Source organism: Aquimarina sp. KJ22-3, assembly GCF_055808215.1.
Genome location: NZ_CM147859.1, coordinates 1,268,771 through 1,326,441, shown reverse-complemented (window position 1 = coordinate 1,326,441; position 57,671 = coordinate 1,268,771). Strand labels below are relative to the sequence as shown.

At 35.8% G+C, this 57,671-nt stretch carries 55 protein-coding genes and 3 pseudogenes (2 of these 58 running past the window's edge); 29 read left to right on the top strand and 29 right to left on the bottom strand.

What is annotated here, in order from left to right; genetic code table 11:
- Together pruA and AC0L3Q_RS05795 are read left to right on the top strand one after the other, a co-directional pair.
- Positions 1–1,332: the 3' portion of an L-glutamate gamma-semialdehyde dehydrogenase gene (gene pruA, locus AC0L3Q_RS05800; protein WP_473285714.1), read on the top strand. It extends 297 nt beyond the left edge of the window; only the last 1,332 of its 1,629 coding nucleotides appear in the window; the start codon falls outside the window, past its left edge; its stop codon occupies positions 1,330–1,332.
- Between the two features lie 67 nt (positions 1,333–1,399).
- Positions 1,400–1,864, top strand: a complete 465-nt coding sequence (locus AC0L3Q_RS05795; RefSeq protein ID WP_473285713.1) for a GNAT family N-acetyltransferase — start codon at positions 1,400–1,402, stop codon at positions 1,862–1,864.
- 16 nt (positions 1,865–1,880) lie between these two features.
- Here AC0L3Q_RS05795 and AC0L3Q_RS05790 read toward each other — a convergent pair whose 3' ends face one another.
- The 5 genes from AC0L3Q_RS05790 to AC0L3Q_RS05770 form a co-directional block, all read right to left on the bottom strand.
- A complete protein-coding gene (locus AC0L3Q_RS05790) occupies positions 1,881–2,807 on the bottom strand; it encodes a glycoside hydrolase family 130 protein (RefSeq protein WP_473285712.1) in 927 nt (308 codons plus the stop codon).
- Positions 2,808–2,866: 59 nt separating this feature from the next.
- Complete coding sequence (locus AC0L3Q_RS05785; protein ID WP_473285711.1) at positions 2,867–3,067, bottom strand: hypothetical protein; 201 nt, start codon at positions 3,065–3,067, stop codon at positions 2,867–2,869.
- An 11-nt stretch (positions 3,068–3,078) separates the two neighbouring features.
- Positions 3,079–4,473: an MFS transporter gene (locus AC0L3Q_RS05780; protein WP_473285710.1), complete on the bottom strand. Its 1,395-nt coding sequence runs from the start codon at positions 4,471–4,473 to the stop codon at positions 3,079–3,081.
- A 12-nt stretch (positions 4,474–4,485) separates the two neighbouring features.
- Complete coding sequence (locus AC0L3Q_RS05775) at positions 4,486–5,508, bottom strand: glycoside hydrolase family 26 protein (protein ID WP_473285709.1); 1,023 nt, start codon at positions 5,506–5,508, stop codon at positions 4,486–4,488.
- Positions 5,509–5,775: 267 nt separating this feature from the next.
- Positions 5,776–6,969: an AGE family epimerase/isomerase gene (locus tag AC0L3Q_RS05770; RefSeq protein ID WP_473285708.1), complete on the bottom strand. Its 1,194-nt coding sequence runs from the start codon at positions 6,967–6,969 to the stop codon at positions 5,776–5,778.
- A gap of 105 nt (positions 6,970–7,074) precedes the next feature.
- Here AC0L3Q_RS05770 and AC0L3Q_RS05765 point away from each other — a divergent pair, with 105 nt between their 5' ends.
- The gene (locus AC0L3Q_RS05765) at positions 7,075–7,956 is read left to right on the top strand and encodes an AraC family transcriptional regulator (RefSeq protein WP_473285707.1); all 882 of its coding nucleotides are present in this window, start codon (positions 7,075–7,077) and stop codon (positions 7,954–7,956) included.
- 11 nt (positions 7,957–7,967) lie between these two features.
- Here the strand turns inward: AC0L3Q_RS05765 and AC0L3Q_RS05760 are convergent, their stop codons facing one another.
- Positions 7,968–9,179, bottom strand: a complete 1,212-nt coding sequence (locus AC0L3Q_RS05760) for an alpha/beta hydrolase family protein (RefSeq protein WP_473286900.1) — start codon at positions 9,177–9,179, stop codon at positions 7,968–7,970.
- A 266-nt stretch (positions 9,180–9,445) separates the two neighbouring features.
- Here AC0L3Q_RS05760 and AC0L3Q_RS05755 point away from each other — a divergent pair, with 266 nt between their 5' ends.
- Complete coding sequence (locus AC0L3Q_RS05755) at positions 9,446–10,201, top strand: LytR/AlgR family response regulator transcription factor (protein WP_473285706.1); 756 nt, start codon at positions 9,446–9,448, stop codon at positions 10,199–10,201.
- A gap of 5 nt (positions 10,202–10,206) precedes the next feature.
- Here AC0L3Q_RS05755 and rsmG read toward each other — a convergent pair.
- A pseudogene (rsmG, locus tag AC0L3Q_RS05750) lies at positions 10,207–10,834 on the bottom strand (16S rRNA (guanine(527)-N(7))-methyltransferase RsmG).
- 168 nt (positions 10,835–11,002) lie between these two features.
- Here rsmG and AC0L3Q_RS05745 point away from each other — a divergent pair.
- From AC0L3Q_RS05745 to AC0L3Q_RS05735, 3 genes are all read left to right on the top strand, one after another.
- Positions 11,003–12,103 carry a fatty acid desaturase family protein gene (locus AC0L3Q_RS05745; RefSeq protein WP_473285705.1) on the top strand — a complete coding sequence of 367 codons (1,101 nt, stop codon included), beginning with the start codon at positions 11,003–11,005 and terminating at the stop codon, positions 12,101–12,103.
- 41 nt (positions 12,104–12,144) lie between these two features.
- Positions 12,145–13,335 carry a pyridoxal phosphate-dependent aminotransferase gene (locus AC0L3Q_RS05740; protein ID WP_473286898.1) on the top strand — a complete coding sequence of 397 codons (1,191 nt, stop codon included), beginning with the start codon at positions 12,145–12,147 and terminating at the stop codon, positions 13,333–13,335.
- 221 nt (positions 13,336–13,556) lie between these two features.
- Positions 13,557–13,826, top strand: a complete 270-nt coding sequence (locus AC0L3Q_RS05735) for a hypothetical protein (RefSeq protein WP_473285704.1) — start codon at positions 13,557–13,559, stop codon at positions 13,824–13,826.
- Positions 13,827–13,857: 31 nt separating this feature from the next.
- On the opposite strand, the gene AC0L3Q_RS05730 is transcribed toward AC0L3Q_RS05735, so the two are convergent.
- Together AC0L3Q_RS05730 and trkA are read right to left on the bottom strand one after the other, a co-directional pair.
- Positions 13,858–15,354, bottom strand: coding sequence for a TrkH family potassium uptake protein (locus AC0L3Q_RS05730; protein ID WP_473285703.1), 1,497 nt, complete (start codon positions 15,352–15,354; stop codon positions 13,858–13,860).
- A 3-nt stretch (positions 15,355–15,357) separates the two neighbouring features.
- The gene (trkA, locus tag AC0L3Q_RS05725) at positions 15,358–16,707 is read right to left on the bottom strand and encodes a Trk system potassium transporter TrkA (protein ID WP_073321529.1); all 1,350 of its coding nucleotides are present in this window, start codon (positions 16,705–16,707) and stop codon (positions 15,358–15,360) included.
- Positions 16,708–16,904: 197 nt separating this feature from the next.
- Between trkA and ubiE the strand changes: the two genes are divergently transcribed.
- Positions 16,905–17,633, top strand: a complete 729-nt coding sequence (gene ubiE, locus AC0L3Q_RS05720) for a bifunctional demethylmenaquinone methyltransferase/2-methoxy-6-polyprenyl-1,4-benzoquinol methylase UbiE (protein ID WP_473285702.1) — start codon at positions 16,905–16,907, stop codon at positions 17,631–17,633.
- 1 nt (position 17,634) lies between these two features.
- Positions 17,635–18,342, top strand: coding sequence for a type IX secretion/gliding motility protein PorT/SprT (gene porT, locus AC0L3Q_RS05715; protein WP_473285701.1), 708 nt, complete (start codon positions 17,635–17,637; stop codon positions 18,340–18,342).
- A gap of 1 nt (position 18,343) precedes the next feature.
- On the opposite strand, the gene AC0L3Q_RS05710 is transcribed toward porT, so the two are convergent.
- Positions 18,344–19,081 carry a TrmH family RNA methyltransferase gene (locus tag AC0L3Q_RS05710; RefSeq protein ID WP_473285700.1) on the bottom strand — a complete coding sequence of 246 codons (738 nt, stop codon included), beginning with the start codon at positions 19,079–19,081 and terminating at the stop codon, positions 18,344–18,346.
- Positions 19,082–19,118: 37 nt separating this feature from the next.
- Between AC0L3Q_RS05710 and tamL the strand changes: the two genes are divergently transcribed.
- The 3 genes from tamL to accD all read left to right on the top strand — a co-directional run bounded on the left by tamL (position 19,119) and on the right by accD (position 23,973).
- Positions 19,119–21,698 (top strand): translocation and assembly module lipoprotein TamL, encoded by a 2,580-nt coding sequence (gene tamL, locus AC0L3Q_RS05705; protein ID WP_473285699.1) that lies wholly within the window; start codon positions 19,119–19,121, stop codon positions 21,696–21,698.
- A gap of 285 nt (positions 21,699–21,983) precedes the next feature.
- The gene (gene fbaA, locus AC0L3Q_RS05700; protein ID WP_073321514.1) at positions 21,984–23,051 is read left to right on the top strand and encodes a class II fructose-bisphosphate aldolase; all 1,068 of its coding nucleotides are present in this window, start codon (positions 21,984–21,986) and stop codon (positions 23,049–23,051) included.
- A 64-nt stretch (positions 23,052–23,115) separates the two neighbouring features.
- Complete coding sequence (gene accD, locus AC0L3Q_RS05695) at positions 23,116–23,973, top strand: acetyl-CoA carboxylase, carboxyltransferase subunit beta (RefSeq protein WP_473285698.1); 858 nt, start codon at positions 23,116–23,118, stop codon at positions 23,971–23,973.
- Positions 23,974–24,035: 62 nt separating this feature from the next.
- On the opposite strand, the gene AC0L3Q_RS05690 is transcribed toward accD, so the two are convergent.
- Positions 24,036–24,866 carry a hypothetical protein gene (locus AC0L3Q_RS05690; RefSeq protein WP_473285697.1) on the bottom strand — a complete coding sequence of 277 codons (831 nt, stop codon included), beginning with the start codon at positions 24,864–24,866 and terminating at the stop codon, positions 24,036–24,038.
- Between the two features lie 165 nt (positions 24,867–25,031).
- Between AC0L3Q_RS05690 and rpsO the strand changes: the two genes are divergently transcribed.
- Entirely contained in the window at positions 25,032–25,301 is a 270-nt protein-coding gene (gene rpsO / locus AC0L3Q_RS05685) for a 30S ribosomal protein S15 (protein ID WP_073321640.1), read from the top strand.
- A 229-nt stretch (positions 25,302–25,530) separates the two neighbouring features.
- Positions 25,531–27,702, top strand: a complete 2,172-nt coding sequence (locus AC0L3Q_RS05680; RefSeq protein WP_473285696.1) for a polyribonucleotide nucleotidyltransferase — start codon at positions 25,531–25,533, stop codon at positions 27,700–27,702.
- A gap of 82 nt (positions 27,703–27,784) precedes the next feature.
- On the opposite strand, the gene AC0L3Q_RS05675 is transcribed toward AC0L3Q_RS05680, so the two are convergent.
- Positions 27,785–28,180 (bottom strand): hypothetical protein, encoded by a 396-nt coding sequence (locus tag AC0L3Q_RS05675; RefSeq protein WP_473285695.1) that lies wholly within the window; start codon positions 28,178–28,180, stop codon positions 27,785–27,787.
- 187 nt (positions 28,181–28,367) lie between these two features.
- Between AC0L3Q_RS05675 and AC0L3Q_RS05670 the strand changes: the two genes are divergently transcribed.
- From AC0L3Q_RS05670 to AC0L3Q_RS05630, 9 genes and pseudogenes are all read left to right on the top strand, one after another.
- Positions 28,368–29,594, top strand: coding sequence for a hypothetical protein (locus AC0L3Q_RS05670; protein WP_473285694.1), 1,227 nt, complete (start codon positions 28,368–28,370; stop codon positions 29,592–29,594).
- A gap of 61 nt (positions 29,595–29,655) precedes the next feature.
- Positions 29,656–30,213: an RNA polymerase sigma factor gene (locus AC0L3Q_RS05665; protein ID WP_473285693.1), complete on the top strand. Its 558-nt coding sequence runs from the start codon at positions 29,656–29,658 to the stop codon at positions 30,211–30,213.
- Positions 30,203–31,519 (top strand): hypothetical protein, encoded by a 1,317-nt coding sequence (locus tag AC0L3Q_RS05660; RefSeq protein ID WP_473285692.1) that lies wholly within the window; start codon positions 30,203–30,205, stop codon positions 31,517–31,519. The genes AC0L3Q_RS05665 and AC0L3Q_RS05660 overlap by 11 nt, the downstream gene beginning before the upstream one ends.
- A 230-nt stretch (positions 31,520–31,749) precedes the next feature.
- Positions 31,750–32,613, top strand: a complete 864-nt coding sequence (locus tag AC0L3Q_RS05655; RefSeq protein WP_027395748.1) for a sigma-70 family RNA polymerase sigma factor — start codon at positions 31,750–31,752, stop codon at positions 32,611–32,613.
- Positions 32,614–32,814: 201 nt separating this feature from the next.
- Complete coding sequence (locus tag AC0L3Q_RS05650; RefSeq protein ID WP_473285691.1) at positions 32,815–33,222, top strand: BLUF domain-containing protein; 408 nt, start codon at positions 32,815–32,817, stop codon at positions 33,220–33,222.
- Between the two features lie 49 nt (positions 33,223–33,271).
- Entirely contained in the window at positions 33,272–33,934 is a 663-nt protein-coding gene (gene rpe, locus AC0L3Q_RS05645; protein ID WP_473285690.1) for a ribulose-phosphate 3-epimerase, read from the top strand.
- Between the two features lie 11 nt (positions 33,935–33,945).
- Positions 33,946–35,076, top strand: coding sequence for an AraC family transcriptional regulator (locus tag AC0L3Q_RS05640; RefSeq protein ID WP_473285689.1), 1,131 nt, complete (start codon positions 33,946–33,948; stop codon positions 35,074–35,076).
- Between the two features lie 81 nt (positions 35,077–35,157).
- Positions 35,158–36,918: an FG-GAP-like repeat-containing protein gene (locus AC0L3Q_RS05635; protein WP_473285688.1), complete on the top strand. Its 1,761-nt coding sequence runs from the start codon at positions 35,158–35,160 to the stop codon at positions 36,916–36,918.
- Positions 36,919–37,072: 154 nt separating this feature from the next.
- Positions 37,073–38,043: pseudogene (locus AC0L3Q_RS05630) on the top strand (YpdA family putative bacillithiol disulfide reductase).
- Positions 38,044–38,093: 50 nt separating this feature from the next.
- Here AC0L3Q_RS05630 and AC0L3Q_RS05625 read toward each other — a convergent pair.
- The 4 genes and pseudogenes from AC0L3Q_RS05625 to AC0L3Q_RS05610 all read right to left on the bottom strand — a co-directional run bounded on the left by AC0L3Q_RS05625 (position 38,094) and on the right by AC0L3Q_RS05610 (position 40,965).
- Positions 38,094–38,803 (bottom strand): annotated as a pseudogene (locus AC0L3Q_RS05625) (Bax inhibitor-1/YccA family protein).
- 55 nt (positions 38,804–38,858) lie between these two features.
- Positions 38,859–39,734 (bottom strand): zinc-dependent peptidase, encoded by an 876-nt coding sequence (locus AC0L3Q_RS05620; RefSeq protein ID WP_473285687.1) that lies wholly within the window; start codon positions 39,732–39,734, stop codon positions 38,859–38,861.
- A 156-nt stretch (positions 39,735–39,890) separates the two neighbouring features.
- Complete coding sequence (gene folE / locus AC0L3Q_RS05615) at positions 39,891–40,553, bottom strand: GTP cyclohydrolase I FolE (protein ID WP_473285686.1); 663 nt, start codon at positions 40,551–40,553, stop codon at positions 39,891–39,893.
- Positions 40,554–40,560: 7 nt separating this feature from the next.
- Positions 40,561–40,965 (bottom strand): MerC domain-containing protein, encoded by a 405-nt coding sequence (locus tag AC0L3Q_RS05610; protein WP_473285685.1) that lies wholly within the window; start codon positions 40,963–40,965, stop codon positions 40,561–40,563.
- 101 nt (positions 40,966–41,066) lie between these two features.
- Between AC0L3Q_RS05610 and AC0L3Q_RS05605 the strand changes: the two genes are divergently transcribed.
- The 4 genes from AC0L3Q_RS05605 (at position 41,067) to AC0L3Q_RS05590 (ending at position 45,375) form a co-directional block, all read left to right on the top strand.
- Positions 41,067–41,699, top strand: a complete 633-nt coding sequence (locus AC0L3Q_RS05605) for an ABC transporter ATP-binding protein (protein WP_473285684.1) — start codon at positions 41,067–41,069, stop codon at positions 41,697–41,699.
- A 2-nt stretch (positions 41,700–41,701) separates the two neighbouring features.
- Complete coding sequence (locus AC0L3Q_RS05600) at positions 41,702–42,955, top strand: ABC transporter permease (protein WP_473285683.1); 1,254 nt, start codon at positions 41,702–41,704, stop codon at positions 42,953–42,955.
- Complete coding sequence (locus AC0L3Q_RS05595; RefSeq protein ID WP_473285682.1) at positions 42,948–43,388, top strand: hypothetical protein; 441 nt, start codon at positions 42,948–42,950, stop codon at positions 43,386–43,388. Before AC0L3Q_RS05600 ends, AC0L3Q_RS05595 begins: the two co-directional genes overlap by 8 nt.
- Before the next feature lie 109 nt (positions 43,389–43,497).
- Positions 43,498–45,375 carry a hypothetical protein gene (locus AC0L3Q_RS05590; RefSeq protein WP_473285681.1) on the top strand — a complete coding sequence of 626 codons (1,878 nt, stop codon included), beginning with the start codon at positions 43,498–43,500 and terminating at the stop codon, positions 45,373–45,375.
- A gap of 65 nt (positions 45,376–45,440) precedes the next feature.
- Here AC0L3Q_RS05590 and AC0L3Q_RS05585 read toward each other — a convergent pair whose 3' ends face one another.
- From AC0L3Q_RS05585 to AC0L3Q_RS05550, 8 genes are all read right to left on the bottom strand, one after another.
- Positions 45,441–46,265, bottom strand: coding sequence for a hypothetical protein (locus AC0L3Q_RS05585; protein ID WP_473285680.1), 825 nt, complete (start codon positions 46,263–46,265; stop codon positions 45,441–45,443).
- Between the two features lie 227 nt (positions 46,266–46,492).
- A complete protein-coding gene (locus AC0L3Q_RS05580; protein ID WP_473285679.1) occupies positions 46,493–47,077 on the bottom strand; it encodes a HupE/UreJ family protein in 585 nt (194 codons plus the stop codon).
- Between the two features lie 18 nt (positions 47,078–47,095).
- Positions 47,096–47,614, bottom strand: a complete 519-nt coding sequence (locus AC0L3Q_RS05575) for a DUF6702 family protein (RefSeq protein ID WP_473285678.1) — start codon at positions 47,612–47,614, stop codon at positions 47,096–47,098.
- A gap of 63 nt (positions 47,615–47,677) precedes the next feature.
- On the bottom strand, positions 47,678–48,898 hold the full coding sequence (locus AC0L3Q_RS05570) for a hypothetical protein (protein WP_473285677.1): 1,221 nt from the start codon (positions 48,896–48,898) through the stop codon (positions 47,678–47,680).
- A complete protein-coding gene (locus AC0L3Q_RS05565) occupies positions 48,841–49,881 on the bottom strand; it encodes a carbohydrate binding family 9 domain-containing protein (RefSeq protein WP_473285676.1) in 1,041 nt (346 codons plus the stop codon). The genes AC0L3Q_RS05570 and AC0L3Q_RS05565 overlap by 58 nt, the downstream gene beginning before the upstream one ends.
- An 11-nt stretch (positions 49,882–49,892) precedes the next feature.
- Positions 49,893–50,429 carry a hypothetical protein gene (locus AC0L3Q_RS05560; protein WP_073321446.1) on the bottom strand — a complete coding sequence of 179 codons (537 nt, stop codon included), beginning with the start codon at positions 50,427–50,429 and terminating at the stop codon, positions 49,893–49,895.
- 145 nt (positions 50,430–50,574) lie between these two features.
- The gene (locus AC0L3Q_RS05555; protein WP_473285675.1) at positions 50,575–51,792 is read right to left on the bottom strand and encodes a GTP-binding protein; all 1,218 of its coding nucleotides are present in this window, start codon (positions 51,790–51,792) and stop codon (positions 50,575–50,577) included.
- A gap of 151 nt (positions 51,793–51,943) precedes the next feature.
- On the bottom strand, positions 51,944–52,252 hold the full coding sequence (locus AC0L3Q_RS05550; RefSeq protein WP_473285674.1) for a hypothetical protein: 309 nt from the start codon (positions 52,250–52,252) through the stop codon (positions 51,944–51,946).
- Between the two features lie 437 nt (positions 52,253–52,689).
- Here AC0L3Q_RS05550 and AC0L3Q_RS05545 point away from each other — a divergent pair, with 437 nt between their 5' ends.
- A complete protein-coding gene (locus tag AC0L3Q_RS05545; protein ID WP_473285673.1) occupies positions 52,690–53,958 on the top strand; it encodes a S8 family serine peptidase in 1,269 nt (422 codons plus the stop codon).
- Positions 53,959–54,031: 73 nt separating this feature from the next.
- Here the strand turns inward: AC0L3Q_RS05545 and AC0L3Q_RS05540 are convergent, their stop codons facing one another.
- On the bottom strand, positions 54,032–54,418 hold the full coding sequence (locus tag AC0L3Q_RS05540; RefSeq protein WP_473285672.1) for a Fur family transcriptional regulator: 387 nt from the start codon (positions 54,416–54,418) through the stop codon (positions 54,032–54,034).
- Between the two features lie 234 nt (positions 54,419–54,652).
- Between AC0L3Q_RS05540 and AC0L3Q_RS05535 the strand changes: the two genes are divergently transcribed.
- A complete protein-coding gene (locus tag AC0L3Q_RS05535; protein WP_473285671.1) occupies positions 54,653–55,165 on the top strand; it encodes a hypothetical protein in 513 nt (170 codons plus the stop codon).
- Between the two features lie 82 nt (positions 55,166–55,247).
- Here the strand turns inward: AC0L3Q_RS05535 and AC0L3Q_RS05530 are convergent, their stop codons facing one another.
- From AC0L3Q_RS05530 to AC0L3Q_RS05515, 4 genes are all read right to left on the bottom strand, one after another.
- Positions 55,248–55,409, bottom strand: coding sequence for a hypothetical protein (locus AC0L3Q_RS05530; protein WP_473285670.1), 162 nt, complete (start codon positions 55,407–55,409; stop codon positions 55,248–55,250).
- A complete protein-coding gene (locus tag AC0L3Q_RS05525) occupies positions 55,409–56,074 on the bottom strand; it encodes a hypothetical protein (RefSeq protein WP_473285669.1) in 666 nt (221 codons plus the stop codon). Before AC0L3Q_RS05525 ends, AC0L3Q_RS05530 begins: the two co-directional genes overlap by 1 nt.
- A 64-nt stretch (positions 56,075–56,138) precedes the next feature.
- A complete protein-coding gene (locus AC0L3Q_RS05520) occupies positions 56,139–57,224 on the bottom strand; it encodes a hypothetical protein (RefSeq protein WP_473285668.1) in 1,086 nt (361 codons plus the stop codon).
- Positions 57,225–57,233: 9 nt separating this feature from the next.
- Positions 57,234–57,671 carry the 3' portion of a hypothetical protein gene (locus tag AC0L3Q_RS05515; protein WP_473285667.1) on the bottom strand. The gene runs 81 nt beyond the window's last position, so 438 of the gene's 519 nt are visible here — the last part of the coding sequence; the start codon falls outside the window, past its right edge — the gene reads right to left on this strand; it ends in the stop codon at positions 57,234–57,236.

Sequence of the window (57,671 nt, the reverse complement as noted above, 5' to 3'; positions counted from 1 at the left end):
TGGGAACAACGTGCAGCAGTATTTTTAAGAGCGGCCGAGTTAATTGCAGGACCTTACCGTGCAAAAATAAACGCTGCCACGATGCTTGCGCAGTCTAAGAATATCTTTCAGGCAGAAATCGATGCTGCATGTGAGTTTATCGACTTTTTGCGATTCAATGTGGAGTATATGACGCAAATCTATGAGGATCAACCAGACTCTACTTCTGGTGCTTGGAACCGATTAGAGTACCGACCTCTTGAAGGGTTTGTATATGCTATCACCCCATTTAACTTTACAGCAATCTCAGGAAACCTTCCTGCCAGCGCTGCCTTGATGGGTAATACTGTGGTTTGGAAACCAAGTGATAGCCAGATTTACTCTGCAAAAGTGATTGTAGATATTTTTAAAGAAGCTGGAGTACCTGATGGAGTAATTAACGTAGTTTATGGAGATCCTGTAATGATTACAGATACAGTTTTGGCTAGTCCAGATTTTGCAGGTATCCACTTTACCGGTAGTACTCATGTTTTTAAAGATATTTGGAGTAAAATTGGAACCAATATCCACAATTATAAAACATATCCTAGAATCGTTGGTGAGACTGGAGGAAAGGATTTTATCGTTGCTCACCCTAGTGCTAATGCCAAGCAAGTAGCTACTGGTATTTCTAGAGGGGCTTTTGAATTCCAAGGTCAAAAATGTAGTGCAGCCTCCAGAGCTTATATCCCACAAAGCTTATGGGCTGATGTCAAAAAATATGTTCAGGAAGACATCAAATCTTTCAAAATGGGAAGTCCTGAAGATATGAGTAACTTCATCACTGCAGTTATTCACGAAGGGTCTTTTGATAAATTGGCCAAATACATCGATCAGGCTAAAAACGACAATGATGCAGAAGTGATAGCTGGTGGAGGTTATGATAAATCCAAAGGGTACTTTGTAGAGCCTACAGTAATTGTAACAAAGGATCCGAAATACACCACCATGTGTACAGAGCTTTTTGGTCCTGTAATCACTATTTATGTGTATGAAGATAGCGATTGGAATAACATGTTAACATTGGTTGATGGAACCAGCGAATATGCCCTTACAGGTGCCATATTCTCTACGGATCGTTATGCTGCTGCGGAAGCGACCAAGGCACTTGAAAATTGTGCAGGAAACTTCTACATCAACGACAAACCAACTGGAGCTGTTGTAGGACAACAACCTTTTGGTGGAGCAAGAGCATCAGGAACCAATGATAAAGCAGGTTCTTATTTGAACTTATTACGTTGGGTATCTCCTAGAACGATTAAAGAAACCTTTGTATCCCCATCGGATTACAGATATCCTTTCTTAGGAGAATAACCACATATCTTATAAATTTAAAAAGCGCCAATTGGCGCTTTTTTTAACCCTTTTTATAAAAAACATCATGATTATCAGATCAGCTACTATTGAAGAACTTCCTGTTTTACTTGATTTTGAACAAAAAATCATAGAAGCAGAACGTCCTATGGATGTTACCCTGAAACAAAAAGAAGCTATCAGTTATTATGACATCGGTGCATATGTAACTTCTGACCATACCGAAGTTGCAGTCGCCGAAATTGATGGCGAAATTGTTGGTAGTGGATACGGACAAATACGAAGTCGAAAATCGTTTTTCAAACAAAAGCAACTAGGTTTCATCGGGTTCATGTATGTAAAAGAAGCCTATCGTGGTATGGGTGTGAGTCAGGCTGTGATCCAGTATTTATGCGATTGGTTTACAACCAAAAACATTGAAGAAGTTCGACTTACCGTCTACGAAAAAAACCCAAGAGCCATAAGAGCTTACGAGAAAGCTGGGTTCGAAAAACATCTTATTGAAATGCGTTTCAATCTAAAAGATAAGTAACCTCAAGAATGAACACCTACATTTCGAATGCTCTATTTTTTTTGATGAGCTTTAATATGCTATCCACTGATCCTGCACTTGTAAATGAATCGGCGGGTGTATTTTTACAATAATCCACCAATATATCTATAGTTGAAGTGGCAACATGCATACGTACATCTGAAGAAGCATAGTAGATATAGACTGTACCATCAGGGTCTTTTACCCAACCATTTGAGAACAATACATTTCCTACATCTCCTATAATTTCTTGATCATTGGGAGCCATAAAATATCCTCCTGGATAATGAATTACTTTGGTAAAATCCTCCAAATCTGTTATAAACATGTACAACACATATCGAAGCCCTGCTGCCGTATTCCTTACTCCATGCGCCAAATGAAGCCATCCTTCATCAGTTTTTAGCGGAGCAGGACCAAGTCCATTTTTCAACTCATAAACTGTGTGAAATTTTTTGTCAAAAATAACTTCCTCTTTTTCTATTGTAGCCTGTTTCATAGAATGGGTATACCCTATTCCTATTCCTCCTCCTTTTCCAGTTTCAATAAAACCATCCTGGGGGCGTGTGTACAAACAATACTTCCCATTTACAAATTCTGGGTGTAACACCACATTTCTTTGTTGGTTCGAAGGAGTAACTAAATCCGGTAATCTTTCCCAATTCTTAAGATCTTTTGTACGAGCAATCCCCGCACTGGCTATTGCACTAGAAACATCACCTGCCGGAGCATTAGGATCTTTTCGTTCTGCACAAAAAACTCCATAAATCCAACCATCTTCATGAGCGATCAAACGCATATCATACACATTGGTTTCTGGGTTATCGGTTTGAGGCATTATCACAGGCTCGTCCCAAAACTTGAAATTATCGATCCCGTTAGGACTTTCAGCAATAGCAAAAAAGGATTTCCTATCATATCCTTCTACACGAACGCAAAGCACATAATTGTCTCCCCATTTGATCGCTCCTGCATTAAATGTTGCGTTGACTCCTATACGTTCTAAAAAAATGGATTGGTTTCTGGATTTAAATCATAACGCCAATGCAAAGGGACATGTTCTGCCGTGAGTATTGGATTTTGATACCTTGAAACAATACCATTCCCAGATTCGATAATTGCATTTGGTTGTTGAATTAATTCTTTATGTTGTTGTAAAACTTCAAAACGTTTTGATACAGGTTTCTTCGGTTCGTTAATCATTACAATTGTTTTTAGTTGGTTGTATTTCTTCTTTCTGTGAGTTGTTTATTAATATCAAGAACTAACGCATCATCAAGCTTGTAGAAATATATAAATAGTGCAGAAAGCAATGCTCCGATCGCAGGAGCAAAACTTAACATCATTCGAATTCCTGTTTTTGCTTCTTCGCTTTGTACAGCATTTGCTTCAAACCCATAATAAGCCAACAACCAAGCTGTTAAAGCACCTCCCAAAGTCCATCCTAGTTTTTGAGACATAGAGGATGAAGAAAATATAAGTCCGGTTGCCCGTCTTCCTGTTTTCCATTCTGAGAAATCGGCAATATCGGCATACATCGACCATAACAGAGGAAATATAATTCCTGCACAAGTGCTAATCAAAAACTGAAATACAAATATCAACTCCAGGTCGCCTTCTTCAAACCAAAAGAAAACACAACTTAATACTGAAGCTAACGCCATAGCAAACAAAAACGTAGCTTTTTTCCCAATTTTATCAGATATGGGTTTTGCCAAAATCACCCCTACAATATTTGCCGCCTGACCAAGCACCAGGTATAAAGTGCTATATGTTACATCTACTTTTAAAAGAGGAAACTGAAACGCCTCTTGTGTATCGAAGTAATATTTGAAATAATAGATTGCAGACCCGTCTCTTAAAGAATTAAAAATCAAAGAACACACTCCCGCTCCCAGAAGAATAAACCAGGGTTTATTTTTTAATAGATTCGAAAGATCTGCTTTTAAAGAGTGTCGTTGTTCTTTTGGTGGTGTAATCCGTTCTCTGGTGAGATAGAACGTAAAATAGAACAAAATCGCAGCAATGACAGCATAGATCAAGACAGTATACTGCCATCCTCGTTGATCATTTATAACCCCGCTATCTGTTGTACTAAAAACACTTACTAATGGTTCTGCAAAAGCAAGAACCAAAATACTTCCGGCAAAAGCAAAAACAAATCGATATGTGGATAAAGCCGTTCTATCTTTAATATTAGAGGTCATTACACCTAATAAAGAGGCATAAGGAACATTGACTGAAGTATACACAATCATCATAAGCGTATAAGTAACATAGGCATATATTAGTTTGCCTGTTCCTGTAAAACCCGGTGTTGTAAAGGTAAGCGTACCGATTACGGCAAATGGAATTGCCATCCACAGCAAATAGGGTCTGAATTTACCCCATTTGGTATTGGTTCTATCGGCAATGATCCCCATTATAGGATCATTTGCTCCGTCAAATACTCTAGTAAGTAAAAACATAGTTCCCACTGCCGTTGCAGAAATTCCGAAAACATCGGTATAGAAAAATAACAGATACATCGAAAACAGTTTCCAGAACATTGACGATGCAAAATCTCCTAATCCGTATCCAACTTTCTCTTTAAACTTTAATCGTTGCATATCCCATGACACTTATTTGATATTACTTATTTCTTCTAAAAACAACACATGAGGTAGTTTTCTATACGCTTTGAAATTTTCGCTAGTTTTTTGCCCTTGAAAAGGGACATAAAAATGACTTTCTCGAGCATTTCTCCAAAATAATGCCCACGATATCCCCGTATTCGATATACTTTTATCCAGAATCTCTGTCCACCAGTTTTCAGAGCTATCTAATTTTTCGTGCCCCGCTTCAGAAAGTGCATAAGGCATGTTTTTCTTTACCGCTATCGCTTTTAAAACCTCGAGATTACGTTTCAAGATTTCCATATACTCAACATCGGTAGTATACTGATACACATCAACACCCAAAAGATCGACATAATCATCACCCGGGTAGTACCTCAAAAACTCTTCTTCTTTTTCCAAAAGATTAGGAGAGTACATATATAAAACATTGTGCACCTTAAATTCATTACTTAATAGAGTTACCGTTTCTCTCCATAATTGCTTATAATCTTCAGGGCTGCAACTTGAACTCCCCCACCAAAACCAATCTCCATTCATTTCGTGAAATGGACGAAATACCACAGGAATATCTCTTTGCCAAAAACCATCTAATTTCTTCAAAAACAAGGCTACTTTTGCTAAATACTCTTTGTAATTATCGTGTAACACCCCTCCTTTCAGGATTTGTTTTACGGTTGCGGTGGTATCCCAACTACTTTTACCAGACATAGGATTATTGGGATGCCAACTAATGGTAATAATGCCTTTATCTTTATAAGCTTTTCTAATCAGGTTCCTCATTACCTCAAAATCCACCGTATCCAGATTGTGTTGATTCCCCAGCTCTATATGACCAATTTCAAAACCATACACCCCGGGGAAGTCTCCAGAAACTCGCTGCACATCACTTTGGTAAGTATCTCCATCGTTTTTCCAATTAATACCGTAAGCGGTTGCATCCTGGTGACCAAAGGCGTACCCTTTTTTAGGAATTTCCTTTATCCGATTAAACAAATAATGTGTTTTAGCAGTTGCTTTGGTATCCACTAAATTATTTTTTTGTCGCATTGATCGGGATGAGCCACAAGACTGAAGCCACATTGCAAACATGATTACTGCTATAACATTTGCAACACGATTAACCTTTTTTATATCCCAACTATTTTTTTCATCTTTTAAACCAGGTTACATAATTACCTTTTAACCAAGAACATGGTAAAAATAGCGCTGATGAAAAAAGTTGTGTAATACTATTTTATCAATTCCTATACGAATCCTAGGAGCGCTCTACTAAATTGTGCTTCTCCCTGGTTTTTAATGCACATCATAAAGATGCAATTGCATACATGCCCTACTATTATGATATGGGCATTTCCACATCCCTACTTTTTCATCCTTCGGATTATGATGCCCGTTCGCATCTATGCGCCAAAACCATTCTCCATACTTTTGGTCGATCATCTTTGAAGTAATGAACTCCCAAATCTTTTTTGCAGTTTCGAGGTACCTTTGTTCTCCTGTAATTTGATAAGCGTAATACAAACCAACCACGCCTTCAGCTTGAGACCACCAATGCCTATCTTTATCTATATCTCCGGTAACATAGTTTTCCTCGTTCATTACACCTCCATTTTCATCGATAGCCACCTGTATACATCGATCTGCTATTTTGATCGCAACATTTTTTACCTGATCGATTATTTTTTCATCTTGAATTGCCACCGCAGCTTCTACTAGTAACCATGCTGCCTCAATATCATGCCCGTATGAATAGACGTTGCTTTTCAAGTTCCACTTTTCATCAAAAAACAGGTTAAAATGCCCAATCTTGTCCAAAAACACCTTCAAAAAAAGATGGATTAATTTCTTGATCGCTTCTTTGACTTGATTCTCTGGATAAATTTTAAAAAACACGGTATACGCTTCCAACAAATGAAGATGCGTATTCATAGTTTTGGCAGTATTATCATCTTTCTCACTCAATCGCATATCCTCCATCTGATTCCATTGTTGATCAAAAGCCTCGATATAACCTCCATTTTGAAGATCTAACGCATGATTTTCTATCAAGTTAAAAATCTCTATAGCCCATGCTTTACTTTCTTCATTGTTGGAAAACAGGTAATATTCTGAAAGAGCATATATCATAAAAGCTTGCGCATAGACTTGCTTCTTGGCATGTACAACTTCTCCCATGTAGTTTACCTCCCAAAAAACTCCTCCGTACTCCTTATCCTTAAAATAGGTTTTGAGATAATCAAAACTCCTCTCACATAGCAACTCATATCGGTTGTCTTTGTAAAAGTTAGAAGCCGCCGAAAAAGTCCATAAAATTCTTGAATTGAGTATGATCCCTTTATTACTTAACGGTTTCTTTTGATCCGGATATGCTATATGACCAATAAATCCTCCGTATTTGGTATCGAGGGTATGTTCTTCCCAATATTTCAAAATATGGGCAAGTTCTTTTTTTGTAGCTTCTTTTAATTCTTGCAAAGCAGTCCTCATATTAGTATAGAATTAATAATTACTATCTTATAGACAGTTCAAAACTATTTTATATTATTTTTAGATTTTGACACTATTTAGTCAATTACTAATCCTATTCCGTAGATGAAGCTTTTGGAACAAGATATTCATAGAGAAATTACCCCGCTTACGGCGAGTGATTGTTTTCTTGTATTTGATAGAATCAAAGATGATTTTGATTTTCCTGTTCACTTTCATCCTGAATTCGAACTTAATTTCATTCATAACGGAAAAGGAGTTCAAAGAATCATTGGCGATCATATGCAAGAAATCGAAGATTATGAATTAGTTCTTATAGGGCCTAATCTATTTCATGGATGGACACTGCATAACTGTAAACAAAAGGAAATTCATGAGATCACACTTCAATTTCATGACAATCTTTTGCAGGATTCATTGCTGAATAGATCCCTAATGAAGCCCATAAAAAAACTATTTGAAGACTCTTTTTATGGGATCCTTTTTTCGAGAGAAACAGCAATCGCTGCTTATTCTAAAATTAGGAACTTATCAAAATTAGAAGGCCTCGAATACTTTCTTTCTTTTATTTCTTTATTGCATTTTTTGGCTATTTCCGAAGGTCAAAAGAAATTGTCCTCTTATTCCCCTACCACAGAGAATTTTCATAATAGTGAAAAAATAAAAATCATCTATGAGTATGTCAAAGAAAATTTCAGAGAAAAACTTAAAGTTAAAGACGTAGCAGCACTAGTGAATATGACAGAGGTCTCCTTTAGTCGTTTTATAAAGAAAAGAACCGGCAAAACCTTTATAGACTATCTTAACGATGTTCGTATCGGTTTTGCCTCTCAATGGTTATTAGAAAATGATGAATCCATAGCAGAAATCGCTTACAAAGCTGGATTCAATAATGTATCCAACTTTAACCGCATCTTCAAGTCCCGAAAAAACTGCACTCCTACAGAATACATCAAAAACTTCGAAGGTGTCAAAAAGGTTTTGTAGCCTTGCACGAATCATTTTACCATTTCCCATGCCCAATCAATAATTTGCTGACTGATTTTATCTTCCCATTTTCCAGGTTTAAAATTAAAACTTGAACTGTAATCCGGATGAATCGTTGACCAATGATCTAACTTTGGATATTTATAGAGTTGATGATCCTTATGATTTGATTTTTCTAAAAGAGCTATGATCATATCATTATCATTCTCGGTCATGATCCAATCATTAGTCCCCCATCGAATTCTAACCGGTACTTTTATTTTCTGCCATTCGGAAGCAAAATTAAAATCTTGTACCTGATGGTAATATTCAACAGGACGACCATACATATGGAAAGGACCATGCCTGTGATATTTTTTGAACAATGGGTTTTCCTCTAAGATATCCTGATAACTTCTCTTTTCAATCAACATTTTATAGTAGATGGGAATATACACTGTATTCATCAAGTCGTATATCTCTTTTTGAGATTTGCCCTCGATCTCTAATATTCTACGTTCTATTTCCAGCATATGCTCGTACCAGGATTTGAAAAACGTTCCATCTGATATGACTCCTGCAGCATTAAATTGATTCGCAATATATGGAGCCAAAGCACTCCCCATACTATTTCCGTACACAATCACTTTATCTTGCTGGATATACGTTTTTGATTTGAGCAATTGCATAGCTGCTTCGTATCCGCTAATTTCAGTTTTGAAGTCCGTTTTCCCACAATCTCCTTCACTATCCCCTACTCCTGGTTTTTCTACTCTTACTAAAACCATATTCGATTTCTCGGCCAAATCTTTGATTAATCGCACCCAGTTGTTACTTCTACCCGAGTATTTTTCTATTGTGGAACAACTCAAACCCTGAATCAAGAAAATAGCAGGAAAAGGTCCTTTTCCTTTAGGTTTGGTAATAATTACCCGTTGATGTATTCCATAACCACTAGTTACGCTCTCGTAAAAAGTATCTAAGACATCATGCTCTTCTTTTGGCAAAGGGTTTAACATTACCTCCCGGCTTATTACATCGACTCCTCTTTTGACCACGATATAGGTTTTTTGATCAGAACGAATCCCATAGGTTATAGCTCTCCAATCTTCTGAATTAAGTACCGGTCGATGATCTACATTTATGATCACATCTCCCACTTTAAAACCTGCGTTAAGCAATGGAGTCCCTTCATCGATCTCTTCAATCTTTGCTCCTGGTGTTTTGTTATCCGGCCATGAAATTTTAGCTTCAAACGAAGCTCTTCTTTTTAATGTTTGAGATAAACATTGTGTGGTGATACTAAAAAAACCAATACCAATACCCCTATTTTTTTCATTTGTTAGTTTTTATATTTGTGATTCATTAAAAGGTTACCTGCTCAAATCCTGGATAAACGTATTCGCTTCCGGATAGAGCAATAGTAAAAAGATTGGGAGGTAGTAAGGGTTAATTTATATGAAGTACTTCGGTTTTTATATCAAATCATCTTTTCCCTACAGAATGTATTATGACAATAACTCTAGATAGAAAAAACAAAGTCATTATCCAGGTAATATTCTGGATTGCCTATTACCTATTGTTTAGTTTTATATGGGTGCAGAATGGAGATTACAAAGCTTCTTTCTTTTTGGAGTTTGTTTTATTGCCTATTCGCATTCTTACCGTATACTGTTGTATCCTCTTTTTAATCCCAAAATACTTACTGCAAAAAAAGTTTATAGCGTTTGTATTATACTACGTATTGTTACTATTATTTGCTAGTATCGCTCAGCGGCTTTTTATGTTCTTTTTTATTGAAGACTTTGATCAATTTGTCTTTTCTAAGATATTTGATATTCCGGCTATGATTCGATCTTCTGTACTGATTAATACGACGATCATATTTGTTTCGTCGGTTTATATTTTATTGCTTTATTTTAAAGAAAAGGAGAACAACGAACAAATACCTGGTAAAATGATAGAACTAAAGTCTAATAGACGTACTCATCGTATTGCTATTCATGACATTGTTTATATTGAAGGACTTGGAAACTATGTAAATTACCATCTACAAGACCATTCAAAAATCACGGTATATCAAAGTTTAAAAAAGTGCCTTGAACAATTGGAAGATGATAAATTTGCCCGAATACAAAAGTCCTTTATTATCAACACCAACCATTTAAGATCCTATGACAACGATACGGTTGAGATGAATAACGGTGCTTCATTACCTGTAGGTGCCAAGTTTGACATCAAAGAACTATCCATACATCATTCTTGACCTATCTATAATTTATACTTCAAAGGTAAGTGCACCACTTTTTTGGTCTCGAAAAAAGATTCTTCAAAAATATCAGAAAGATTGTATTGCGTAGCTTTTGGAAAGCTTGCTAATTCTTCGGTAAGATCCCCCCTTGAGATACAGAATCCCATTTTGTAATTCATGTACACTTTTTTTGGCTATATTTTTACGTACCCACTTTACAAAATCGGGCATATTCGTCACCGCTCTACTCACCACAAAATCAAAGCGATCATCAAAAGTACCTGCTCTTCTTTGTTCTGCCTTTACATTGATAAGTCCCAGCGCTTTTACCACTTCGTTGACCACTCGAATCTTTTTTGCAATAACATCTACCAAATAAAATTGACTCTCGGGAAACATAATAGCCAAAGGAACCCCAGGAAATCCTCCACCTGTACCAACATCTAATATTGTAGTCCCTGGTTGAAAGGTTTGAACCTTTGCAATTCCTAAAGAATGCAATACATGACGCTCATATAAGGCATCAATGTCTTTGCGAGATATGACATTAATTTTCGAATTCCATTCTCTATACAGATCACCTAATTTTGAGAATTGATCTAGTTGTTCTTCTGTTAAATCTGAAAAATATTTTTGTATTAGAGTCACACTTTTGCCTTTTTATTATTTTAAGTATAAAACGATCATTATGAAAGCGCAAAAATACATGTTAAATCGATATATTTTATTTCTTTTTAGGAAGTTAAAAAAATTTAAATACCTAAATTTACCCAATATTACTGTGACTAATTTCGTTTAGTCATAAACCTCAACAATATGACTAAACCCAATATACGTTTTAGCAGAGTAGATTCTGCTAAATTCTTCAGAACGCTGAATAAGCGTGTAAATCAGTATTTCAAAGAAAACAACATAAAACGTACAGGAAACTGGAAATTACATTTGAAAACCATCATTATGTTTTCCATTTTTCTTACTCCATATTTTTTAATCTTAACACTTAACATTTCGCAATGGTGGATGTTATTGCTAACTGTAGTGATGGGTGTTGGTATGGCAGGTGTTGGGATGAATGTGATGCATGATGGTAATCACGGATCGTATTCTTCAAAAAACTGGGTAAACAAATTAATGGGCAGCAGTATGTATGTGCTTGCTGGAAATGTATATAATTGGCAGGTACAACACAATGTTTTACATCACACCTACACTAATATACATGGGCATGATGAAGATATGGATGCAGGAAGAATAATTCGTTTTACTAAACATGCTGAATGGAGAAGGTTTCATAAATTTCAGCATTATTATTCCATATTCCTATATGGACTGCTCACCTTTAACTGGGCTTTGACTACTGATTTTAAACAAACCAAAAGATACCTGGCAAGAAAGTTAGCCTATGGAAAACTACCAAGCCCAATAAAACAATGGAGTACGGTAGTCATTACCAAGGCAATCTACCTACTGATCTGGATTGTTCTTCCTATGATTATTATGTCGATTGCATGGTGGAAAATTCTAATTGGCTTTTTTGTCATGCACTATGTAGCAGGTCTGATCCTTAGTATTATTTTTCAATTAGCCCATATGGTAGAAGATGCAGATATGCCGATGCCCGATCAAACCGGAACTATGAAAAACACATGGGCCATTCACCAATTGTTTACTACGGTTAACTTTTCTACCAAAAACAAATTGGTTAATTGGTTTACGGGTGGATTAAACCATCAGGTAGAACATCATATTTTTCCCAATATCAGCCATATTCATTACACCAAAATTTCTAAAATTGTAAAACAAACGGCTCAAGAGTTTAACCTACCTTATAACGAGTACAAAACCACACGCAAGGCGATCATGGCACATTTCAAACATTTAAAAGAAATGGGTATGGAACCTGCAATTCAATCATAACTTTTTATTTACCAATTAAAATGAGTACACAAGTATCGGAAATGAGCGAACATTTGTCAGACAGAATCAATTCACTTAAAGCTTCTGCCACTTTAGCAATGGCAGCCAAAGCAAGAGAATTAAGAGCTGAAGGGAAAGACATCATTGGTTTAAGTCTGGGAGAACCAGATTTCAATACTCCCGATTTTATTAAAGAAGCTGCTATACAAGCAGTAAACGACAATTACAATTCTTACACTCCTGTAGACGGATATGTAGAATTAAAAGACGCCATCATCACCAAATTTAAACGTGATAACAATCTTGAGTACGACAGATCTCAAATCGTAGTTTCTACCGGAGCAAAGCAAGCGCTGTATAATGTAGCGCAAGTATATATCAACCCAGGAGATGAGGTGATTTTACCTTGCCCTTATTGGGTAAGCTATAGCGATATCATAAAATTAGCAGGAGGAGTACCTGTAGAGGTGAAGACTTCTATTACTACAGATTTTAAAATGACTGCCGAACAGTTGGAAGCTGCCATTACACCAAAAACAAAAATGCTTTGGTACAGCTCTCCTTGTAACCCAAGTGGTTCTATTTACAGCAAGGAAGAACTAAGAGCATTGGCAGATGTTTTGCAAAAGTACCCTGAGATTGTAGTAGTAAGTGATGAAATTTATGAGCATATCAATTACAAAAAAGAACACGCTTCTATGGCACAATTTGCAGACATGTACGATCGTACTGTTACTGTAAATGGTGTTGCCAAGGCTTTTGCCATGACAGGATGGCGAATAGGTTATATAGGAGCACCTACTTCTATTGCACGTGCTTGTAATAAAATGCAAGGTCAGGTTACCAGTGGAGCAAACTGTATCGCACAACGTGCAGTGATCACCGCCTTAGAAGCACCAGTAAGTAAAATCCAATATATGGTGGATGAGTTTAAAGAGCGTAGAAAACTCATCTTAGATTTACTTGCCGAAATACCAGGTTTTGAGTGTAACGAACCGGAAGGAGCATTTTATGTTTTCCCAGATATCTCTCATTACTTTGGTAAAACAATTAAAGGATATACCATACAAAACGCATCCGATTTTTCTATGTTTATTTTAGAAAAAGCCAACGTAGCGACAGTTACAGGAGATGCCTTTGGAAATGCCAATTGCATTAGAATATCTTATGCTGCCAGTACAGAACAAATTATAGAAGCAATTAAAAGAATAAAAGAAGCTCTTTTAGACTAATTTTATTGCTTTTCACAACCTAAAAAAACCGATTGTAGACTCAAATACAATCGGTTTTGTTGCTTATTATCAAAACCTTAGGAAATATTAACCTTATTTTATCATTTTTATCACAATCTCCAGATAATAAATATAAAATATAGGAGTTATACTTTTCAGCTTTATAAAAAAACTCTGTTTTATAAAGTTGTTTTCGGAGATACCAACTTAAACTTAAAACCATGTCCCCCACTGAAAAAGAACGCATTGTTCAGAAAAACGTATTGCAAATTTTCAAAGAAAACTTTAATGTTTCCAAAAGTGATGATGAGATTTTAGACATCAAACCAGGTCAGGAATTAGAAGGTAATGACACCTGCTATTACGAGGCTATTATAGACATTTTTTTGATAGAGCCAGAACATTTGGATAGCATTAAAGGAAAAGTAAAAGACACCATCAAAATGGTAGCCAAACTATGGACTATCAATCTGCATTACGCATTACCTTAGCCTAAAAAGCTAACAAAATTTGATTTGATTATTATCTATTTCTCCAGAAGAAAGGGGTAAGTAGAATCAACACCGTAAAAAGCTCTAGTCTTCCTATTAACATCAGGAAGCAGCACCACCATTTTCCAAAATCAGGAAGCACATCAAAGTTGTTTACCGGGCTAAGTTTCCCAAAAGCTGGCCCGACATTTCCTAATGAGGAAGCTGCTCCTCCCACTGCGGTTTCAAAATCCAATCCTAATGCACCAAGCACCACAGACCCAATAATAAAAGCCAGCATGTATAGAATAAAAAACGCAAGAATATTAAAGGTAATTTCTTTGGACACCGCTTTGGTATTATAACGTACCGGTAATACCGCTCTTGGGTGTAACGTTCTTTTAAACTCCAGAATACCATTACGTATCGTAATCAAATGGCGTACTACTTTCATCCCACCAGAGGTCGAACCTGCAGAACCTCCCAAAAACATAATCCCGAAGAAAAACACTGTTAAAAACGGAGTCCACATCGTAAAATCGGCACTCACAAATCCTGTAGTAGTTACCACTGCTAGCACCTGAAATAAAGCATGACGAAATGCACTTTCTACTTCTCCAAATACCATGGGATGATCTATTGAAGAAATAGAAGGATCTGCTTTATAGATTATGATAAAAGTCGCAATTACTGTAAATGCAATAATAAATAAGGAGTATAACTTGAACTCTTCGTCTTTTATAATCTTTTGCACCTTTCCTTTAAACCCAAAATAACTCAATACAAAGTTCATTCCTGCCAGGAACATAAACAAAATAATGATATACTGTATTAAAGGTTGATCGTTCCAATAGGCAACACTGGCATTTTTGGTAGAAAAACCACCTGTAGACAAGGTACTCATCGCATGATTGATGGCATCAAAAAAGCTCATCCCTGCGAGTTGCAAAAAAATAGTTTCAGCCGCAGTATACCCAAAATAAATTAGCCATAGTCGTTTGGCAGTATCGGTAATCCTGGGGTGTAATTTATCTGCACTAGGACCGGGAGCCTCTGCTGCAAACAACTGCATACCTCCAATTCCTAAAAGAGGAAGTATAGCCACTGCCAAAACAATGATCCCCATACCACCAATCCAATGGGTTAAGCTACGCCAGAACAACACCCCTTTGGGAACAATTTCAATATCATTAAGTATAGAAGCACCCGTGGTAGTATACCCAGACATGGTTTCAAAAAAGGCATTGGTAAACGTAGGTATAGCTCCTGAAAAAAGGTAAGGCAAAGTTCCACTCAAGGACATAAATATCCAACCAAACGTTACTACGATATACCCTTCTCGCTTATTAATTTCTTTTTGATGCTCTCTGGTTAAAAACATCATAGCTATACCGACAAACATGGTCGCCAAAGCTGCCATCATGATTTCTAAGGTAACCCCATCTTTGTACACAAAACTGATCATGGTAGCCAGTAGCATAAAACTACCATTACAAAGTAACAGAAGTCCCATGATGTGAGAGATGATTTTATAGTTTAACCTTGCCATATTCTAGAGAAAGAGCTTTTCTATTTTTTTAATAGATTTTGGCAAACAGCACACCACTACCCTATCTCCTGCCTGAATGTAGAAATTCCCGAGAGGTATCATACCTTCTCCATTTCTGATCACTCCCGCAATAATTGCAGAACGCGGAAAGTCCAAATCGCGAATTAGATTATCACTTACTTCGGAAGTTGGCTTAACAATAAATTCTAAAAGCTCGGCATTCATATTGTTGAGCTTTGTCATCGCCACAACCTCCCCTTTTCGGATAAATCTAAAAATATTATTTGCTGCTAATAATTTCTTATTGATTAAGGTATCGATACCTATAGAGTGAGACAACTGAAAATAATCCATATTTTCTACCAAAGCAATGGTTTTACGCACTCCTTTGGATTTTGCCACCAAACAAGACATGATATTCGTTTCAGAGTTACCGGTTACTGCAATAAATGCATCCATATCACCAATTCCTTCTTCTTGCAACAACTCCACATTACGGCCATCTCCATTGATAATTAATGCATTAGGAAGATCATCTGCCAGATCAAATGACTTTTCTTTGTCTTTCTCTATTAGTTTTACTCTAAACTTATGATCACATAGATCACATGAGGTTTTATGACCGATTTTACTTCCACCAAGAATCATTACATTCTTGATAAGCTCTTTTACCTTTCCGGTTAGTTTGTATAACTCATCTACCCCTCCTTTTGAGGTTACAAAATATACCTGATCCCCTTCTTTAAACGAGGTATCTCCTCTTGGAATCAATGTATATTGCGTTCCAGAACGCTGAATCGCAATGGGCATAAAATGTAATTCCGGGAATATTTCGGCGGCTTCACGAACTGTTTTACCCACAAACAACGCTTCCTTGGATAGGGTGGTTCCTACCATAGTTAGCGCTCCATCTTCAAACTCATAACTATCATGAAAAGCAGATTGATTCAAAAGAAGTTCAATCTCACTCGCAGCTAACGCCTCTGGAGAAATCAATTCATCAATACCAAATTTGGTAAAACCTACTTCTTCTTTATTCTCTATAAATTCTGTATTAGAAATCCTAGCGATGGTACGTTTGGCTCCAAGTTGTTTGGCCAATACACAAACTGTAATATTGGTCGTTTCACTTGAGGTTACACTAATCACCATATCCATGTTTTCGACTCTGGCATCTTTTAAAATACTGATCGAAGTTGCATCACCCTTGATCACCCGAATATCTAAATGGGTATCCGCATAATTCAGGCATTCTTTGTCAGTATCTATGAGTGTAATATCTTGAGACTCAAATGATAGTAGTTTCGCCAAATGAAATCCCACTTCACCTGCTCCGGCAATAATGATTTTCATCGGTTTTGTATATTGTTTTCCATCTCTAGGTAAAATATAGCTAAGTAACTATTTGAACGTAAAAAAATCCCTTAGCCTATAAAAGCGTACAAAGATAATGCAAATTGAACAACTGATAAAATTTGATTATCCTAACTTAATACAAAACTCTTCAAACTATATCCTTCAAAACTGTATATTTGCCTAAATTTTTTTGAATGTCGGAGAAAATAACACCATATAAAGACAAAGACAGATCCAAGAAAGAGCAGGTTACCGAAATGTTTGATACTATTTCGGGAAATTATGATGGTCTTAACCGTGTTATTTCGTTGGGTATTGATGTAAAATGGCGAAAAAAAGTTGTAAAACAGGTAAGCAAAGTACAGCCAAAATCTATTCTTGATGTTGCTACTGGTACTGGAGATCTTGCTATCAATTTATCGCAAACCGGTGCGACAAAAATTGTAGGGCTGGATATTTCTACAGGAATGTTAGAAATAGGTAAAAAGAAAATTAAAGCCAAAAATCTGGACACTACCATCGAAATGGTAACCGGAGATAGTGAAAATCTTCAATTCGAAGACAACCATTTTGATGCGGCTACTGTGGCCTTTGGGGTTAGAAATTTTGAAAATTTGGAAAAAGGACTTTCTGAAATCTACCGAGTACTTAAACCGGGCGGAATTTTTGTCGTTCTAGAAACTTCAATCCCTACAAAAACTCCTTTCAAACAGGGCTATAAGTTATATACAAAAGGGATTCTTCCGATTATTGGAAAGATCTTTTCTAAAGACAAATCGGCTTATTCTTATTTGAGTGAAAGTGCTGCTGCTTTTCCATATGGAGAAGCGTTCAACAATATTTTGAAGAAAATTGGGTTTATACATGTTGAAGATCATCCCCAAACGTTTGGAGTAGCCACAATATATACAGCCACAAAATAATATGAAAAGACTTTTTATCGTAATCGCTGTTTTAATTTGCTCTCAAAATGTGAGTGCACAATTATTTTCTAAAGAAAAAGTTCAGAATCTTCAGAACTTTGATAAACCTAGATTTAGCTGGGGATATATTCTTGGGTTAAATAGTTATGATTTTAATTTTGATTACACCTCAGATTTCGAAGATGCAGATATCATAGTTGATAATACGATTGGTTTTAGTGTTGGGTTATTGGGAAATATGAGAATTAACGACTATTTGGATTTACGATTAGAACCTATGGTAACTTTTACCAGCAGGAATCTTACATTTTCTAATCCTATATTTACCTCTCAATTTGAATCTTTCAGAGAAGTAAAGTCGACCTATGTACATATACCATTATTATTAAAAGTATCCACCAAACGCTTGAATAATTTCAAACCTTTCATTGTTGGTGGAGTATCGACTTCTATTAACTTATCTAGTAACGAGGATAATCCTGACGACAATAGCTCTGGAGAATTTAGAATGAAGACAAATACCAATTATTTTGAACTTGGTTTTGGTGTTGATTTTTATCTGTATTATTTCAAATTCACCCCTTCTATACGTGGTGTATTTGCCATGTCTGACGAACTGGTGCAGGACAACGATCCGGATAGCCCTTGGACATCAACCATTGACAAAATGTCTACAAGAGGAATTTTCATCAACTTTACTTTCCAGTAAGTCAACTCGATTTTCGTTTAAACTCGCTTAGTATAATAGCGGTGGCTGTAGCCACATTGAGGCTTTCTGTTTTTTGACCCAAACCAAATTGAGGTATGGTGATGCGTTTGTCTACAATCTCTTCTACCGGTGTAGAAATACCATTCGCTTCATTCCCCATAACAATCACCCCTTTTTTAGGAAGGGATGCTTCGTATATGTTATCCCCTTCCATAAAAGTACCATATATAGGAATAGTTGGTTTTTGTTGAAATAGAAATGCTTCTATATTCTGATAAACGATGTTCACTCTGGTAATAGACCCCATAGTGGCCTGCACTACTTTTGGATTATAACAATCTACAGTTTGATTAGAACATACCAACTCTTTAACACCAAACCAATCACACAATCTAATAATCGTTCCTAAATTACCTGGATCTCTTACATCATCCAAAACCAGTACCACACCCTCCAATTCCATTTGGCGAACTTCTGGAATCACAAAAACCGCCAAAGCAACCTGTGGAGTAGTCAAAAAACTAATCTGTTTTAGTTCTTCATGACTTATCAGATACTTTTTTTGATCATTCACTTCAAAAATTCTATCCTCTGTGGTAAAAAGTGCATGCAGCTCTAACTTGGCTTGCAATAGCTCCTGAATGACCTTTTTCCCTTCAGCAACAAACAAACCGTGTTGTTTTCGGTATTTTTTTTGATATAAACTTTTTATTAGTTTCTTTTGGTTTTTGCTAACCATACAAATAATGTATTTTTGAATCAATAATGAATAGGGATTGAAACACTTTCTGACAAAAATATTATTTATTACCCTAACCACAATCTTTTTAAGCTCATGTGATGCTGTAAAAAGAGTTCCGGAAAACGAATATCTACTAGAAAAAAATCTAATTTTTGTGGATAGCGTTAAATCTAAGGACCGAAAGTTAGAAAATCAACTGTTACTACAACCCAACACTCCGGTGGCTGGAATTCCTTTTCGACTTCATATTTACAATCTTGCCAGTGTAGATAGAGATTCCTCATACCAGGATTGGTTACATCGCAAACCAAAACGGGAGCAACGAATGATCAACTTCCTTTCAAAAAAACAAGTGGATCGCCTGGGCAAAGGATTAACCGGAATTAACGAGTGGATCAAAAAAACAGGAGAACCACCATCTATTCTGGATGAAGGCAAAATAAAAAGGTCAGAAAAAAGATTACAAGCATACTATTGGAACAATGGTTGGTTCAATATTAAGACCGACTATAAAATTGATAAAAGTGAAGATAAAAGAGCTACCGTTTCTTACTACATCAAACCCAATCAACCCTACGTTATAGATTCTTTACATACCAAAATAGATTCAAAAGTAGCAGATTCTATCTATCAAATCCACAAAGACAAATCCACCATTGTATCCGGAAAGCAGTACAAAACACTTGATATCGAATCAGAAAGAGAACGCCTTACCTCATTATATAGAAACTCTGGGCTGTTTCATTTTGAAAAAGAATTCATCAACTTTGATGCAGACACCGTAAATACTGATCATAAAGTAAATCTGAATTTAAATATTAAGGACAGACCTATCGTATTTGGTGATTCGGTAGCTAGAGTTCCTTTCAAAGTACACAAAGTAAGTAAGGTGAATGTGTTCACCGATTATTCTTACCAAAATCGAAATAAAATTCCTCAGGACAGCACTTCATATAGAGGGTATAACATTTATGGATTTGATAAAATCAAGTATACCCGAAAAGCAATTGCCAACTCTATCCTTATTAATCCAGGAGAGGTTTTTAGGGATCGGGATCGTACAGCCACCTATAATCAAATCAACAACCTTAGAACCTTTAAGTATCCAAACATTAGATATGACATGGATCCCAATGATCCTTCTGGGACGGATTTGATTGCAAATATTTTACTTACTCCAAGAAAAAAGTATAGTACCAACGTCGAATTTGATGTATCTACCTCTACCATTCAAGCTTTTGGAATTGGATTTGGAGGTTCTCTTTTGATACGAAATGTTTTTGGAGGTGCAGAAATTCTGGAAATCTCGGCTCGTGGTAGTATTGGTTCTTCTACCGAAGCTGTAGATGGAGGAGAACGTTTTTTCAACATTTCCGAAGTGGGGACTGATGTAAAACTTACGTTCCCTAAAATAGTATTCCCGTTCAAAACAACTAAGATCATCCCAAAAAGTATGACTCCTACTACCAACCTACTTTTTGGTATGAACGTACAGCAAAATATTGGATTGGATAAGCAGAACGCTACAGGAATATTCAATTACCAATGGAAATCGAGCAAATTTGTGTCTAATCAATTGGACTTGGTCAATGTGCAATATGTACGAAATCTAAATACCAATAATTACTTCAATATTTACAACACCTCATTTAACGAGTTGAATGATATAGCCAGAGATGTTTTGGATCCGGACTCTCCTTTATTCTTTCAACCCGATACCGGAATACCCGATATCAATGATGCGGTACTTCGTATTCCTGAAGGGGCTGATGGCTTTATCGACCAATCCTTGGGAGCAAATCCAGATAGCGACCTTTCTGCAAATCAAATTCAGGAAATTCAAAACATCAGTGAAAGACAAATTAGACTAACCGAAGACAACTTAATCTTTGGTTCTAGTTATACCTATTCTAGAAACAGCAAGGAAAACTTGTATGATGAAGATTTTTCGAGATTCAGGGGTAAAATAGAACTCGCAGGAAATGTGCTAAGCACAGTTTCCAATCTTGCTAATTTAGACAAAAATAGCAATGACAGATTTGAAGTTTTTGGAGTGGAGTTTTCTCAATATGCCAAAACCGAATTGGATTACACCAAACATTGGGATCTGGGAAGAAAAAACATCATTGCTTTTAGAGCTTTTGGAGGAATAGCAATTCCTTTTGGAAATTCGAACAGTATTCCGTTTGCGCGAAGTTTTTTTGGAGGAGGCCCCAACGACAACAGAGCGTGGCTAGTGTATGATCTTGGGCCTGGTAGTACAGGAGGACGAAACGAGTTTAATGAAGCTAATTTGAAAATTGCTACTAACCTCGAGTATCGATATAACATTTTGGGTTCGTTGAACGGGGCTTTATTCATCGATGCTGGTAATATCTGGAATGTATTTGACAATGTAGAAGACGAAGATGCCGTTTTTTCCGATTTGGATGACATTCAGGAAATTGCTGTCGGAAGCGGTTTTGGTTTCAGATATGACTTTGAATTCTTTGTGATCCGATTAGATGTCGGTTTCAAAACCTTTAACCCCTCTGATGATGAGGACCAAAGATGGTTCAAAGGATACAACTTTAAAAATGCGGTTTATAACTTCGGAATTAACTATCCCTTCTAGTATATCCTAGCCGATATTTTATATATTTGTTTTGTTATCCTCCCCACTTCCGTGATCTCAGATACTACTTTATCCTTTTGGCACTAATCAATTTGAAAAACGTAATAATATGCGCTATGCAAAGATTGTTTTATTCGTGTAGGATTCTACATAATTTTACTATTTTTGTAAGCTTAAAAACCAAAATTAGATAGTATATTTCACCATAGAATTTATGTCTAGGATCTGATAATAAATGCTTTATAATACTACTATCTGACAACTAAAAACTTTAAAAATTAACAGATGAATCACAACATCAAACCAGGAGTTGCAACAGGAGACGAAGTACAGGCTATTTTTAAGTATGCAAAAGAAAAATCATTTGCATTACCTGCCGTTAATGTAATTGGTTCGAACTCTATCAATGCTGTTTTGGAAACTGCTGCAGAAATCAACTCCCCTGTCATCATTCAATTTTCGAATGGTGGTGCACAATTTAATGCTGGTAAAGGCCTTTCTAATGAAGACCAAAAATCTGCTATCGCTGGTGCAGTAGCGGGTGCTAAGCATGTGCATCTTATGGCCGAAGCTTATGGAGTACCTGTAATTTTGCATACTGACCACTGTGCAAAGAAGCTACTTCCTTGGATCGACGGTTTATTAGATGCAGGAGAGCAATTCTACAAAGAAACCGGAAAACCTCTTTATAGTTCTCATATGATAGATCTTTCTGAAGAGCCTATCGAAGAGAATATCGAAATCTGTAAAGAGTACCTAGAGAGAATGAGCAAAATGGGAATGACTCTGGAAATCGAATTAGGAATTACCGGAGGTGAAGAAGATGGTGTTGACAATACCGATGTTGATGATTCTAAATTGTATACTCAACCAGAAGAAGTGGCTTATGCATATGAAGAGCTAAGCAAAGTAAGTGATAAGTTTACCGTTGCTGCTGCTTTTGGTAACGTACATGGGGTTTACAAACCTGGAAATGTAAAACTTACACCAAAAATCCTTAAGAATTCTCAAGAATTTATTTCAGAGAAATATGGAGTTGAACATAACCACATCGACTTTGTATTTCATGGAGGAAGTGGTTCTACTTTGGAAGAAATCAGAGAAGCTATTGGATATGGTGTAATCAAAATGAATATTGATACAGATCTTCAGTTTGCATTCAACGAAGGGATTCGTGATTATATGACCGGTAAAATTGAGTACTTAAAAACTCAAATCGGTAATCCTGAAGGTGCAGAAGAACCGAATAAAAAATACTACGATCCTCGCAAATGGTTACGTGAAGGTGAAATTACCTTCAAAACACGTCTTAAAAAGGCATTCGAGGATCTAAATAATGTAAACACATTATAATAGACTAGAAAACCAAGCTGAAACCCCGCCCTCTGGAGTTTCAGCTTTTTTAATATATAAATTTATGGCTTGGTTTAAGAGAACACAAAAAGGTATACAAACCGCGACCGAAGACAAAAAAGATGTTCCAAAAGGACTTTGGTACAAATCCCCCACGGGTAAAATCGTTGACGCAGAGCAACTTGAAAAAAACTTCTACGTAAGTCCTGAGGATGGATACCATGTTCGTATTGGAAGTAAAGAATATTTCGAAATTTTATTTGATGACAACAAGTTTAAAGAACTTGATAAAAATCTTTCTTCGAAAGATCCTCTTAAATTCGAAGACAAAAAGAAATATGTAGATCGTCTTAAAGAAGCTCAAGACAAGACAAACCTTAAAGATGCCGTTAGAACAGCTGTAGGAAAATCAAACGGAAACGATTTGGTTATCGCTTGTATGGATTTCTCTTTTATAGGAGGATCTATGGGAAGTGTTGTTGGAGAAAAAATTGCAAGAGCTGCCGATTACTCTCTAAAACACAAGATTCCTTTTATGATTATATCAAAATCGGGTGGTGCCAGAATGATGGAAGCTGCTTTATCTTTGATGCAATTGGCAAAAACATCGGCAAAACTAGCACAACTTGCTGATGCTGGAATTCCTTATATTTCATTATCTACAGATCCTACCACAGGAGGTACTACTGCATCTTTTGCGATGTTGGGTGACATTAATATTGCAGAACCTGGTGCACTTATCGGATTTGCAGGACCTCGTGTAGTAAGAGACACCACAGGTAAAGAACTTCCTGAAGGCTTCCAGACGGCAGAATTTGTTTTGGAACACGGTTTCCTTGATTTCATAACACCTCGCCAGGAATTAAAACAAAAGATCAACTTATATCTGGACTTGATTACCAATCGTCCATTATCTAATTAGTAAGCATAAGAAAGTGCCTTTTTGTACAAAAAGGCACTTTTCTACTCACTAATCAAAAAATTCTATAATCGAATTTCTCTCTCTTCTCCATCTGTATTGGTAAATACAACCAAATTATCACACGACCCATCACCATAATCCAGGGTTCCACTAAAATTAGTTCTTACCAAATCCACTGTTCCACTAACCAAAAATCGACAGCTTGCCTCTCTTCGTATTGGAGTTGTGATGGTTGTACTATGCGTATTACCATTAGCAAAATTAGTTGCCCAGGCACCAGTAACTAAAAACACATTATCTCCCCAATTTCCATTCAACACTCCTTCTATCCATTCACGAGTCTTTGTTCCTGTTCTAGAAGCAACTGTCCCATCAGCAAAGGTGACCGTTAGATCCACATTCATGGTATATTGTGGATTACCTTCGTCATTCATTCGTTCTCTGGTAATTGTCTTTGAACCTTCGAACTGGGTATCATCTACAAAGAAGTCTTCCAGACTATAATTGATAATACGTACTCGAGCTTCCAAATCAATTTCGTAAGACATTAGCACTTTACCTTTAATAATACGACCTCTTACCTCGCAACCTTCGGCTCCAAAGTCAACGGTTATATTCTTTGTAGTATCAGTCACAACCACTGTAATAGTAGCACAATCCGGAATAAACGGGTGAACAGAGCTCTTAAATGGGGTTGCTAACTCTTCGTACTCATAAATTTGCAAAAACGTATCACTGATAAACTCTGCATTAGTATCAATTTTTGCAGTAAGTGCAGTTTCTTCAATGTTTAGATCACTAGTAGTGATATCTTCAGATTCATCCTGAGTACACCCTACAAATACTACAGAAAGGATTGCCACTAAACCAAATTTCAAGATGCTGTTTTTCATAATATTTAATTTTAACGTTACCATCCTAAGACTTAGATTTTTACAAAAGGTTTAACTCAATATTATTTTTTTTAATAAAAAGGATTACTTGATTAAAAAGTACTATATTTGCACGCTGATAGCAGAATGTTATCAATACATAAAAATCATTTAAATAATATTGGAATGTATCTAACAAAAGAAACTAAAGAAGAAATCTTCGCAAAACACGGTAAAGGAAAGAATGACAGTGGTTCTGCAGAAGGTCAGATTGCATTATTCACTTACAGAATTACCCATTTAACAGAACACTTAAAGAAAAATCGTAAAGATTTTAACACAGAGCGTTCTTTGGTAAAGCTAGTAGGTAAGCGTAGAGATTTACTTGACTATCTTAAGAAAAAAGATATCATGAGATATCGTGCAATCGTTAAAGAATTAGGATTAAGAAAATAAGAAAAAGAGAGGCTGCGCGCCTCTTTTTTTATTATATATATTTTTAAAGAAAACCATTTATAGCAATACCTATAAATGTATGCCTTGGTTTTTCATTGGTCGCGCAATTACTACAACAACACAACCTTGTCCGTCCGAGTGAAGACGGAAAACCAATGTTTAATTAGGCCTATAGCACATTTCAGAAAATGAAGTGAAATATGATATGGGCACGAATCAAAAACAAATTATGATTCCACAAGTTTATAAAGAGGTTATCGACCTAGGTGATGGAAGACAAATCACCCTCGAAACCGGAAAACTAGCAAAACAAGCTCACGGGTCTGTTGTTGTTCAAATGGGTAAGGCAATGCTACTTTGTACAGTTGTCTCTTCTTACGATCCTTCTCCAGTAGATTTTTTACCATTAACTGTTGATTATCGTGAAAAATTTGCAGCTGCCGGACGTTATCCTGGTGGTTTTTTCAAAAGAGAAGCTCGCCCAAGTACAGAAGAGATTCTTACCATGCGATTAGTGGACCGTGTATTACGCCCATTATTCCCTAAAGATTATCATTCTGAAACACAAGTCATGATACAGTTAATGTCTCATGACGAAGATGTAATGCCAGATGCTCTTGCAGGTTTGGCAGCTTCTACAGCAATTCAACTTTCTGACATTCCTTTTGAAACTCCTATTTCTGAAGTACGAGTAGCGAGAATCGACGGTGAGTTTGTAATCAACCCTAGTAGAGCACAATTAGAAAATGCCGATATCGATTTAATGGTAGGTGCATCTGCTGATTCTGTTGCCATGGTTGAAGGAGAAATGGACGAAGTTTCTGAGGAAGAAATGACAGAAGCTATTAAAGTCGCTCATGAAGCTATTAAAGTACAATGTGAAGCGCAAATTCGTCTAGCCGAAGCTGTTGGTAAAAAAGAAACCAGAGAATACGAGCCAGAAGCGCAAGACGAAGAATTAGAGAAAAAAATATACGAACAAGCGTATCAAAAGTGTTATGATGTTGCGAAGCAAGGTTCTTCTAAAAAAGAAAGAGGTTTAGCTTTTTCTGAAATAAAAGACGAAATCAAGGCACAGTATACAGAAGAAGAGCTTGAAGAAAAAGGAGATTTAATTTCTAAATATTTCGGAAAAGCTCATAAAGAAGCCGTAAGAAACCTAACACTGGATGAAGGTATTCGCCTTGATGGACGTGCTACTACTGACATTAGACCGATCTGGTGTGAGGTAGATTACTTACCTTCTACCCACGGTTCTTCTATTTTTACCAGAGGGGAAACTCAAGCATTAGCTACAGTAACTTTGGGTACATCAAGAGAAGCTAATGTAATTGATTTACCAACCCAACAAGGAGAAGAAACCTTCTACTTGCATTATAACTTCCCTCCTTTCTCTACTGGAGAAGCAAGACCATTAAGAGGTACATCCAGAAGAGAGGTAGGTCACGGAAACCTGGCACAACGTGCATTAAAAGGAATGATCCCTGAAGATTGTCCATATACAGTTCGTGTAGTATCTGAAGTATTAGAATCAAACGGTTCTTCTTCAATGGCTACCGTATGTTCTGGAACTATGGCATTAATGGATGCTGGTATTAAGATTAAAAAGCCAGTATCAGGTATCGCGATGGGATTGATCTCTGATGGAGATAAATATGCCGTATTATCTGATATCCTTGGAGATGAAGATCACTTGGGTGATATGGACTTCAAAGTAACAGGTACAGCTGATGGTATTACTGCTTGTCAAATGGACATCAAGATCAAAGGACTTTCTTACGAAATCCTGGTAAAAGCTTTAAAACAAGCTCGTGATGGCCGTTTACACATTTTAGAAAAGCTGACTGATACTATTGAGACTCCGAATGAATCTGTTAAGGCTCATGCGCCGAAGATGGTGAAAATCACTATTCCAGAATCATACATTGGAGCAGTTATTGGTCCTAGCGGTAAAGTGATCCAGGAGATGCAGAAAGAAACAGGTACTACTATTGTAATCGAGGAAGATGGAGAGCATGGAATTGTTGAAATCTTGGGTGTAGAACAAGAAGCTATCGATACTGTAATCAGAAAAATCGAAGCCATTACTTTTAAACCTGAAGTAGGAAGTGTTTACGAAGTAAAAGTGATTAAGATTTTGGATTTTGGTGCTGTAGTAGAGTATATCGATGCTCCAGGAAACGAAGTTTTACTGCATATCTCTGAACTAGCTTGGGAACGCACAAATAACGTAACCGATGTAGTGAATATAGGAGATGTTATCGATGTAAAATACTTTGGTATTGATCCAAAAACAAGAAAAGAAAAGGTTTCTAGAAAAGCACTTTTACAACGTCCTCCTAGACCAGAAGGGAAGCCTAAAGGTGATAGAAAACCACAACATAATAAGAAACAAGATTAAATTTCTTATATTAATACTTAAAAAAGCCTTCTCGATCGAGAAGGCTTTTTTGTTTCATATTTACTATTCATTTTTACGATCGTTATTGAATACCATATCCCAAAAAGGCTAATCCTACTCCGGTTGCTACATACGATACAGGAAGTACTACAAAAGTTTTAAAGGGAGAAAACTTCAATCTTCTCAACTCCTGTATATCAGAAAACGGCACTTCCTGTTTTTGTTTATCAAATGTAACTACAACGATTCCGGTTTGTGTTTTATCCACGATAGTTACTCTTTTCTTAGACCATTCTTTGGTAGTAATTTTATATTTTTTGTTAAGGCTTATATCTTGATAAGCTTCATCCCCCATCTTTTTATAGGAATAACAGCCGGAAAACAGCAAACAAAAAATAAATAATAAAGGAACTATCCTTACCATAGGATTCCCAATCCTACGCAAGAACTTTGTAGATAATTTGTGTAATTTTCTCATAATTTAAAATTGTTTAGGCATTTAAATATAGACATTTAACCTTCTTCAGCAAAAAACAACTCATTAATAATAAGACACTTAACAAATTCATAAAGATTTTATCTTACCAAAATCAAAAGAAATCCATAACCCACGCAACCTTTTGAAAACCTCATGTCTATATAGATGTAAAATCAAAAATTAGGCAATGAAAAAAATAAGTTATATCGCACTAGCCTTATTATTCTGGACTTGTACAACAGAAAATGAAGCCATAGCACCAGAAACAAATAATGATGCTCTTCTTAAATTATTTGTAGAAGAAGGAACCACTTCAGATAGTAATAGAATATTTTATATAGTAAAAGGAGAAAATGGTGAACATCTGGCGTCCGGAGAACTTTTTAACCTCGATGAAATTGAATTAGTCACTGGTTCTTACTCTGGGGATAATATAGCCGTTAGCATTTTGAGGTATCGACAGCTAAGTAGTGAAGTTTCTATTATCACCTATTTAGATGTCCCAAAAAATAAATCTATTATCCTAGATGATCCCTTTACTCCTTTTCCACAATCCAGAACGCAGCTTCAACTAGGTAATTTCCCTTCCAATTTTGAAGAAATTGTTATCGCACAATCTGGTCGTTATTCTCCAGTAGATTTCATTTTCGAAGAGAACTTTTCATATTCATTTTTTGAGAGTACTCCAGAAATTGTGATCACTTCATTATTAAAAAATGAAACACCAACATATCAAACACTTGTGTTAGACCCCAACACACAATATAAAATCAATCTGAGTGAAGGCAAAGCAATGGAAACTTCTCACTCCATTAACGTTGCATTATCTTCTCCAGAAGGTTTTGAATACACCACTACAATTAGTGGAATAGCAACTCTTAATGATACAATTAAAGAAAATAATTACCGCCTATATCAGGATCGAAACACAATAATCTCTAACAATGAAATCCTTGTATATACCCCATCAATATTTGAAAATTTCAATTTAACCTTAAAAGCAACAAATCAAAACAACAGCTATATACAAGCAACATATGGTGCAATTCCTTCAAGTTTCGGTTTTATTAATCCAGAGATTTCTATCATCAATAGTGATCTAAGTAACTTTGATATCTCTACCCAAAGCAATCAGGTGTCCTATATTTTATCAAAATGGCACATAGAAAATACCATTGGTTTTTCCTGGAACATAGTTTCGCCGTCTACTGTAAAGGGCAGGTACAATCTTCAGGAATTACCAGAATCTATTGTAAATGAGATATCTTTACTACAGGATTTGAATACCGTTCAACTTGGCTCTGTAATAGCAACCAATACAGATGATCTTAATTATGATCTAAGCTTGGATCGTTTATTTAAATCGGATCAAACCAAAACCTTATTAAAATTAGCTAAAGAAATACATCTTTAATCCTTTATTGACGTGAAAGACATAAAAGTATAAAAACAAACATCTTAAACATCAGCATAGATTGGACTTAAAAAAGCTCATCAAAAAATGTCAAAAAAACAACCGAAATGCCCAGAGTGAACTGTTTCACTTATATAAAGATGTGCTTTTTTCTTTGAGTCTAAAATATTGTAAAAACTATACTGAAGCTGAGGATAATTTACAGGATACCTTCATTACCATATTCAAAAAAATAAACCAATATAATTTTAAGGGGTCCTTTGATGGATGGGTAAAACGTATAGCTATTAATAAGGCTATTGATAAATATAAAAAGTCTGGTACACCTGCATTACAGATTGATGAAAACAGAGTTGCGGATACCACAATAGAGCCCGAAATGGTAGATTTTCGTTTAGATGAATTACTAGTTTTTATACAAGAATTACCTGACCAATACCGATTAGTGTTTAGTCTATACGAACTCGATAATTATTCACACAAAGAAATCGCTACAATGCTCAATATTTCAGAAGGCACGTCAAAATCGAACCTTCATAGAGCCAAGGTATTACTAAAAACAAAAATAACTGCTTTACGAAATCCCCAAAAAAAAATTCTAGTACGTAATGAGCGATAAAAGAGATATCGGAAAAATTTTCAGCGAAAAGTTAAAAAACTTTGAAGCGGCTCCCAGTTCACTTAACTGGGAGGACATTGAAGCTGAATTACCTCCGCAGGGAAAATTTAAGATTCCATATTGGATCATTCCTTCAGGCGCGGTGTTGGTATTAAGCGCAACGATCCTTTTCTTTTATATATCGGATGGAAAAAAACCTTTGAATCCCTCCCCTGAACATCTCCAAATTGTCTTGCAAGAAGAACAAGAAATTTCAGATTGTGATGATCTTGTTTTGGAAACAGAAAACCACAACAATAATCAGCTCAACACTCCTACCGAAACCCAAAACGACATTAAAGTTACCCAAACACAACCTAATACCACTACTTTTGGTTCATCATCCACTGAAACTGCAACCCCATTATCAAAAGACAAAAAAACAGAGAAATCTGAGAATACCAACATAACTCAATACAAAACTAGCATCAACAATCATATTTCAGAAAATACCACAGAAACATCTCTAGGAAAAAGTTCCAACTCGGAAAACACAAATAACCAATATAATTTATTAAGTACAATTTTGGCTCAAGAATCAAAACTGGCATCTTACTATCCTAAAGGGGCATTGCTAACAGAGGATCAAATAATTCCTATTGATTCCATAAAAAGTGCTAAAACCTTCACTCCAAAATACAGTATTGGAATTCATTTAGCACCTACCTACCATCTATCCCCAGATGGGTCTTTGATTAGTGATAATTTGGTTCAAAATTCGAATACAGGTGACATTGGTTTTGGATACGGCATTGTTTTCAATGCTGGTCTAAGTAAAAGACTTTCTTCAAGAATTGGTTACAACCATTTCTCAATCAAAAATGAAGTTAAAGATATTACCCCTGCACAATTCCCATCAACGGTTCGAGACATTAATCCCAATGTCGGTATTGACACTTTAGCAACCAACAGTAGTCTTTCACAAAGAATTAGTTTTCACGAAATATCCATGGAGTTAGGATATCTTTTTATAGACAAAAAGGTACAAGCTTCATTTATTGGAGGATTGAGTTTTGTCATTCAAAACAGCAGTGAAATAAAACTCTCATCCCCTATGACCAATACTTCTCTTGGTAGCAACGACAAACTTCAAAAAACGAACTTTAGCATTAATTTTGGGACCAATTTCAAATATCCAATTTATAACAAAATTTATTTGAGCATCACCCCATTAGTAAAATATCAATTGCAAGATGCGAGTCAGAACCGAACCTCTTACCAGCCATTATATATACAGTTACAAACCGGGTTTTCTTATCAATTCTAGGGTTAAAAATCATAGCAGTACTACAAAATTGAAAAATAAATTTCTTTTTTCACATCCTTAAAATAAAGTGCAAAAACCCTGTAAGTAAAGGGAAAAGTCAACGACTAAGCTTTTGATAATTGATGGGAGAAAATAAAAATTAAACATTTTTGTAACATTTATGTAACATATTACGTATAAGTAATAAAGGCCCTAAATTATTCATAAATCAAAATTTCAAGAGAACATAGATGAGACAGCTGAAAATTACGAAGCAGGTAACGAATCGTGAAACTGCATCGCTAGATAAGTATTTACAGGAAATTGGTAAGGTAGATTTGATTACTGCTGATGAAGAGGTGGAATTAGCACAGCGTATCAAAGCTGGTGATGAGAGAGCACTTGAAAAATTAACAAAAGCCAATTTAAGATTCGTAGTATCTGTTGCTAAACAATATCAAAATCAAGGGTTAACACTTCCTGACCTTATTAACGAAGGAAACCTTGGTCTTATCAAAGCTGCTAAGCGTTTTGATGAAACTCGTGGATTTAAATTTATTTCTTACGCGGTTTGGTGGATTCGTCAGTCGATTCTACAAGCGTTGGCAGAGCAATCTCGTATTGTAAGATTGCCTTTGAATAAAATTGGATCTATCAATAAGATCAATAAGACCTATGCATTTTTGGAGCAATCACATGAGCGCCCACCAAGTGCAGAGGAAATTGCGAAGGAATTGGATATGACTATCAATGACGTAAAAGAATCAATGAAGAATTCTGGACGTCATGTAAGTATGGATGCACCATTGGTAGAAGGAGAAGATTCTAATCTTTATGATGTATTAAATTCTGGTGAATCTCCAAATCCTGATAGATCACTATTGCACGAATCACTTCGTACAGAAATTGAGCGTGCTTTGGAAACCTTAACACCTAGAGAAGCGGATGTAATTAGACTGTATTTTGGTCTTGGAGACCAGCATCCAATGACTCTAGAAGAAATTGGAGAGACGTTCGATTTAACACGTGAACGTGTTCGACAAATTAAAGAAAAAGCAATTCGTAGATTAAAACATACATCTAGAAGTAAAATATTAAAGACTTATTTAGGATAAATTCCTAAATTGCGGCTACAGACAGTTTTATAACATAACTGTTCGTTTTTTGATTGATGAATGACCTCCGGCTGATTACCGGAGGTTTTTTCTTTAAGTTATCTTTAACGAATTATGTGAAATTTTCTAGAAAAATTGCTCTTATCCCTAAACAATAGTTAAGAATATCGTAATTTAGAGGGTATCACAATTGCTCATACTATGAGGCATACTATATGCTATGTAAGTACCGTTAGCCCCGATGTATCCGACACCATGCTTTCGGAAATCATGGCGCACGTTAAACGGACCAATTCTCAATTAGATATTACTGGCATATTGATGCATTCTGAAGGGAATTTTTTTCAGGTTCTTGAAGGTGAAAAAGAAGTCATTCTCCCTTTATTTCATAAAATAAAAGAAGATCCCCGACACTACAATGTGATTAAAATACTGGATAAAGAAATCAACAATAACACTTTTACAGAGTATCACTCTTCTTTTACCGTAATTTCTAGTCAAAACAGCCATCAAGAACTACAACATTTTTTAAAAAGATTAAAAACCAATAACCCCGAACATTTTAAAAGCATATCGTATTTGACTCAAAAATTTATGAAGCTTTCCTAGGCTATAAATTGAAAGTTAAATAGTACTTTTGCGAAAAACAAATAATTTTATGGCTTCAAAACTTATTGCCCCATCTGTTCTGGCGGCGGACTTCGCAAATTTGCAACGAGATGTAGAAATGATCAATAATAGTGAAGCAGATTGGTTTCATATCGATATCATGGACGGCGTTTTTGTGCCCAATATTTCTTTTGGGATGCCAGTGTTACGGGACATTGTAAAACATGCCAACAAAACAATTGATGTGCACTTGATGATTGTAGAGCCAGATCGATACATCAAAACTTTTGCCGATCTTGGAAGCAATATCCTTACAGTACATTATGAAGCCTGTACACATCTTCATCGTACATTGCAAGCCATAAAAGCAGAAGGAATGCAAGCTGGTGTAGCGGTTAACCCTCATACCAATGTAAGTTTGCTCGAAGACACTATCAACGATATTGACTTGGTTTGCTTAATGAGTGTAAACCCAGGATTTGGAGGGCAATCTTTTATAGAAAACACCTATAAAAAGGTAAGACAACTAAGAGAGATTATCGATAGAAATGGTGCCAACACTCGTATAGAAATAGATGGTGGAGTAACCAACAAAAATGCTAAACAACTGGTAGAAGCCGGTGCAGATGTACTTGTTGCCGGAAGTTTTGTATTCAAAAGTGATAATCCTACTCAGACCATAAAAGAGCTCAAAGCAATTATCAAAACCTAAATAACTTCGTCATGCCTCAGGAATTATCTCCATCATTTGACACCTGGACTTCAATGTTCCTGTTAGTCAGTTCGTTTGGATTTTTCCTGAGCATCATATTAAGTCTTCATAAAAGAAGTAGAGCGCATAATCTACCGATTATCCTACTTATTTTAGGATTCTCCTTCATCCTCTTGCAATATGTCTTTTTTTGGACAAGATACCGGAGCATATACCCACATTTGTATTTTTTTGATGCGGTCTGGTATTTATCCTTTGGTCCTTTGGTATATCACTATATTACAAGGTTCTATGACAGATCCTTCAAAATAGGATGGTATCATTATGCCCCTGCCCTACTCTCTTTTGTATTGCATGCCATTTACTATGTAAAATCCAATGGTTTTCAAAATATACAAGACTATAATAACGAAAACCTGTTTTATTTTTATTGGTCTATCAAATCTCCTTGGTTGGCAGCCTTATCCTTGATTATCTACATTGTAATCATAAAAGATTTTATCTCTTTATATAAGGGAAAACAAACCTCAGAATTTGAAATCCTTAGAACAAAATGGATTCGTTTATTAATTAATTTGTTTCTGGTATTTACCATTTCTTATATCAGCTACTATACATTGGTTAGATTCCCCTTCTTTAATGTGGCCTGGGACTATGGAATTTCATTTTCTATGTCATTGGCCATATACGGCCTGGGATATATGGTGTATAAAGAACCTTCTATTTTTAATGGAGAGTTATTGGCTAATTTATTTATTAAAAACTCTAATCAGAATGAGTTAACAGAAGCCACAAAAAACGAATTTCACCAACAGCTACTCTCCTATATTGCAAAAGAAAAACCCTACCTGGATAATAACCTTAGGCTGGTTCATTTGGCAGATAAGATTGGCTTTTCCAGCCACACCTTATCTAAACTGATTAATGAAAAAGCACAAAAGAATTTTAATCAGTTTATTAATGATTATCGTTTGGAAGAAGCAAAAAAGATGCTTTTAGAAGATCCTGAAACCAGTATCAAAACTATTTATTTTGATGTTGGATTCAACAACAAAGCTACCTTCAATACTGCGTTCAAAAATAAATTCAACTGCACACCTTCAGAATTTAAAAAGCAAAACATGGTGGTTCAAGATAAATAAGAAGTAAAAAATTATAATTCTAAACCCTTTCTCCCCTGTTTTTGAAGAATTTAGAATCATCAATCTTTAAAACCTGGGCTTATGAGAGCGTCATTATTATTTATGTTTTGCAGTATTTCATTCACTGTTTTTTCTCAAAAATTTACATTAATTACAGATACCTCCAATCCTATTGTATCCGAACCTACAATTGGAGGCACCTATTTCGGAACTTCATGGACAGATATCGACAATGACCAATTGATCGACCTATTCTATGGAGGAACGATTTATAGAAATCTCGGAAAAGGGAAATTTGAAGTGACTTCGGGTAGTGATTCAATCCCTACGGCAACGGCCTTGGTAGGATGCAGTTGGGCAGATTATCAAAATGACGGAGATCTGGATCTGATTTACTCTCGGTTTTCTGCGCCTTCAACCTTACAAACACGAATATACACCAATGATGGTAATGGAAACTTTGAAGAAGCAAACACCATACTAAACACCATTAGTTCTGGTACATGGAGCACACAATGGTGTGACTACAACAACGATAGTTATCCCGATTTTATACTCACCTTTGCCGACGGCTTTTTGAATCCATTAAGTTTCCCAAATCGCTTGTATAGAGGTAATGCCGATGGTTCATTTACTGAAGTTACCGAGCCCTATGAGTTTCTAACCGAAAAAGCTGCGTATACCGTCTCCAACTGGACGGATTATGATGAAGATGGAGACACAGACTTGCTGATCGCTAGTGGTCCTGCTGCTGGCCCTGCAGGGATCAAACCTGATTTTTTATTCAAAAACCTACAGATAGAAACCGGACAAGAAGGGTTTGAAAAAATTCCCACTTCTGAGCTTTCATTTTCTGAAGACCCGCAAGATGGTCAATGTTATAATGCCATTGATTTCGATAATGATGGTGATTTGGATATTTGCTTAACCAACTATTCTGGCACCACCAACAAGTTCTATGTCAATAACTCTGGAAATTATGTAGAGACTAGTACTCCTTTTACAACGGCAAACAATCAAAATTTATCCAATGCATGGGGAGATTTTGATAACGATGGAGATCTGGATGTTATTATTACCGGATCCAATCCCAAAGGAAGTGGATACTATATCAACAATGGAGATGGGACGTTTACCGAAAGCGAATCTAATCTAATTAATTCCCTCACGGGCGGAAATTCTACGGGAACCACTATCGGAGATTATGACAATGACGGAGATCTTGATTTTTTTGTGGTGGGCAACAGCCTAAAAGGGCTATTCAGAAACGATCTTTTTATTAAAAATCACTTTGCAAACTTCAAACTTATTGGTAATCCATCAAACAAAGCTGCTTTGGGAGCGAGGTTAGTGCTCACCTCAAAAATAAAAGGAAAGACAGTAACTCAAAAAAGGGAAATTTCGGCTTCAAACACATTTATGGGACACAATAGTTTGAGAGCGCATTTTGGACTTAACAAATCTCCAAAAATAGACAGTTTAACCATTTACTGGCCTTCGGGAACTGTAGATACTTTCAAAAACCTAAGAGTGAATCAGTTCTATATTATCGAAGAAGGCAAAAAAAAACCGATTTCGCCACCGATTAAAGACATCAAAAAACGAATCATAGTATACCCCAACCCTGCAAAAAAAAGAGTAAAAGTTAAAGTAATCGGAGGGCAATCATCAAATCCGATAACCGTAAGGTTAAAAGGTAATTCTGGAAATCAATTAGTAGAAAAAACCTTCGCTCCCGACGAAAACATCATATTGGATACATCCGCATTTCCCGGAGGTAATTATTTTTTAGAAGTAGTCGTAGATGGAATGAGTACCGTTAAAAAGTTGGTTATTAAATAAACCTGTTCCTATTTCATCTCAAAAAAGGCAAGTTTTGTAATAGAACTTGCCTTTTCCCTTTTTAAAACTTTTAAAATTAGTAGTTTTAACCTGTATTTGGCGGTAAGAAAAGCTGTTGCGCAACGACAACTTTTCATAGATATTCTTTTTAGCAATGAAGCATATAGATTTAATAATTATTGGAGGTGGTCCTATCGGTATTGCCTGTGGGTTGGAAGCAAAAAAAACGGCATCGATTATCTTATTTTAGAAAAAGGTCCTATTGTGAACTCCTTATTCAATTACCCCATCAATATGCAGTTCTTTTCTTCATCTGAAAAGTTGGAGATTGATGATATTCCGTTTATCAGCAAGGAAGCCAAACCCAAACGCAATGAAGCATTAGAGTATTACCGAAGAATTGTAACTTCAAACGATCTCAATATCAACTTATTCGAAAAAGTAAATGAGGTAAAGAAGGAAGGAGATTCTTTCTCAATTACTACAGAAAAAGAAGCATACACAGCATCTTTTGTGATTGTTGCCACTGGTTTTTATGATATCCCAAACACGATAGATGTTCCCGGAGAAGAATTGCCAAAAGTATCTCATTATTACAAGGATCCTCATTTTTTTGCCAAGCAGAAGCTCGCCGTAGTAGGAGCCAGTAATTCTGCAGTTGATGCTGCTTTGGAATGTTACCGCAAAGGAGCCGAAGTCACCATGATCGTACGCGGACCAGAAATTGGAAGACGGGTGAAGTACTGGGTACGCCCGGATATCGAAAACCGAATCAACGAAGGAAGTATAAAGGCATATTATAATACCACAATCAAAGAAATTTCGAAAGATAGTTTAGTATTAGATACTCCCGATGGAGCACTGAGTATTGAAAATGATTATGTGCTGGCACTAACAGGATATAAACCCAATTTTGAGTTTCTACAGAAAATTGGCATCCAACTTTCTGATGATCAGAAATTATATCCACAATATAACGAGGAAACGATGGAAACTAATATAGAAAATCTATTCTTGGCAGGTGTTATCTGTGGAGGGATGGACACTCATATTTGGTTTATAGAAAACTCGAGAATACATGCCAAAACAATTTTGAGTACCATTTCTCAAAAAATACATCAATAAAAAAGCCAAACACTAAGTATTTGGCTTTGGTTATATAATTTTCTTGACAATTAGTCTCCGCTTAATCTCATTAAAATACTTAGGATATACCAAAAAAGTAGCATTAAGGAGGCAAACAAACCTAAAGAAGCTCCTACATATTGATCTTCGGCATATTTATGCACCATATTAGAGGTTTGATACAATATAGATCCCGAAGCCAATACAACCATTCCTGCGCTAAACCATAAGCCCAAGTTAAATCCAAATATCATCCCTGCTACGATCAATCCCAAGGCGATAAAAAATCCAATAGTTAATGCTGATTTTAAAAAGAAAAATCCTTTTTGGTAATCAAAACTATGGCAGATAACCCTGTAAATAGGGATAACGTAAGAATTGCCGCCTGGTAAAGGATATTCTCTCCTCCACTTTCAGCAATCATCATAGCAATCCCAATAAGTGGAATAAAAATAAAAGCTTCAGCAATCACATATAATAGAAGTCCTAGATATTGCTGATTGATATTGTGGTTTTTAAAAGCCATTCTCTCGGCAAAAGAAGTGGCCAGCATAAATCCTCCTAACATAATTAACCACCTGAACCCTTGTGTCATTGAAAACGCAAATTCTACAATAGCATCTACTTGAAAAAAGAACCATTCTACGATTACAAAAAGCAAAACGGCCATCGCCAAATGCGTGTATGTCTTTTTATAAAATGCTACTCTTTTTTCGTCCGATAGTGAGCTTACCGGTAATACTTGCTGAAATTCTTCCATATACTTAATACATTGATTGTTTTATAAATTAAATATACTCCCTTTCTATTAAAAACTAATGTAATTCTTCAAAATATCTAAAATTAAGCATACGTACTACATACCCGTAAATATTGGGGAATTTAGCCTTTAACTTATCTGGAGATTCCATAAACACCTCTATAAGCACTGCGATAAATTCGAACTTATCGGTAAATGCATACTCTCGCAGGAGGTTGGCTTCTACAATTTGTTTTCGTATTTCTATAGCTCCCAAATATTCCTCCAGCTCCAAAAATGTATCGTAAAAGATTTCGGAGCTAATATCATTCTTCTTTATAGAATTGTAATGAATCGCATGGGTAATTTCGTGCACGCCAAGATTCCTGCCATGATCTTTGTTCTGTTTCCCTTTTAGAAAATGTTTCCATGACAATGCCAATGCCTTTGATCGAGGATTAAACTCTCCAATATTTTCGGTTTGATTTAGAATCGAATAAAAGGATTTTGGATACAGTATGATGGTACTTAAATACGCCAACAAATAATGTCTCATCCCAAAAGTAAGCTGGATAAACATCATCGTAATCTGCATCTTCATAAATCCATCTACTACCAACCCTTCTCTACCTACGAAATGAATTTCTTCCAAAAAGCGAGCACATCTATGCTCAAAATATTTTCTCCTCTTTTTATCGAGAGACTTGTAAAAATCATTTTCTTCTAAGAACTCTTCGAGATAAGAGGGTAGTTTTTTAAGAGAGGGATAAAAATGAATGAAATAAGGTTTCTGCTTGTGCTTATAATACACGGACTCCATGTAACGAAGTACATAATAGACACAAATAGAAACGATTCCAACAGTCATTACTACTCCAATAATATTTTGAAGTATAGAGTTAGAAACTTCTTCTTCCTGAAGCACTAATAAAAAGAATACATAACAATTCAAAAAAGAAAAAATGTAGGTTAAGGCACTTAAAAATAGTATTTTAATAACAATTATCTCATTAAAATTGTTATTTAACATTATTTCCTAGTACTTATTCTCAACTTATTAGTGAAATTTGGTCCTTTTCCAAAAAGAGATACTTCTGCTATATCTTATCTAATCTAGTTGAAAACTTACCATATCAAAAAACTCTTTTCTTATCATAGGATCGGCAAATTGCCCTCCAAACTCTACAGTAGTAGTAAAGCTGCTTTTATCTTTAATACCTCTTGAAGACACGCAAAGATGTTTGGCATTTACCACCACAATAACATCTTCGGTTCCTAAGGTTTTTTGAAGGTCTCTAAGAATTTGCAAACAAAGCCTTTCCTGCACTTGTGGTCGATGTGCATAATAATCCACTAACCTGTTTAGTTTTGATAACCCTACCACTTTATCTTTGGGAATATATCCCACATGAGCATTCCCTACAATGGGTAAAAAATGATGCTCGCAGGCAGAGTCTATCGTGATGTTTTGTTCTACTAATATTTTTTGATACTCATATTTATTATCAAAAGTCGAAACCTTTGGTCGGTTTTCTGGATTCAACCCATAAAAAAGCTCCTTTACATACATTTTGGCAACTCTATAAGGAGTTCCCGAAAGGCTATCATCGGTCAAATCAAGCCCTAGTTCTTTCATAATTTCTGAAAAATGATGTTGAATACTTTCAATTTTAGCTTCATCTGATTTTTCAAAAGCATCGGCTCTCAATGGGGTTTCTGTAGCACTAGAAACATGTGAATCACCCATCATTTCTATTTCATTTTTATTCATCTCTACACTAATTAGTGGTACAACATTCTTTTTCGCACTGGCAATACTTCAAATTGTAAAAATGCAAAATTACAAGTGACAGTGAGCCTATATAGATCATCTCTTCTGGCAACGGAATGACCTCTAGTTTTTCATTGATGATAATCCCCACCAAAAACAACCAACTTGCCCAAAAAGCATATTTGATACTTGGTTTTGAAGTAGTTCTCATAGATCTACGAATGGCAAAATAAGAAAGTACCAAAAAAATAAGGTCTAGTGACTTCCACCAAAAGGCTTGACCACCTCCTATCATTGTTATACCGCTGTGCGCAACAAACACAAACGGGGTTAATAAACAATGGACTAAACACAAACCACTCGCCAGAATTCCTACCGCATCGGAGTTATTGCGTATGTATGATATATTCAAAGGAAAAATATTTATTATTTGAGAACGCAAAGATACTATATTTTTATAAATGCGACTTTGTTGCGTTAATTAAATTTATTTATTTTTGTCCAAACAATTTTATGTTACGTACCCAATCGCTTCGGTTTTCATATCAGGATTCAAAAAATCAGACTTTATCCTTTCCTGACATTACTATAGGACCTAAACAAGATCTTTTGATATTGGGCCCTTCGGGGGTGGGAAAAACTACACTATTACACCTTTTGGCTGGTTTATTACCAGCACAAAGTGGCGATATTTTTGTTGCCAATACGCATCTAAACACCCTCTCTAGAAAACAACTAGACAAATTCAGAGGGCAACATATAGGATTAATATTTCAACGTAGCTATTTTATAAAATCCCTGTCCTTAATAGAAAACCTCAGCCTACGCGAGCGAATTTCTAAAACGAAAAATGATCGATACCGCAAAGAGCAGTTGATCATGCAACTTGGGCTCTCTGATCTTCAAAATAAAAAAGTTTACGAATTAAGTGAAGGGCAACAACAACGTCTTTCAATCGCTCTTGGGGTTATTCATAAACCAAAAATACTGTTAGCCGACGAACCTACATCCAATCTTGATGATGTGAATTGTGAGAAAGTGATCTCTTTGCTCAAAAAAGAAGCCGAAATATGCAAGAGTAATCTAGTGATCATTACTCATGATCAAAGAGTTAAATCCCATTTTGATAACCATATAATCCTGTAAAGTTGTTATATCTAGCATACAAGAATCTAATTTCTAAACCTTTAAATACTTTTTTAAGTATTTTATTATTAATGCTTAGTATTTCGTTGGCTACATGTATTTTGCAAATAAAAAATCAACTTAACCAACATCTAGAAAGCAACATAAAACCATTTGATATGGTTATCGGTGCCAAAGGAAGTCCATTGCAACTGGTACTTTCATCTGTCTTACATATTGACAATCCTACCGGAAACATCTTTTTGAAAGATGCTCTGAAGATTAGCAAAAATCCCATGGTAAAAGAGGTGATTCCGGTTTCTTACGGAGATAACTACAAGGGATATAGGATTTTAGGCACTTACGATACTTATCTAACACAGTATGGGGCAAAAGTACGTGAAGGAAAATTGTTTGAAAAGTCTTTTGACGTTGTATTGGGAAGCTATGCAGCTCAAAAATTAAATTTACAGCTTGGAAGTACCTTGGTTAGCGCTCATGGTTTGGCAGACAATCCTCTCGAAACTCATGACGAAAAGCCTTTTACCGTTGTTGGTATATTAGAACCTACAGAATCTGTAATCGATCATCTTATCATTACCAACCTGGAAAGTATTTGGGAGGTACATGAACATGGGGATGAAGAGGAACACACAGAAGAGCATGATGATCATGAAAAACATGAAAACGAACATGAAGAAGAGCATGACCATCATGAACAACATGAGGATGAACGAGAAATTACCTCCTTACTTGTAAAATTCAGAAATCCTTTGGCAACTTTACAACTTTCCAGACACATTAATGAGCAAACATCAATGCAAGCCGCACTTCCTAAATTTGAAATAGAGCGGTTGATGGAATTTTTAGGTATCGGTTTTCAAGCGATAAACAGCATTGCTCTTATTATATTGATAGTAGCCGGTCTTAGCATATTCATCAATCTCATAAAAACAGTACGAGAAAGAAAACAAGAATTAGCACTATTACGGACCTACGGAGCCAGTTCGATTCAGTTGTTACAATTGGTATTTTTTGAAGCATTGTTCTTGTCAATATTTGGTTTTCTTCTAGGATGGTTACTAGGAAGATTTGGTGCCTGGCTGCTTTCCTTTTTTACACAAGATTTATATGGGTATAGTTTTGAGTTTAGCCTTCCAGACAATAGAGAGCTTTTAATACTATTTCTGGTAACTTTAACGACCTTTTTAGCTGCGATAATCTCTTCTTTATCTATATTTAAACTGAATGTATCAAAAACAATTGCGAATGCATAAAGTAATCCTGGCAATCCTATTTCTGATCATAAGCCACGGCACATTTTCTCAGGAAAAATTAACCTGGGAGGACTTTGCAGATGTGAAGTTTTCTAAAGTGTACAGCCCAGTATATGATGATATTTTTTTAAAACCGAAATTTGGAACTGGCATAAAATCTTATGAAGGTCGACGAATTCGAATAAAAGGTTATTTTTTGGATTTTTCCTTAGAAGATGATGAGTTCTTTTTACTATCTAAAAATCCCAGAGCATCTTGCTTTTTTTGTGGAGGAGCAGGACCCGAGAGTGTTTTAGAAATTATGTTTAGCAAAAAACCCAATTTCAAGACTGATCAATTAGTAGAAATCACCGGTGTTCTTATCCTTAATCTTGACGACGTGGACCACTGTAATTATATCATAAAGGACGCTACAGGCAAATTAATTCAGTAAATACTCATAACTTTACCAACTAATTTTTTAAACAATAATAATTTCTTAATAAACTGTAGTTTATATTAAACTTCGTTATTACAGCACAATCTTATAATTCACGCATTAAATGAAAAACATAATTTACATTGGGTTCCTTTTTGTAGTATCTCTACTACAAGCCCAAGACAAAAACGTACAAGTCCCTAAAAGTTATAGCAATATCCATAGTGATGAAAAAGGGCTATACCTTGCTGATGGAGATCAACGTTATTATGCCGCAAAAGCAGTTGCGCAATATTCATTACAACAACTGTTTGGAAATCCAAAAGGAACCGAAGACGGTGTTGTCTTAGATTTTGGAGATTTTGAAGGAAATATTACCTATGGTCTTATCCCTTACGGAAAAGCACCGCACCCCTTACCTGTTTTTCGTTTTGTTAAAACATTAGTAGAAGGAAAAGCAGAAATCAACATAAAAAAAGATTTTAGGTATCCTTATGATTTTGTGGATTGGCAAGAAAAAGAACAATTGCATTTCGGGTACCGGTTAAAAGATAAAGATGGAATGATCGTATATGATGGAGAGATTTCTTTAAAAGGCAAAGGCCCCTTTGAAGCCGTACCAACCATGTATGAAGGTCCTTTTGTAAACAAACTTACAGATACCAGCGCTACGGTTTGGTTTAATACAACCATCCCAACAAAAGCGCAATTGCATATTGACAACCGGGTTATTGAAAGCCCAGAAGGAACGCATCACGAGATCACTGTTTCTAATTTGAAACCTGGACAAAAATATGAGTATAAGGTTGGATATGGTGTATTTGAACAACAATATCACCTTACTACTGCTCCCAATCCGGGAAGTCGTAAACCGTTTGTTTTTGCATATACTAGCGACAGTCGACATGCAACTGGTGGTGGAGAACGTAAAATCTATGGTGCCAATGCCTATATCATGAAAAAAATGGCTGCTGTAGCCTACTCCAATAACGCCACTTTTGTGCAATTCAGTGGAGACATGATCAATGGATATTTGACTACCAATAAAGAAACGCAATTGCAATATACCAATTGGAAAAAAGCAGTAGAACCATTTTGGCATTACATGCCTTTTCAAGTGGGTATGGGAAATCATGAGGCCCTTGGGCACATATTCAGAAATGATCAAGGACAAAGCAGAGGGTTCGTAGACAAGTTTCCTTTTCACACCTCGTCTGCAGAAGCTGCTTTTGCCGAAGCTTTTGTAAATCCTTTGAACACCAGTCTTAAAAGTGAAGATGGGAGCTCATATGATCCCGATCAAAACGAAGTTGATTTTCCGAGTTATGCCGAAAATGTATTTCATTACATTTACGACAACCTAGCAGTTATCGTCTTAAATAGTGATTATTGGTATGCTCCAAGCTTATCAAGGAATACATCAACATCCGGTGGATTGCACGGGTACATTATGGATAATCAATTGTCTTGGCTTAAAAAGACCGTTGCCGAATTAGAAGCGAATGACAATATCGATCATATTTTTGTGACACAACACACCCCCGTATTTCCTAATGGAGGGCATAGTCGTGATGATATGTGGTATAGCGGAAATAATGAGAAAAGACCTGTAGTTGCTGGTAAACCTCTAAGCAAAGGGATCCTTGAACGCAGGGATGAGTACTTGGATATTTTAATCAACCAAAGTCAAAAGGTTGTAGGTGTACTTACTGGTGATGAGCATAACTACAATCGTTTGAAATTGACTAAGGAAGTTCCGATCTATCCAGACAACTATCCTCATAAAAAACTAAATGTATCAAGACCTATTTTTCAAATCAACAATGGAGCTTCGGGAGCACCATACTACGCTCAAGAAGTGTTACCATGGAGCAAATTCACTGAAGCCTTTAGCGTCGAGAATGCGGTCTGTCTCTTTTACGTAGATGGAAAAAAAGTATCCATGAAAGTGATCAACCCAGATACTTTAAATGTGATAGATGAAATTATTCTAAGGAAATAAAATTGAAACATAAAAAAAGCCTGTGTCCAAAATAACACAGGCTTTTGTTTTTCTAAACTATTCTGTTATTCTTCTTTCAAGGTAACGGTACGAGTTACTTTATTAAATGGACCAGGAATCAATTCTCCTGAAGCATCTAGTAATTCTAGTTGAATAGTAACCTCTCCCATCGGTAATCCTTTCATAACGTGAGGTACCCACTCGGTAATCATAAATTCGTTACCGTTGATAGTAGCTCTAACTTTATTTCCTTCTTCTGACAAAGTAGTATTAAGTACAAAAAAGTCTAACAATACCGCTTGGGTATCTTTACCCTTGTATTCTCCTTTTGGTCGGCTATAAATAAGTGTTGGAGCTTTCATGTCTAAACCAACAGCATCTTCTGGGTTCTCACCTATTTCTAATTTGCGAACCACCACGGAGTTTTCATTCTTTACAGATTCATGAAAAGATCGGCTTAAAAAAGCTACCAAATGATGAACTCCTTCTGGCACTTCTTTTTTAAATGTTGGCTCATAATGTGCAGAATACGGCTGGTTATTCAGAATAAAGTGGATGTGTTGTCCTTTTCCAGAGTTCGCTAATTTTTGAGCATTTTCTCCTTCAGTTTGAGCGCCTAATTCATAGTTCTCAACTTTGAAAGCAAAATCCATCTCTCCGGCTTTACCCTTAATGGTTTCTTCTCCATCCAAAATTAATGAAGCATCAGCATATGCGGGAGAACCTTTTAATTTTTCAAGTGTAATTTTTGGCTCTTCTACTTTTTCGGTAGTTTCAGTAGCAGTGTCTACCGTTTCTTCCTCAGTAGTTTTTTTCTCTTGTTTACATCCTGCTATCATAAACAAGGCTAGGCATACTGTAATGATTAAGTGATTAGCGTTTTTGTTCATTTTAATATAGTTTTAAGTATTAGTCAATTCTATTCAAGTTTTATTTTTACAAAGTAGATCCCAACTAGGGAGTTTTAGATCTACGGTTACATTTTAAAAGAAAAGCAAGCAAAACATATGGTAATCAATAACAAGGTTCTATTCAAAATAGTGCGATTGCTTAAAAAGATCATTGAGCTTACAAGATATTCTTTCTGTATCAAAAATAACAATAACAAAGTTATATATCACCCTCCATTAATCGCATTTAATAAAATTGTTCCTGCGATCCCAAAACCAGCTCCAGAGACAAATAAATTCCATTTAAAATGCTCTCCTTTGATAAACTTAGTGTAAACCCATAAGGAAATCATAAACAGAAATACAATAAATAGCTGCCCTACTTCTATACCAATATTAAATGCAAACAACGGCAGAATGATACTATCGCTAAAAAGCATAAATTTAAAATTACTTGCAAATGCCAAACCGTGAATTAAACCGAAAATAAGTGCGATACCATACTTAAATTTAGTGTCCGAAAAATTACCATGCTTGTTATAGTTGATAATATTTGCCAATGCCGTAATCATAATAGTGAAAGGAATTAGCATATCAATAAACTTGGAGTTAGCCGGAATGATATCCAAAGCACTAAGTATCAACGTTCCACTATGACCAATTGTAAAAGCTGTAATAATGACCAAAATCTGCTTCCATTGTTCTAGCTTGAAGGCTGCGCACAAGGTCATTACAAATAATAAATGATCATAGGCATTGATATCTACGATATGATGCCATCCACTAATAAAGAAAGAGCTTAAATTATCCATGGGTACTTCTAGTATGTATTATAAATTAAGAGATATAGGTTTGTCGAAAGAAGTGATATCAAAATAATTCTCTTCGATAAAAGGAGGTAGCCGTACCGTAATTCTATTGGATTGTAGAAATCCAAATTCCTCAAAAAACAAAGTATTTTCAATACAGATCTGATCACCTTCTTTAATCTTAGGGATATCCCGATAAAACTTTATCGAGATCACATTTTGTTTTTCCATCACTTCAGAGGATTTATATTTAAAAGGAAAATACTCGTCGTTAATTGAAACTTTATAGTATCTAGCAAAATAGCTTTCAATCCCCCTGATATCTGTCTTTGATAGGTTTGATAAATTAATATTTTTTGTAAAAGTGTCATTTATGCTAAATGTAAAGTCATCTATAAAAAGTCTACACTCCATTATGAAAGTGTTGGTTTTAGCATTGTGTTCGATTAATGACGATGTTAATTTGATAGGATGCGAACTGTTAAATGACGTTGAAAGAAATAACACCCCTAACAACAGCAGTATTTTATAATTTTTCATTTTTAGAACTTTAATTTTTTACTATTTCTTAATTCAACAAAAGTTGTGATTGGGCTCATATGATTAAAATTGTTTTAAAAAGGTAATTTTACTAATGAATTGTGTGGTACGCTGCACAGGATCAAAGGCATCGGTTTGCGTATCATTAAATACCAAATAGATAAATGATAGAGGCATATACTCCCAACTAAAACGTACATTCCATCGCCCTTGCTCATCAAAACTATTGTATTGATAAAATGTCGACAGTTGGACTCTTGGATTAAGCGCCAATCTTAGACTGGCCGTATATAAATCGGTATTCAAATCTTGTTCTAAAATTCCTACGTCATCTATATTGTTATGTTCATAATCCGCAGACAACGCAACATGAGGAAGTGGCGCATACCGCAATCCAGCTGTAATTGTAGTTCGTTTACCATTGTAGAAATTTCCAAAATCATAACGAATTGATCCAGATAATTTTTTGGATTGATCAGTATTATATCGCAGCAAAAATCGAGTATATTGATATTCTCTTTCTTCAATTTCGAGGCCTAAGGGAGCAAAATTGAAATTAATATTTTGCCAGGTAGGAGTAAGTGATGCTTCGACAAAGCTATTGTCTTTAAACCAGGTATAAATTGGAAAAATATAGATACTAGCTTGTTGAAAATTTCCAAAATCTTCAAAATCGTGGTAATAGTTGAAGAATGCTCCTGGATCCCATCTTCTCACAAAAGGCAAGCTTTTTGGTCTTACGATAGCATATCCTCCTGGGCTATGATACATCACATCTTTTTGAAAAACGAATCCCATATCCGGGGAATAAGCATTGCTCACAAATGTATTGAGGTATCCCAAGTAATATTTATTAGTTCGAGCCCCGGCAAATAATCTTCCGGCATACCCCGTATCCCCTTCACTGTCTAATGAAGTAGACAATAGATAAGAAATAGTAATCTCGCTTTTTGGACGCATGAATCCATCAATAGAAATAGTGGTGTTATTCTGGGAGGAAACTCCCAAATCGCTTGAAGAGTCATCTAATCTATAGGTTACCATGGCTCCAACATTATTCTCTTTACCGTAGTTTTGCATATATCGAGCCACTCCAAACGTACTGGCAGGACTATTATCTGTATCACGCTGGCGAACTGCAAGTGCTGCAATAGTTCGATTTTCATTTCTATCCGTATATCTTACCCCTGCATCCAAAGGAGCTGGCGCAGCATTAAAAGTATTTTCTAATCCAATGGTTCTGCTAAAGAATGGACGTAATTGCGAGTTCCCCCTCCGGCCCAAATACCAGAGTTTTCTAAGAAAAACTGACGTCTTTCTGGAAAGAAAATATTAAATCGTTCTAAGTTATTTACCGCCCTATCCACATCAGCTTGTGCAAAATCGGTATTAATAGTAAGATCCAAAACCGCATTAGGATTGATTGCCCATTTTACATCTCCCCCTATTTTAGGCTCGCTTGATTTATCGGTAATCATACTCCCAGCCTTATTCTCATCGTATTGATATAACGTATAGGGTTCTACTCTGATATTAGCAGAAGGTGGCGGCACTTCTAAGCCCGTAAGTTTTGCAGCATATACCATTCTATTTTGTGAAAAAGACTGAGGAATGGCCGGAAAAACAGTTTTTTCAAAATCCTTCCTAGCTAGTCTATAAAAAGTAATCCCCCATGCTACTGGAACACCATCTACCGGTTTATCATAGCGTATGGATTTAAAAGGGATTGCAAATTCTGCATAGTACCCGTTATCTGTCCGTTGTGTTCGAACACTCCATAAAGCATTCCAATCTCGATCAGAATTACTATCATTAAAACTCTGTAAATCCAATTGGTTTCCATAAGGCGTGGTCTGAAAAGAGGCTGCATATTGCTTGGTATTTTGAGCGTCTATTTGAATTCCAAAGACATCGTTTTCTCCACTATTAAAATCTCTTCTTAGGTCCTGCATCCGAACTCCCTTTTTACCTAGTGAATCCGCGGCAAATACTGCAAAATATAGATTTGAATTATCAAAAAGTACGCGAACCGTGGTTGGGTTTTTAATGGTTCCTCCTTGTACCGGTTCTACTCTAAAAAAGTTTGTAATTGGTGCTGCATTTTGCCAATCGGCTTCATTCAATTTACCATCAATGGTTATTTTTCCAGTAGTTCTGGTAGCTCTTATTTCTTCAGGAGTTTCAGGAGGAGGAAAATTTTGATCTCCCTCTTGGGCCCAAGAAGTACAATGAAACATAAAGACTAAAAAAAGAATGAACCTTGACATAGTTTATATAATTAATTGAGTGGAACCTTCCCGTAGGCCAGTACTCTTTCTTCTATGGTCCGTGGAGGATAAAAAACCTCGTTATCAGAATGATACACAAAACTCTGTGTAATTACTTTATGCGTTTTCAAAGTTTCTCCCAAAATAGAAGTCTCCAAAATATGCCTCTGCTGTTTTTGTAAGTGCCGAGATGCTAAAAGCATCCTTCTCAAAATCGGATGGCTTTGCTTCAAAAAATAATCTGGCAGTGTTTTATCCAATGCTAACAACGCATCACTAACTTGAAAAAGAGATTCACAATCGGATTCAAGCGCTTCTTTGTAAAACAAATTAGTGTGTTTGGTAATAAAAACAGCCTGAGTAATCTTTTGCTTTTTAATCAGGGTTGTAAGACTTTGCTGAGTCGGAACATCCCAATTAAAACTGGCTCCAAGGGCCGTATAGAAAAATGATTTCGTACTACAAGTTTGACTCAAAACATTTTCTATATGGTCCGTTGGGCAGATTAGAAACAGACAGTTTCCATATTCCAGTTTATTGAAACTCATATCTTATATATTGCATTGAATACTTACTATACATCAGATTTTCAGTTATTGATTTGGTTCTTTAGAATACCCAAGTGTATTCTACTTCAACCTTTCTTACAGTAGCGTTATTAAAAACAATTCTACCTAGCCAAAACTACTTGTGCTAAAATGAATTTTCCTGGTATCTACTGATTGGCCAATTATCTGTATTTCCAAATAATCCGCTTTTCCAGGCAATACTCTCTTTATCAGTAAGCAAACATTTTTCTAGCTGAGCAGTAATCTCGTCTACATCCAAGTGTTGCCCAATAAAGACCAATTCAATTTTACGATCTCCATAGACTGTGTCCCACTCAGATTCTATCATATCTTGATTTTGTAAAAACATCGGATAATTCATCCGCTCATTAAAAGGCATAGAGGCCCACCAAACTCCAGCAGGATCTGTTTTTAAAGATCCGCCAGCAGAACTCCATATCAAAGCTTGGTCCGATCTGGATGCCAGCCAAAATAACCCCTTACTACGTATCACATTGGTGGGAAAAGTATCTCTGGCAAAATCTAAAAATCGATCAGGGTGAAACGGTTTCCGACTTCTAAAGACGAACGATCCTATTCCATATTCTTCAGTTTCAGGAATGTGTTCATTTTCTAATTCACGTATCCATCCTGCCGAGTTCTCTGCTTCCTCAAAATCAAAAAGCCCCGTATGAATCACCTTGTCTAATGGAATCTGAGAATTTTCAGTAAAAAATATTCGAGCTTTAGGATTAAGCTTAGCAATAATATCACGTACATTATTTAATTCTTCTTCGGTTACCAAATCTACCTTATTCAACAAAATCACATTGGCAAATTCTATTTGATCGGTTAAAAGATTAACGATAGTTCTATCATCTCCTTCTATATTGGTTAAATCCCGATCTACCAAATATTGAGGGCTCGAAAAATCTTTTAAAAAGTTGTAAGCATCAACTACTGTAACCATTGTATCCACATAGCTGAAACGACTAAGGTCGATGGTACCATCCTCACTTTCAAAACTAAAGGTTTGAGCTACTGGAATAGGTTCGGAAATCCCTGTACTTTCTATGATCAGATAATCAAATCGGTTTTCTAATGCTAGTTTCTCTACTTCGACCATAAGATCTTCTCGTAATGTACAGCAAATGCACCCATTTGACATTTCGACCAATTTCTCTTCGGTTCTAGATAGAGTATTTTGATTTTCGACCAGGTGAGCATCAATATTAACTTCACTCATGTCATTAACAATGACAGCAGCCTTGAGCCCTTCCTTATTATGTAAAATATGATTCAGCAAAGTGGTTTTACCCGCTCCCAAGAAACCACTTAATACGGTAACCGGTAATTTATTCATGTATTTTGAATTAAGATATTAAAAGCATTTTAGCAGTTTAGCTATCTATGTAAATAAGTACATAGCAGCTAAGCGATAGCTCATGGGCAAGTGACAATGAACTATAAATCACCTATATCTTTGAAATAGGTTTATTCTTTAGAGATAAGTTCTAGGAAATAACTGTAGGAGGTGGCTTGTTGTATAAACCTCTTGGTAAAGTGATGAAGTATCCAGAGGTCTCGTAACAAAACCTAGTTGTAAGTTCCTGAAAATTGATGTCAATCTTTTTTTCCAACTCAATGAACGTAGAACTTGAGAAAGGAGTTATTTTATGAGACACCTCAACCATATCGCACAATTCGCAATGGATTTGGTCCTCATCTTCAGAAAAATGCACAAAATCATGAACATTAACAATTCTAAGAAGTAGAAAAGCTAAGACAAAGCAATAAGAATACATCCGTCTTTTATTATTCATGTCCATTGGGTAAATATACCAATTAATCAAAAATCAAATCTTAAGACTTTTATAATAATTGAAATTTTAAGGATTACCCTCTCAATTTTGTTCAAAAAAGAAATATGCTGGTTAAACAAACCGAGAGAATTAACCAAAGATAAAAATGGAGAAATCATTAATTTTAAGTTAAATCTTAGTTAAAAAATGTTAAAAATAGTTAAAAAACACATGTAGTCCAAACAAGTATTTCCTACTCTTTAAAACCTGAAAGATTTTTCCTAACAAATACTTCTAAGCTCCTAATTTTACTAAAGCAACATTGTTGCAATAAATTAATTACCTCATCCAAAATTACATCTTATTTTTTAATTTCCAGCCACTTACCCTACGGTTTTACCCTACGAATATTTTTGATTGATTTAATACATTTGAGTCCTAACACAAATTAAACTTATATGAAAACTTTTAGCAAAATTGCCATGGGCGCTATGCTCTCGGCACTGGCACTCACTTCGTGTCAAGACGACATCGTAACTGAAGAAGTTGTGGAGTCTGTAGTAGAAACTACAAGCTTCGAAGGGAATATCATTCCTGGGCAGTATATCGTTGTTTTTAATCCGGAAAAAATACAGCCGGCTTCAAAAATTCTAGCCAAAACATCATTTACAAGCAGAGATGCCAAAGCCAAAGCGGTAAGAGAAATCTCTGAAGTTTCTATGAAGCAAATTAACACGATTTTGCTGGACAACAATGTCGATCAATCTAAAGTGATCGATTATTACACTACAAAAATTTCTGGTATCGCTGTAAAACTAAGTGATAGTGAATTTAAACTACTATCCAAAAATCCTAGCGTTATTGCGATCGAATTTGACCGAGTAGTTCAGCTTCCTAAATTTGAGGTAGAAGAAGCAATCACAGGTGATGCTGCTGTAAAAATGCCTCAGCAAACACCTTGTGGAATTTCTAGAGCTGGTGGAGCTGCAAATGGAGCTGGAAAAGATCAATGGATTTGGGTAATCGATAGTGGTATCGATTTGGATCACCCGGATTTAAATGTTGTAACGAACACTACTTACGCGAGATCTTTTGTAGGAGGTTCTGCAAACGATTGTAACGGTCACGGAACTCACGTAGCTGGTACTGCTGCTGCAATCAACAATAGCGTTGGAGTGGTCGGAGTTTCTGCTGGTGCTTCTGTAGTACCTGTTCGCGTATTTGGATGTAGCGGTGGAAGCAGTACTTCAACTATACTTTCCGGTATTAATCACGTTGGGCGTTATGACATTGCCGGAGACGTTGCCAACCTAAGTTTAGGAGGATTCTTTGGATCTGGATGTTCTAGTAACTCTTCTTATCGTAGTGCCTTATTGGCTCTAGGAAATGGTGGTACTCTAGTTGCCATCGCAGCTGGAAATAGTAGTGCAAATGCTGCTAGTTACCAACCAGCATGCGTAAATGGAACAAATATATACACTGTGGCTTCAATGACTTGTAATCGAGGGTTTTCGTCTTTCTCGAATTACAACATGAATCCAATTGATGTAATTGCTACTGGTAGTAGTGTTCGCAGTACTTACTTAAATGGTGGGTATGCTACTCTTAGTGGTACTTCTATGGCTTCACCTCACGTTGCAGGTATCATGCATGCAAGAGGTAGCGGACCAAGAACTTCTGGTTCTGTAAGTAATAGAGGAGAAAATTATCCCATTGCTGTAAGATAAATAGGATATTCATTATTCATTTTACATTGGGAATGTGTAGTTACAGCCACCTGTTGGAGAACAGGTGGTTTTTTTACGCTTTACATTTGTTACAAACGCCTATAATCAAGAACTGCGTTTCATTAACGGTAAATCCTTCCAGATTTGGAATACTAAGTTTATTAGGCAAACAAGTCACTTCCTGACATTCCTGGCATTCAAAATGTATATGATTATGAATATCGTGTGATACTCCACAACCATTACACAATGCATAATAGGCCTTTCCATTTTTACCGGTCACAAAATGCACCTCTCCTTTTGCAGCAAAACGATCCAAAATCCTGTAGATTGTAGTTTTATTCACTTTTATAGGCATTGCTGCCATAATATCTTCGGCAGACATCGTATGTTCCGTTTTTGACAAAATATCCTTTACTAGGTTTTGCTTTTCTGTATTCCTGGTTTTCTTCACTTCCATGATGTACTATTCAACCGATTCCTGCTATCGAAATTACGGATTTTTTTGATTATCAGAGATGGCTTCACAAAAAGAGTACAAACCAAAACCAAAACATTCATTTAATTATTTGAATAATTTTATGAAAAATTTAAACTATTCCCGTATATTTCTTAAAGAAATAATAATATTAGAATAATTTAACAAAAAACAAGTTCTATATAGATTTGAACAATAAATCAATTAACCAAAATCATGAAAACACTTTCTAAACTAACAGTAATTGCAGCAGTACTTTTATTAGCTTCTTGTAAACAAAATCCTGCAGAAACTCCAGAGCATAAGGCAATGGTGGCAGATCATACAGAAATGGAAGCCTCTCACGAGACTATGGCCAAGGAACATGCAACAATGAAAGACGATCACCAGGAAATGGTAGACGCTCACAAAGCTATAGAAAATGACTCTCTTCACTTGGTGACTGAAAAGAATCATACGTCTTTGTTAGCTAAACATGAAAACCTTATTTCTGCACATCAGGCATTAATCGCAAAACATGCAGAATTAGAAACCAAACATGCAGCTGGAGAAATTACTTTAGAACAAATGACAACAGAACATGCTTCTATGAAAACAGAACATGAGTCTATGGAAAAAGAACACCAAAGTATTACTGCAGAACACAAACGCATTCAGGAAGAAGATCAAAAAATGATAAAAGAAGATCAGGAAAAAGCTAAAGAAGAAGAAACTGATAAAAGCGAATAAACTGATTCTTTTCTTTTTAGAATTACAAAAGGCAAGCTCAAAAGAGCTTGCTTTTCTTTTTTAAGGAGTTCAAAATGTAGTATCAAAAATGAACTCTTCTGGAAAAATTATTCTTTTGTGGTATCCAACTAAAATTAACCGGGTGCCAGTTTTGATTGCCGTTTTGAGCAAATACTTGTTGATCTTCTGTATAGACCTTAACCGTATGAATAGGTACTCGTTGCTCTTTTGAATTACTTTTCATTAGTCTAACTGTTTTTTGTATCGATTTCTACCCATATTGAATATTCCTAATTTTATTCCTATCTCGCTGGTAAAACCATTGATACGATCTATAGGACTGTCCACCAATTCTATTTTGCTCGAAAACCGATATTTAATTCCTGCCTCTATTTGCGCATATCTGGAGATATTAAAAAGTACATTTACTCCAGGTTCTAAAACAAATATTGCATCCAAATCATCATCATCCACATCAAAATCCTCATCATTCTCAACTAGATCCCGATCTACATATCCTACTGCACCACCTCCTATAAATAGAGGAAAAGAAAGACTTACCCTTGATTTACCAAAAAAAATAGGTTCGAAATGAAACCCTGCATACCCAGCAAACAAATCATCATTATCTTGTGTTCTAGGGTTAAAAATATTTTGCCTGGAATATAAGCCTTTGGTCAAAAAACCTACTTCAAATTGTTGATTGGCCACATAAGCAACCTTGAAACCAGCGACATAGGTATCCTCCCCTTCAATTTCACCATAACCCATTGAAAGACCCAAGTATACGCCATGCACCACATTCCTGCGGTCATTAAAAGTAATGTAATTACCTTCATCTACCTGTGCATACCCTCCTAGAGTAAAGGCAGTTAATAGTAAAAATAAAATCGATTTTTGATTGTTCATTTTGTTCGTTTTAATTGATTTTTATTGACAATGAAGTTTTGTTTGTTAGTACAACCAGTATCTTTTAATCATTGATCGTTACAATACCCTTTGATCCTTGAATAGATATCAGTCCTTGCTTTTCCTTTCCAAAAGTAGCATCGATCTCTCGTAATTTTTTAAGCTTGTTCAGCATCGTAGAGTTTACGTTCTCAAAAGATTTCGGCAAGCGTACTACACCTTGTTCTAATTTTGCTGTAAAACGATGCGAAAATCCTGCAACTTTAAGGCTGATTTCTGAGGATTCCTGTTCTATTTCTATTTTCCCTTTGGGGTTGGCAATATGTTTTATTCTGAAATCTGCGATTTTCATGATCAGGTTCACATCCTGAGTTAAGCGATTCAAATCCATGGTAGTAAACTTTAAATCCCCATAGATAGATCCCACCTCATCCAATACGATATCATCTTTATTCGAATAAATCTCCAATGAACTAATCGCATTGATTTTCATATCTGTACCATCACTTTTGATTTGTAAACTTTTGGCATCTTTCATTTCTAATTCACCATTTTTGATGGTGAGTTTAGCATAACTCAAATTATTTGCTCTTACTTTTCCAAATTTCAATTCGATATCGGCTTTATTCAAATCCTCTCCTACCCAAAGATCTCCATGTTCTATGATTGCTGTTAATCCCCCACTCCAATCTTCGATAAAAACATCTCCAAAGCGATTGGTTACTTTAAGTTTCGCTTTTTTGGGTAAAAAGACCTCGTAATCAATTTTCACATGACTTCGATCAAGATCAATAGGGTTATTACGATTAAAAAAATCAGCAAACCATCCTGTATTCTTATTCGTAATCTCTGAAGTAATAGAAACATATCCACTTGCCGACCTAAAGAGTGGTTGTATTCGACTTAATAAATCTTTTGCATTTTCTTTTTTACGATGATTTACCTTTATATCGATGACCACAGCCACTTTGTCTTGGTCCCATCCAGTCATGGTTACGTTTCCATACTTATTTTCTAGTAGTAATTCCCCTTCATTAGTAAGAGGAAAACTCTTTTCTATAGTTTTAGATACGCTTTCTTGCGCAGTGCCAATGGGTATCCAAAGCAATACCCACAGTATGTAGAGCACCAATTTATAACGTGTATCCATAATCATCTTCTATTTTTTTGAATCGTTTATCTTTTGCAATAATCTCTGGATAAGCTCTATACGCTTTTTGTAGTTGGCTACAACAGCTTCTAGCACACGCTCATTATCCAAATTGTTTTGCATTTCTAAACGCAGGGTTTCATATTCTGTATCCAATTCATCCATAAAGGACAAAAACTCGGCTTTATCCTCTTCTGAAAGATTGGGGTTTTTCTTTACCAATTCGACCTGATAGGCAACCAGATCCTTATAATGCATATTGATTTCTAACAACTCTTTCGAAACATATTGATCCTCTCCGGCACTCTTATTAAACATAGACAAGCCAACAAAACCTCCCACACTTACAATTACAGCAATAACCACAGCGATGCGTAGTAAAGATGATCTCCAAAGTGGGATCACTTTGGTTTCTTTTTCCTTTTCCTGAAGTTGAGCAGAGATCTG

Coding starts and splice junctions, on each gene's coding strand:
- AC0L3Q_RS05795 (WP_473285713.1), top strand. CDS start 1,400: ATGATTATCAGATCAGCTACTATTGAAGAACTTCCTGTTTTACTTGAT.
- AC0L3Q_RS05785 (WP_473285711.1), bottom strand. CDS start 3,067: ATGATTAACGAACCGAAGAAACCTGTATCAAAACGTTTTGAAGTTTTA.
- AC0L3Q_RS05780 (WP_473285710.1), bottom strand. CDS start 4,473: ATGCAACGATTAAAGTTTAAAGAGAAAGTTGGATACGGATTAGGAGAT.
- AC0L3Q_RS05770 (WP_473285708.1), bottom strand. CDS start 6,969: ATGAGGACTGCTTTGCAAGAATTAAAAGAAGCTACAAAAAAAGAACTT.
- AC0L3Q_RS05765 (WP_473285707.1), top strand. CDS start 7,075: ATGAAGCTTTTGGAACAAGATATTCATAGAGAAATTACCCCGCTTACG.
- AC0L3Q_RS05755 (WP_473285706.1), top strand. CDS start 9,446: ATGACAATAACTCTAGATAGAAAAAACAAAGTCATTATCCAGGTAATA.
- AC0L3Q_RS05745 (WP_473285705.1), top strand. CDS start 11,003: ATGACTAAACCCAATATACGTTTTAGCAGAGTAGATTCTGCTAAATTC.
- AC0L3Q_RS05740 (WP_473286898.1), top strand. CDS start 12,145: ATGAGCGAACATTTGTCAGACAGAATCAATTCACTTAAAGCTTCTGCC.
- AC0L3Q_RS05735 (WP_473285704.1), top strand. CDS start 13,557: ATGTCCCCCACTGAAAAAGAACGCATTGTTCAGAAAAACGTATTGCAA.
- AC0L3Q_RS05730 (WP_473285703.1), bottom strand. CDS start 15,354: ATGGCAAGGTTAAACTATAAAATCATCTCTCACATCATGGGACTTCTG.
- trkA (WP_073321529.1), bottom strand. CDS start 16,707: ATGAAAATCATTATTGCCGGAGCAGGTGAAGTGGGATTTCATTTGGCG.
- ubiE (WP_473285702.1), top strand. CDS start 16,905: ATGTCGGAGAAAATAACACCATATAAAGACAAAGACAGATCCAAGAAA.
- porT (WP_473285701.1), top strand. CDS start 17,635: ATGAAAAGACTTTTTATCGTAATCGCTGTTTTAATTTGCTCTCAAAAT.
- AC0L3Q_RS05710 (WP_473285700.1), bottom strand. CDS start 19,081: ATGGTTAGCAAAAACCAAAAGAAACTAATAAAAAGTTTATATCAAAAA.
- fbaA (WP_073321514.1), top strand. CDS start 21,984: ATGAATCACAACATCAAACCAGGAGTTGCAACAGGAGACGAAGTACAG.
- accD (WP_473285698.1), top strand. CDS start 23,116: ATGGCTTGGTTTAAGAGAACACAAAAAGGTATACAAACCGCGACCGAA.
- AC0L3Q_RS05690 (WP_473285697.1), bottom strand. CDS start 24,866: ATGAAAAACAGCATCTTGAAATTTGGTTTAGTGGCAATCCTTTCTGTA.
- rpsO (WP_073321640.1), top strand. CDS start 25,032: ATGTATCTAACAAAAGAAACTAAAGAAGAAATCTTCGCAAAACACGGT.
- AC0L3Q_RS05680 (WP_473285696.1), top strand. CDS start 25,531: ATGATTCCACAAGTTTATAAAGAGGTTATCGACCTAGGTGATGGAAGA.
- AC0L3Q_RS05675 (WP_473285695.1), bottom strand. CDS start 28,180: ATGAGAAAATTACACAAATTATCTACAAAGTTCTTGCGTAGGATTGGG.
- AC0L3Q_RS05670 (WP_473285694.1), top strand. CDS start 28,368: ATGAAAAAAATAAGTTATATCGCACTAGCCTTATTATTCTGGACTTGT.
- AC0L3Q_RS05660 (WP_473285692.1), top strand. CDS start 30,203: ATGAGCGATAAAAGAGATATCGGAAAAATTTTCAGCGAAAAGTTAAAA.
- AC0L3Q_RS05655 (WP_027395748.1), top strand. CDS start 31,750: ATGAGACAGCTGAAAATTACGAAGCAGGTAACGAATCGTGAAACTGCA.
- AC0L3Q_RS05650 (WP_473285691.1), top strand. CDS start 32,815: ATGAGGCATACTATATGCTATGTAAGTACCGTTAGCCCCGATGTATCC.
- rpe (WP_473285690.1), top strand. CDS start 33,272: ATGGCTTCAAAACTTATTGCCCCATCTGTTCTGGCGGCGGACTTCGCA.
- AC0L3Q_RS05640 (WP_473285689.1), top strand. CDS start 33,946: ATGCCTCAGGAATTATCTCCATCATTTGACACCTGGACTTCAATGTTC.
- AC0L3Q_RS05635 (WP_473285688.1), top strand. CDS start 35,158: ATGAGAGCGTCATTATTATTTATGTTTTGCAGTATTTCATTCACTGTT.
- folE (WP_473285686.1), bottom strand. CDS start 40,553: ATGAATAAAAATGAAATAGAAATGATGGGTGATTCACATGTTTCTAGT.
- AC0L3Q_RS05605 (WP_473285684.1), top strand. CDS start 41,067: ATGTTACGTACCCAATCGCTTCGGTTTTCATATCAGGATTCAAAAAAT.
- AC0L3Q_RS05595 (WP_473285682.1), top strand. CDS start 42,948: ATGCATAAAGTAATCCTGGCAATCCTATTTCTGATCATAAGCCACGGC.
- AC0L3Q_RS05590 (WP_473285681.1), top strand. CDS start 43,498: ATGAAAAACATAATTTACATTGGGTTCCTTTTTGTAGTATCTCTACTA.
- AC0L3Q_RS05585 (WP_473285680.1), bottom strand. CDS start 46,265: ATGAACAAAAACGCTAATCACTTAATCATTACAGTATGCCTAGCCTTG.
- AC0L3Q_RS05580 (WP_473285679.1), bottom strand. CDS start 47,077: ATGGATAATTTAAGCTCTTTCTTTATTAGTGGATGGCATCATATCGTA.
- AC0L3Q_RS05575 (WP_473285678.1), bottom strand. CDS start 47,614: ATGAAAAATTATAAAATACTGCTGTTGTTAGGGGTGTTATTTCTTTCA.
- AC0L3Q_RS05565 (WP_473285676.1), bottom strand. CDS start 49,881: ATGTCAAGGTTCATTCTTTTTTTAGTCTTTATGTTTCATTGTACTTCT.
- AC0L3Q_RS05560 (WP_073321446.1), bottom strand. CDS start 50,429: ATGAGTTTCAATAAACTGGAATATGGAAACTGTCTGTTTCTAATCTGC.
- AC0L3Q_RS05555 (WP_473285675.1), bottom strand. CDS start 51,792: ATGAATAAATTACCGGTTACCGTATTAAGTGGTTTCTTGGGAGCGGGT.
- AC0L3Q_RS05550 (WP_473285674.1), bottom strand. CDS start 52,252: ATGAATAATAAAAGACGGATGTATTCTTATTGCTTTGTCTTAGCTTTT.
- AC0L3Q_RS05545 (WP_473285673.1), top strand. CDS start 52,690: ATGAAAACTTTTAGCAAAATTGCCATGGGCGCTATGCTCTCGGCACTG.
- AC0L3Q_RS05540 (WP_473285672.1), bottom strand. CDS start 54,418: ATGGAAGTGAAGAAAACCAGGAATACAGAAAAGCAAAACCTAGTAAAG.
- AC0L3Q_RS05535 (WP_473285671.1), top strand. CDS start 54,653: ATGAAAACACTTTCTAAACTAACAGTAATTGCAGCAGTACTTTTATTA.
- AC0L3Q_RS05530 (WP_473285670.1), bottom strand. CDS start 55,409: ATGAAAAGTAATTCAAAAGAGCAACGAGTACCTATTCATACGGTTAAG.
- AC0L3Q_RS05525 (WP_473285669.1), bottom strand. CDS start 56,074: ATGAACAATCAAAAATCGATTTTATTTTTACTATTAACTGCCTTTACT.
- AC0L3Q_RS05520 (WP_473285668.1), bottom strand. CDS start 57,224: ATGGATACACGTTATAAATTGGTGCTCTACATACTGTGGGTATTGCTT.